The sequence below is a fragment of the Sphingomonas sp. Root720 genome (assembly GCF_001428605.1).
GTDB lineage: Bacteria > Pseudomonadota > Alphaproteobacteria > Sphingomonadales > Sphingomonadaceae > Rhizorhabdus.
In genome coordinates this window covers 1-57,671 of sequence record NZ_LMID01000011.1, presented here as the reverse complement: position 1 = coordinate 57,671, position 57,671 = coordinate 1, and the positions used below count along the sequence as shown (strand labels likewise).

The 57,671-nt window shown below is 66.2% G+C and carries 49 protein-coding genes and 2 tRNA genes (1 of these 51 running past the window's edge); 37 read left to right on the top strand and 14 right to left on the bottom strand.

Annotation, left to right across the window (positions count from 1 at the left end; translation table 11 throughout):
* From ASE22_RS11075 to ASE22_RS11050, 6 genes are all read right to left on the bottom strand, one after another.
* On the bottom strand, positions 1-1,428 hold the 5' portion of the coding sequence (locus ASE22_RS11075) for a lipopolysaccharide biosynthesis protein (RefSeq protein WP_056358971.1). Its footprint begins 81 nt before the window's first position; 1,428 of the gene's 1,509 nt are visible here — the first part of the coding sequence; it begins with the start codon at positions 1,426-1,428; the stop codon falls past the left edge of the window.
* The gene (gene polA / locus ASE22_RS11070) at positions 1,425-4,214 is read right to left on the bottom strand and encodes a DNA polymerase I (protein WP_056358970.1); all 2,790 of its coding nucleotides are present in this window, start codon (positions 4,212-4,214) and stop codon (positions 1,425-1,427) included. The genes ASE22_RS11075 and polA overlap by 4 nt, the downstream gene beginning before the upstream one ends.
* A 57-nt stretch (positions 4,215-4,271) precedes the next feature.
* Positions 4,272-5,654 (bottom strand): efflux transporter outer membrane subunit, encoded by a 1,383-nt coding sequence (locus ASE22_RS11065; protein ID WP_082545600.1) that lies wholly within the window; start codon positions 5,652-5,654, stop codon positions 4,272-4,274.
* Positions 5,654-6,793, bottom strand: coding sequence for an HlyD family secretion protein (locus ASE22_RS11060; protein WP_056358967.1), 1,140 nt, complete (start codon positions 6,791-6,793; stop codon positions 5,654-5,656). The genes ASE22_RS11065 and ASE22_RS11060 overlap by 1 nt, the downstream gene beginning before the upstream one ends.
* A gap of 1 nt (position 6,794) precedes the next feature.
* Positions 6,795-8,450: an MFS transporter gene (locus ASE22_RS11055; protein ID WP_056358964.1), complete on the bottom strand. Its 1,656-nt coding sequence runs from the start codon at positions 8,448-8,450 to the stop codon at positions 6,795-6,797.
* A gap of 97 nt (positions 8,451-8,547) precedes the next feature.
* Positions 8,548-10,338, bottom strand: a complete 1,791-nt coding sequence (locus ASE22_RS11050; protein WP_056358960.1) for a cation:proton antiporter domain-containing protein — start codon at positions 10,336-10,338, stop codon at positions 8,548-8,550.
* A gap of 120 nt (positions 10,339-10,458) precedes the next feature.
* On the opposite strand from ASE22_RS11050, the gene ybaL reads away from it, so the two are divergent.
* A complete protein-coding gene (gene ybaL / locus ASE22_RS11045; protein WP_056358958.1) occupies positions 10,459-12,087 on the top strand; it encodes a YbaL family putative K(+) efflux transporter in 1,629 nt (542 codons plus the stop codon).
* Positions 12,088-12,102: 15 nt separating this feature from the next.
* Complete coding sequence (locus tag ASE22_RS11040; RefSeq protein ID WP_056358955.1) at positions 12,103-13,308, top strand: FAD-dependent oxidoreductase; 1,206 nt, start codon at positions 12,103-12,105, stop codon at positions 13,306-13,308.
* Between the two features lie 53 nt (positions 13,309-13,361).
* Here ASE22_RS11040 and ASE22_RS11035 read toward each other — a convergent pair whose 3' ends face one another.
* Entirely contained in the window at positions 13,362-14,582 is a 1,221-nt protein-coding gene (locus tag ASE22_RS11035; protein WP_056358952.1) for an NADP-dependent isocitrate dehydrogenase, read from the bottom strand.
* A 164-nt stretch (positions 14,583-14,746) separates the two neighbouring features.
* Here ASE22_RS11035 and ASE22_RS11030 point away from each other — a divergent pair, with 164 nt between their 5' ends.
* Both ASE22_RS11030 and ASE22_RS11025 read left to right on the top strand, forming a co-directional pair.
* On the top strand, positions 14,747-15,481 hold the full coding sequence (locus tag ASE22_RS11030) for a phosphatidylserine decarboxylase (protein ID WP_056361042.1): 735 nt from the start codon (positions 14,747-14,749) through the stop codon (positions 15,479-15,481).
* 37 nt (positions 15,482-15,518) lie between these two features.
* Complete coding sequence (locus ASE22_RS11025) at positions 15,519-16,313, top strand: CDP-alcohol phosphatidyltransferase family protein (RefSeq protein ID WP_056358950.1); 795 nt, start codon at positions 15,519-15,521, stop codon at positions 16,311-16,313.
* On the opposite strand, the gene ASE22_RS26780 is transcribed toward ASE22_RS11025, so the two are convergent.
* On the bottom strand, positions 16,255-16,479 hold the full coding sequence (locus tag ASE22_RS26780) for a hypothetical protein (protein WP_056601577.1): 225 nt from the start codon (positions 16,477-16,479) through the stop codon (positions 16,255-16,257). The two genes, ASE22_RS11025 and ASE22_RS26780, sit on opposite strands and share 59 nt — an antisense overlap.
* Positions 16,480-16,711: 232 nt before the next feature.
* On the opposite strand from ASE22_RS26780, the gene rpsB reads away from it, so the two are divergent.
* The 13 genes from rpsB (at position 16,712) to ASE22_RS10960 (ending at position 28,516) form a co-directional block, all read left to right on the top strand.
* Positions 16,712-17,464: a 30S ribosomal protein S2 gene (gene rpsB, locus ASE22_RS11020; RefSeq protein WP_056358947.1), complete on the top strand. Its 753-nt coding sequence runs from the start codon at positions 16,712-16,714 to the stop codon at positions 17,462-17,464.
* A gap of 115 nt (positions 17,465-17,579) precedes the next feature.
* Complete coding sequence (tsf, locus tag ASE22_RS11015; RefSeq protein ID WP_056358945.1) at positions 17,580-18,503, top strand: translation elongation factor Ts; 924 nt, start codon at positions 17,580-17,582, stop codon at positions 18,501-18,503.
* A gap of 131 nt (positions 18,504-18,634) precedes the next feature.
* Entirely contained in the window at positions 18,635-19,348 is a 714-nt protein-coding gene (gene pyrH / locus ASE22_RS11010) for a UMP kinase (protein ID WP_056358942.1), read from the top strand.
* A 12-nt stretch (positions 19,349-19,360) separates the two neighbouring features.
* On the top strand, positions 19,361-19,918 hold the full coding sequence (gene frr, locus ASE22_RS11005; RefSeq protein ID WP_056358938.1) for a ribosome recycling factor: 558 nt from the start codon (positions 19,361-19,363) through the stop codon (positions 19,916-19,918).
* The gene (locus ASE22_RS11000) at positions 19,915-20,661 is read left to right on the top strand and encodes an isoprenyl transferase (protein ID WP_056358935.1); all 747 of its coding nucleotides are present in this window, start codon (positions 19,915-19,917) and stop codon (positions 20,659-20,661) included. Before frr ends, ASE22_RS11000 begins: the two co-directional genes overlap by 4 nt.
* Positions 20,662-20,665: 4 nt before the next feature.
* Positions 20,666-21,472 carry a phosphatidate cytidylyltransferase gene (locus ASE22_RS10995; RefSeq protein WP_056358933.1) on the top strand — a complete coding sequence of 269 codons (807 nt, stop codon included), beginning with the start codon at positions 20,666-20,668 and terminating at the stop codon, positions 21,470-21,472.
* Between the two features lie 2 nt (positions 21,473-21,474).
* Positions 21,475-22,632, top strand: a complete 1,158-nt coding sequence (locus ASE22_RS10990; protein ID WP_056358930.1) for a 1-deoxy-D-xylulose-5-phosphate reductoisomerase — start codon at positions 21,475-21,477, stop codon at positions 22,630-22,632.
* Positions 22,629-23,762 (top strand): RIP metalloprotease RseP, encoded by a 1,134-nt coding sequence (gene rseP / locus ASE22_RS10985; RefSeq protein WP_056358928.1) that lies wholly within the window; start codon positions 22,629-22,631, stop codon positions 23,760-23,762. Before ASE22_RS10990 ends, rseP begins: the two co-directional genes overlap by 4 nt.
* Positions 23,763-23,832: 70 nt before the next feature.
* Positions 23,833-26,586 carry an outer membrane protein assembly factor BamA gene (gene bamA / locus ASE22_RS10980; protein WP_056358925.1) on the top strand — a complete coding sequence of 918 codons (2,754 nt, stop codon included), beginning with the start codon at positions 23,833-23,835 and terminating at the stop codon, positions 26,584-26,586.
* Positions 26,586-27,215: an OmpH family outer membrane protein gene (locus ASE22_RS10975; RefSeq protein WP_056358922.1), complete on the top strand. Its 630-nt coding sequence runs from the start codon at positions 26,586-26,588 to the stop codon at positions 27,213-27,215. The genes bamA and ASE22_RS10975 overlap by 1 nt, the downstream gene beginning before the upstream one ends.
* 10 nt (positions 27,216-27,225) lie before the next feature.
* The gene (gene fabZ / locus ASE22_RS10970; RefSeq protein ID WP_056358918.1) at positions 27,226-27,699 is read left to right on the top strand and encodes a 3-hydroxyacyl-ACP dehydratase FabZ; all 474 of its coding nucleotides are present in this window, start codon (positions 27,226-27,228) and stop codon (positions 27,697-27,699) included.
* 124 nt (positions 27,700-27,823) lie between these two features.
* The gene (gene rpmE / locus ASE22_RS10965) at positions 27,824-28,054 is read left to right on the top strand and encodes a 50S ribosomal protein L31 (RefSeq protein ID WP_056358915.1); all 231 of its coding nucleotides are present in this window, start codon (positions 27,824-27,826) and stop codon (positions 28,052-28,054) included.
* An 87-nt stretch (positions 28,055-28,141) separates the two neighbouring features.
* Positions 28,142-28,516, top strand: coding sequence for a hypothetical protein (locus ASE22_RS10960; protein WP_414886668.1), 375 nt, complete (start codon positions 28,142-28,144; stop codon positions 28,514-28,516).
* Here the strand turns inward: ASE22_RS10960 and ASE22_RS10955 are convergent.
* Together ASE22_RS10955 and ASE22_RS10950 are read right to left on the bottom strand one after the other, a co-directional pair.
* Positions 28,513-29,436, bottom strand: coding sequence for an MBL fold metallo-hydrolase (locus ASE22_RS10955; RefSeq protein ID WP_056361038.1), 924 nt, complete (start codon positions 29,434-29,436; stop codon positions 28,513-28,515). The two genes, ASE22_RS10960 and ASE22_RS10955, sit on opposite strands and share 4 nt — an antisense overlap.
* Before the next feature lie 20 nt (positions 29,437-29,456).
* Entirely contained in the window at positions 29,457-30,392 is a 936-nt protein-coding gene (locus tag ASE22_RS10950) for a LysR family transcriptional regulator (protein WP_056358908.1), read from the bottom strand.
* A 359-nt stretch (positions 30,393-30,751) separates the two neighbouring features.
* Between ASE22_RS10950 and ASE22_RS10945 the strand changes: the two genes are divergently transcribed.
* From ASE22_RS10945 to ASE22_RS10935, 3 genes are read left to right on the top strand one after another with little or no spacing between them, the layout of a single operon-like run.
* The gene (locus tag ASE22_RS10945) at positions 30,752-32,794 is read left to right on the top strand and encodes a hydantoinase/oxoprolinase family protein (RefSeq protein WP_056358905.1); all 2,043 of its coding nucleotides are present in this window, start codon (positions 30,752-30,754) and stop codon (positions 32,792-32,794) included.
* A 12-nt stretch (positions 32,795-32,806) separates the two neighbouring features.
* Positions 32,807-34,546 (top strand): hydantoinase B/oxoprolinase family protein, encoded by a 1,740-nt coding sequence (locus ASE22_RS10940; RefSeq protein ID WP_056358903.1) that lies wholly within the window; start codon positions 32,807-32,809, stop codon positions 34,544-34,546.
* Between the two features lie 49 nt (positions 34,547-34,595).
* Complete coding sequence (locus ASE22_RS10935) at positions 34,596-36,002, top strand: MFS transporter (RefSeq protein ID WP_056601574.1); 1,407 nt, start codon at positions 34,596-34,598, stop codon at positions 36,000-36,002.
* On the opposite strand, the gene ASE22_RS27585 is transcribed toward ASE22_RS10935, so the two are convergent.
* Positions 35,983-36,162 carry a hypothetical protein gene (locus ASE22_RS27585; protein WP_235536409.1) on the bottom strand — a complete coding sequence of 60 codons (180 nt, stop codon included), beginning with the start codon at positions 36,160-36,162 and terminating at the stop codon, positions 35,983-35,985. The two genes, ASE22_RS10935 and ASE22_RS27585, sit on opposite strands and share 20 nt — an antisense overlap.
* On the opposite strand from ASE22_RS27585, the gene ASE22_RS10930 reads away from it, so the two are divergent.
* Together ASE22_RS10930 and ASE22_RS10925 are read left to right on the top strand one after the other, a co-directional pair.
* Positions 36,137-38,185 carry a TonB-dependent receptor gene (locus ASE22_RS10930; RefSeq protein WP_235536408.1) on the top strand — a complete coding sequence of 683 codons (2,049 nt, stop codon included), beginning with the start codon at positions 36,137-36,139 and terminating at the stop codon, positions 38,183-38,185. The genes ASE22_RS27585 and ASE22_RS10930 overlap by 26 nt on opposite strands.
* A gap of 80 nt (positions 38,186-38,265) precedes the next feature.
* On the top strand, positions 38,266-38,970 hold the full coding sequence (locus tag ASE22_RS10925) for an RraA family protein (RefSeq protein WP_056361034.1): 705 nt from the start codon (positions 38,266-38,268) through the stop codon (positions 38,968-38,970).
* Between the two features lie 220 nt (positions 38,971-39,190).
* Here the strand turns inward: ASE22_RS10925 and ASE22_RS10920 are convergent.
* Positions 39,191-39,280: transfer RNA gene (locus ASE22_RS10920), tRNA-Ser, on the bottom strand.
* A 270-nt stretch (positions 39,281-39,550) separates the two neighbouring features.
* Here ASE22_RS10920 and ASE22_RS10915 point away from each other — a divergent pair.
* From ASE22_RS10915 to ASE22_RS26775, 9 genes are all read left to right on the top strand, one after another.
* Positions 39,551-40,627 carry a lytic murein transglycosylase gene (locus ASE22_RS10915; protein ID WP_162248245.1) on the top strand — a complete coding sequence of 359 codons (1,077 nt, stop codon included), beginning with the start codon at positions 39,551-39,553 and terminating at the stop codon, positions 40,625-40,627.
* Positions 40,611-41,504, top strand: a complete 894-nt coding sequence (locus ASE22_RS10910) for a septal ring lytic transglycosylase RlpA family protein (RefSeq protein ID WP_235536406.1) — start codon at positions 40,611-40,613, stop codon at positions 41,502-41,504. Before ASE22_RS10915 ends, ASE22_RS10910 begins: the two co-directional genes overlap by 17 nt.
* A gap of 30 nt (positions 41,505-41,534) precedes the next feature.
* Positions 41,535-42,713, top strand: a complete 1,179-nt coding sequence (locus ASE22_RS10905) for a D-alanyl-D-alanine carboxypeptidase family protein (protein ID WP_056358888.1) — start codon at positions 41,535-41,537, stop codon at positions 42,711-42,713.
* Between the two features lie 4 nt (positions 42,714-42,717).
* Positions 42,718-43,344: a dTMP kinase gene (gene tmk, locus ASE22_RS10900; protein ID WP_056358885.1), complete on the top strand. Its 627-nt coding sequence runs from the start codon at positions 42,718-42,720 to the stop codon at positions 43,342-43,344.
* Positions 43,341-44,318 (top strand): AAA family ATPase, encoded by a 978-nt coding sequence (locus tag ASE22_RS10895; RefSeq protein ID WP_056358883.1) that lies wholly within the window; start codon positions 43,341-43,343, stop codon positions 44,316-44,318. Before tmk ends, ASE22_RS10895 begins: the two co-directional genes overlap by 4 nt.
* Positions 44,319-44,440: 122 nt before the next feature.
* Positions 44,441-46,012, top strand: coding sequence for a methionine--tRNA ligase (gene metG / locus ASE22_RS10890; protein ID WP_056358880.1), 1,572 nt, complete (start codon positions 44,441-44,443; stop codon positions 46,010-46,012).
* Positions 46,012-46,788 (top strand): TatD family hydrolase, encoded by a 777-nt coding sequence (locus ASE22_RS10885; RefSeq protein WP_056358876.1) that lies wholly within the window; start codon positions 46,012-46,014, stop codon positions 46,786-46,788. The genes metG and ASE22_RS10885 overlap by 1 nt, the downstream gene beginning before the upstream one ends.
* Positions 46,785-47,549, top strand: coding sequence for an MBL fold metallo-hydrolase (locus ASE22_RS10880; RefSeq protein ID WP_056358873.1), 765 nt, complete (start codon positions 46,785-46,787; stop codon positions 47,547-47,549). The genes ASE22_RS10885 and ASE22_RS10880 overlap by 4 nt, the downstream gene beginning before the upstream one ends.
* A complete protein-coding gene (locus ASE22_RS26775; RefSeq protein WP_156397292.1) occupies positions 47,546-47,722 on the top strand; it encodes a hypothetical protein in 177 nt (58 codons plus the stop codon). Before ASE22_RS10880 ends, ASE22_RS26775 begins: the two co-directional genes overlap by 4 nt.
* A gap of 122 nt (positions 47,723-47,844) precedes the next feature.
* Here the strand turns inward: ASE22_RS26775 and mutL are convergent, their stop codons facing one another.
* Positions 47,845-49,623, bottom strand: coding sequence for a DNA mismatch repair endonuclease MutL (gene mutL / locus ASE22_RS10875; protein ID WP_056361030.1), 1,779 nt, complete (start codon positions 49,621-49,623; stop codon positions 47,845-47,847).
* 129 nt (positions 49,624-49,752) lie between these two features.
* Between mutL and ASE22_RS10870 the strand changes: the two genes are divergently transcribed.
* From ASE22_RS10870 to ASE22_RS10845, 6 genes are all read left to right on the top strand, one after another.
* Positions 49,753-50,793, top strand: a complete 1,041-nt coding sequence (locus ASE22_RS10870) for a rod shape-determining protein (protein ID WP_047167615.1) — start codon at positions 49,753-49,755, stop codon at positions 50,791-50,793.
* A gap of 15 nt (positions 50,794-50,808) precedes the next feature.
* Entirely contained in the window at positions 50,809-51,684 is an 876-nt protein-coding gene (gene mreC, locus ASE22_RS10865) for a rod shape-determining protein MreC (protein ID WP_056358870.1), read from the top strand.
* A complete protein-coding gene (gene mreD / locus ASE22_RS10860; protein ID WP_056358867.1) occupies positions 51,681-52,193 on the top strand; it encodes a rod shape-determining protein MreD in 513 nt (170 codons plus the stop codon). The genes mreC and mreD overlap by 4 nt, the downstream gene beginning before the upstream one ends.
* On the top strand, positions 52,190-54,175 hold the full coding sequence (gene mrdA, locus ASE22_RS10855) for a penicillin-binding protein 2 (protein WP_056358864.1): 1,986 nt from the start codon (positions 52,190-52,192) through the stop codon (positions 54,173-54,175). Before mreD ends, mrdA begins: the two co-directional genes overlap by 4 nt.
* Positions 54,172-55,272 carry a rod shape-determining protein RodA gene (gene rodA / locus ASE22_RS10850; protein WP_056358861.1) on the top strand — a complete coding sequence of 367 codons (1,101 nt, stop codon included), beginning with the start codon at positions 54,172-54,174 and terminating at the stop codon, positions 55,270-55,272. The genes mrdA and rodA overlap by 4 nt, the downstream gene beginning before the upstream one ends.
* Before the next feature lie 145 nt (positions 55,273-55,417).
* Positions 55,418-55,493: transfer RNA gene (locus ASE22_RS10845), tRNA-Lys, on the top strand.
* A gap of 577 nt (positions 55,494-56,070) precedes the next feature.
* Here the strand turns inward: ASE22_RS10845 and ASE22_RS10840 are convergent.
* A complete protein-coding gene (locus tag ASE22_RS10840) occupies positions 56,071-56,604 on the bottom strand; it encodes a CAP domain-containing protein (protein ID WP_056358858.1) in 534 nt (177 codons plus the stop codon).
* Positions 56,605-57,671 lie beyond the last annotated feature (1,067 nt).

The window sequence follows — 57,671 nt, the reverse complement described above, 5'->3', positions numbered from 1 at the left end:
GATCAGGGGGATGCCGAACAGCAATTCGATCCATTCGGGCAGGCGCGTCGCTAGATAGCCGGCCACCCCCGCGGCCAGCGCCGCCCAGACGAGCGGCCAGCGCCAGCCCGAGACGGGAGCGCCGAGCAGCGAGGAGAGCAGCTTCGCCTTCATGATCGAGGCGATGCCGAGCGCCATCGCCAGCGCGATCGCCGGGCCGGCCGCCTGCCAGAGAACGGGCAGCTGGAACTCGTCGCGCAGGATCAGCACGATCGCGAAGCTCAGTGCAATCTGAATGCCGATCATGCCGATCGAAATCCACAGGTTGAGGTGACGCGCGACGTAGATCAGTGCCGCCTCCGACACCGCCGCCGTCGCCGCCACCACTTCGGCAACCAGCAGGAAGGCGAGGGCGGCGTTTCCGGCGACGAAGTTCGGACCGACCAGGCCCATCACGCCTTCGCCGGGGATGCCGAGCGCGAGGCCCACCGCCGCCTGCGCGGCAATGATCCAGAAGCCGACCTGGGCGACCTGCCTTGCGACCGCCTGGCGGTTCCCGGCCTCGAGGTTGCGGGTGATGACGGGCCCCAGGATCGGATCGAAGCTGGTCTTCAGCTTCTGCGGCAGCGAGGCGACCTGCTGTGCGACATAGTAGACCCCGACGATCGCCGGAGAGAAGAACAGGCCGAGGATGGCGATGTCGAGCCGGCGCGATCCCCATTCGATCGCGTCCGCCGCCGCCAGCGGCACGTTACGGCGGGCGATCATGAACAGCGCCGCCGGACGCGGGCGCCAGCCATGCGGCCAGCCGAAGCTCTTGAGCAGCGGCCAGATCGACGCGACCAGCGCTGCCACCATCGAGACGACATAGGAGATGATCAGGCCGTCGCGCAGGGAATAGAAGGCGAAAGCGAAGGCTGCGATGCTGATCGTCCAGGGCTCGATGACCGATCGCGCCCGCACCGTCGCGCCGATGTCCAGGCGATAGGCGAGGGCTGCAAGGGCTATGTCGGACCAGGCAAGCGCGAAGATCGTCAGCGGCAGCAGCCATTCGAGGCCGTTGATCCCGCTGTTGGGAAACATTAGTTCGGGCACCGCGCCCAGAACCGTCGCGGCGACCATCGAGGCGATCGCGCCCATCAGCAGCGCATCCCAGACGACATGGACATGCGGCCGGTCGGTCGCCGAGAGTTGCGCGGCGAGGCCGCGCTTCAGGCCCAGCGTCGCGAGCGTCGCGATGAACTCGACGATGATAACCGCATAGGCGAAGCGGCCCAGCGCCTCCGCGCCGTACCAGCGGCCGGCGATGAACAGGAAGGGCAGGCGCGCGGCGAGGCGCAGCAGGAAGCCGAAGAAGTTCGTTCGCCCGCCCTTGGCGAGCGCCTTGATGTCGTCACCCTCCTTCAGCGTATCGGCGGTCGGAGGGGTTGTGTCGGGGGCAAGGCTCAATGCGCGGCGCCCCAGCTCGGTCCCGTGCCGATCTCGACGCCGAGCGGCACCGAAAGCCGCACGATCGGTTCGGCCGCGCTCGCCATGACGGCACGGATCACCGCCGAAGCCGGCTCGACCTGATCGGGGGCCAGCTCGAACACCAGTTCGTCGTGGACCTGGAGCAGCATCCGCACATCGCCGAGCCCGGCGGCGGCCAGCGCCGGCTCCATCCGGATCATCGCGCGCTTGATGATGTCGGCCGAGGTACCCTGGATCGGCGCGTTGATCGCCTGGCGCTCGGCCGACTGGCGCTCGCCCTGCTTCGCGCTGCGGATCCAGGGGAGGTGCGTCTTGCGACCGAACAGGGTGGTGACGAAGCCCTGGTCGCGAACCTGGCCCAGGGTCGCGGCGATATAGTGGTTGATCCCGGGAAAACGCGCGAAATAGCGGTCGATCATTCCCTGCGCTTCCTCGCGCGAGACTTCGAGCCGGCCGGCGAGCCCCCAGGCGGAAATGCCGTAGAGGATCGAGAAGTTGATCGTCTTGGCGCGCGCGCGGGTATCGCGCGTGACCTCGCCGAACACCTCCTGCGCCGTCAGCGCGTGGATGTCCTCGCCCTTGGCAAAGGCGTCCTTGAGCGCGGGGACGTCGGCCATGTGCGCGGCGAGGCGCAGCTCGATCTGCGAATAGTCGGCCGAAAGGATGAGCTTGCCGGGCTCGGCGACGAAGGCGTCGCGGATGCGACGGCCATGCTCGGTCCGGATCGGGATGTTCTGGAGGTTGGGATCGGTCGACGACAGCCGCCCGGTCTGCGCGACCGCCATCGAGAAACAGGTGTGGACTCGTCCCGTGTTCGGATTGATCTGCTGCTGGAGCGCGTCGGTATAGGTCGACTTGAGCTTGGTGATCTGGCGCCAGTCGAGCACCATCCGGGCGATCGGCACGCCATCGGTGGCCAGTCGCTCGAGTTCGGTGACGTCGGTCGAATAGACCCCGGTCTTGCCCTTGCGACCGCCCTTCAGGCCCATCTTGTCGAACAATATGTCGCCGAGCTGTTTCGGGCTGCCGACGGTGAAGGGGGTGCCCGCCTCGGCATGGACCAGCGCTTCGAGGCGCGATGCCTCGCCGGCGAACTCGGCCGACAGCCGCGCCAGCTCCTCGCGGTCGACCTTGATGCCGGCCGTCTCCATGCGCGCGAGCACCGGCACCAGCGGGCGATCGACCAGTTCGTAGACCCGTGTCGCCGCCTCGGCCGCGAGCCGGCCCTTCAGCCGCTGCCACAGCCGCAGGGTCACGTCGGCGTCCTCTGCGGCATATTCGGTGGCGACGTCGAGCGTCACCTTGTCGAAGCTGATCTGGGTCTTGCCGGTGCCGCACACCGTCTTGAACTCGATGCAGGCATGGTCGAAATGGCGCTTCGCCAGCTCGTCCATGCCATGACCGCCAAGCCCGGCGTCGAGATCGTAGGACAGCAGCATCGTGTCGTCATAGGGCGCGACCTGGATCCCGGTGTTGCGGGCCAGGACGACCATGTCATATTTGATGTTCTGGCCGATCTTGAGGACCTCGGGCGCCTCGAGCAGCGGCTTGAGCTTCGCGATCGCCGTCGCCATCGACAGCTGCCTTGGGGTTTCCGACAGCAGCCCGTCGCCGATATGGGCGAGCGGGATGTAGCAGGCCTTGCCGGGCACCGTGGCGAGGCTGACGCCGACCAGCCGGGCCTGCACCGGATCTACCGAATCGGTTTCGGTATCGACCGCAATCCGGCCACAGGCGAATCCCTCGGCGATCCAGCGGTCGAGCGCCGCTTCGTCGACGACGGTTTCGTAATCCTTGTGGTTGAACGGCACCTGCTCGACGATGGGCGCCGGCTTCTCCTCGGCGCCGGGCGTCAGCGCGAGCATCGTCGGGCCGCCGTTCGGCAGCGTCGCCGGACCGTCTCCCTGGACCTTCGCCAGCAACGACTTGAACCCCTGGTCCTCGAGGAACGCGCGCAGGGGCTCGGGCGGAAGGCCCTTGAGCTGCAGGCCGTCGAGCGGCTCGGGCAGCGGCGCGTCGCACCTCAGGCGGACCAGCTCGCGCGACAGCCGGGCATTGTCGGCATGGTCGATCAGCGACTGTTTGAGCTTGGGCTTGGTGATGTGGTCGGTGCCGGCCAGCACGGCTTCGAGGGTGCCGAACTGCTGGATCAGCTGGCTCGCGGTCTTCGGGCCGATCCCGGGAACGCCGGGCACATTGTCGACGCTGTCGCCCATCAGGGCGAGCACGTCGCCGAGCGCCTCGGGTTCGACCCCGAACTTCTCCAGCACATGCTCGCGGCCGAGCCTGCGGTTGTTCATCGTGTCGAGCAGGTCGAGCCCGGGACGGATCAGCTGCATCAGATCCTTGTCCGACGACACGATCGTCACCTGCCAGCCCTGCGCCAGCGCCGCTTCCGAATAGCAGGCGATGATGTCATCGGCCTCTAGCCCCAGCTCCTCGATGCACGGCACCGAAAAGGCGCGCACCGCGTCACGGATCAGCGGGAATTGCGGGACGAGATCCTCGGGCGGCGGCGGCCGGTGCGCCTTGTACTGGTCGTACATCTCGTTGCGGAAGGTCTTCGACGAGGCGTCGAGAATCACCGCCAGGTGAGTCGGTCCCTCCGCGTGGTGGAGCTCGTTGATCAGCTTCCACAGCATCGTCGTGAAGCCGTACACGGCACCCGCCGGGATTCCGTGGCGATTGGTGAGCGGCGGCAGGCGATGATAGGCCCGAAAAATATAGCCGGAGCCGTCGACCAGATAGAGATGCTTGGATGACATGGCGGGGTGGATAGCAGGCACCGGCGCAGGGGGGAACCATGCGAACGCGTGCCGCCGTCAGGGCCGTCCGGATTCCTCCAGCATCGCCGTCGTCCAGCCCCCGCCCAGCGCTTGGTACAGCTGGATCCGTGCGGTGAAGGCGTCGGTGCGGAGCTGGGCGAGGTTGAGTTCCACCGCGAGCAGTTGGCGCTGCGCGTCGAGCTGTTCGAGATAGGGCGAATAGCCCTCGCGGTAGCGGTTGGTCGCCAGCCGCAGCCCTTCGGCGGTGGTATCCCGCTGATGCGCGGCGAGGACGGCTTGCTCGTCGAGGCGCCGCACCGTCGCCAGGGCATCCTCGACCTCGCGGAAACCCGCGAGCACCGCCTTGCGATAGGCGAAGGCGGCCTGGTCGCGCTGTCCCGCCGCGGCCTCGGCCTGCGCGGTCAGCCGGCCGCCCTGGAAGATCGGGGCGAGGATGCTGCCGCCAAGCTGCCAGATCGCGAGCGGGTCTTCGAGGAGGCTCGAAAAACCGGCCCCCACGCTGGCCGACAGCCGCAGCTGGGGCAGGAAGCGCTTGCGCGCGGCCGCCAGCGACGCGTCGGCGGCGGCGAGCTGCTGTTCGGCCTGGCCGATGTCGGGACGACGGCGCAGCAGTTCGGACGGCAGGCCCCCGGCGAGCGGCGGCTGCGTGAGCGTGGCGAGCGTGGCGCCCCGAGCCACGCGTCGCGGCGCATCGCCGGTCAGCAGGCTCAGTCCATGTTCGGTGCGCGCGATGGCCAGTTCGATCTGGGGAATGATCGCGGCGGTCGCGTCATACTCAGCCTGGGCCTGCTGAAGCTCCAGCCGGGGCGAATAGCCGTTCGACACGCGGGAGGTTGCGATCCTCAGCGATGTCTCCCGTGCAGCGAGCGTGCGTCGGGCGATGTCGAGCCGGGTATCGAGGCCGAGCAGCGCGACATAGTTGGCGGCGGTCGCCGAGGTCACGGCGAGGCGGACCGTGTCGCGGGCAGCCTCGCTCGCCAGCCAGGCGCTGCGCGCGGCCGATCGCTGGTCGGCAAGGCGCCCGAACAGGTCGATCTCATAGGCGGCCTGGATCTGCGGCTGCGCGAAATTCTGGACCTCGGGCGTGCCGAAGGGGCTGATGCTGCGCGATCGGCCGCCGGCCACTCCCGCATCGATCGCCGGGAACAAGGTCGAGCGCGCCGCGGCGAGGTTCGCGCGCGCCTCGCGCACCCGTCCGGCGGCGATGCCGATGTCGCTATTGGCAGCGAGCGCACGGTCGACCAGCGCGGTCAGCGCCGGATCGCCGAAGCCCGTCCACCAGCTCCGATCGACCGCCGACAACGGCGCGGCATTCCGCCAGGCGGCGGGTTGTTCGACGGCGGGAACCGCGACCGGCGCGACCCGGCCCGCCGCGCATCCCGCCAGCAGGAGCGACGGCAGGAGCGACAGGTGCCGCATCAGAGCGACCCGCGGGTGTGGATCTTCGCCTCGACCGACATGCCCGGGCGCAGGCGCCGCGCGAGCGGCTGGCCCGGATCGATGCGGATGCGGACGGAGATGCGCTGGGCGACCTTGACGAAATTTCCGGTGGCATTGTCGGCCTTGAGCACGGCGAACTCGGATCCGGCGGCCGGTGCGATATTCTCGACATGACCGGTCAGCCTGGCGCCGCCGAGCGCGTCGACCTTGAAGCTCGCGGGTTGGCCGATCCGCACGTCCCTGGTCTGAGCCTCCTTGAAGTTGGCGACGACCCAGACGTCGTGCGGCACCAGGAACATCAGCTGGGTGCCCGCGGTGACGAACGCGCCGTTGCGGACGCCGATCTCCGAGAGCTGGCCGTCCGCCGGCGCGCGGATCACCGTGTTGTCGAGATCGATCCGGGCGAGGCGGAGCTGGGCGCGGGCGCCCTCGACGGCGGCGGTCAGTCCGCCGCGTCCGACCAGCACGGTGCGTACCTCCTGCGTGCCGATCGCGCGGGCGGCTTCGGCCTGCCGGACGCCGGCCTGGGCGGCGAGCAGGGCGGCACGGGTCTGATCGTGTTCGCGCGCTGAGATCGATCCGTCGGCTATCAGGGCATCGGCCCGGCGCATGTCGGCCTCGGCGCGGACGAGCTGGGCCCGCGCGCTGGCGATCGCCGCATCCTGGCTTCCGGTCGCCACCTCGCGCGATCGTTGGGCCTGCGCCGAATTGGCGAGCGAGGCCTCCTGCGCGGCGACATTGGCCTGGGCCTGCGCCACCCGGGCACGGTAGATTCGGTCGTCGATGGTCGCGAGCAGCTGGCCCGCCTTGACCTCGGCGAAGTCCTGGATCGCGACGCGGGTGACATAGCCGCTGACCTGCGGGCTGATGATGGTGACGCGGCCGCGTACATAGGCGTTGTCGGTCCGCTCGGAGAAACCGGCGAAGGGCGGCAACTGCCACGCATAGAGGATGGCGAGGATGGCGACGACGGCGATGCCGACGATCGCGATCGAAACGGCACGGCTGCGCGGCGGCGGTGCCCAGCCGCTGGGCGGCGACTGGAGCGTGTCGGCGACGTCGGTCGCGCCGGTGCCGTCGGTGGTGCCCGTCCTTGCCGCCGGATCGCGTTGGCTCATCTCATTTCCCCTGCGCCATGCGCCGTTGCAGTTCGAGTACCGGCGATATCTCCCCGCGCCGTCGCATCGACAGGCGGATGCCGTAGCTCCAGATCACCGTCGCGACGGCGAGGATGCCGATCAGCATGAAGACGTCGTTATAGGCCAGGACATTCGCCTCGCGGCCGACCGCCCTGGCGAGCAGGGCCGCGCCCTCGGCGCCACGCAGGGCCGGGTCGCCGATGACGCCGCCCACCGAACGCGCACCCGCGCCGATGCGGGCGGCGACCTGCGGATCGGTCATCACGATCGACTGGACCAGCTCGTGCGAGTGATATTTCTCGCGGACGACCTGGAAGGTGCCCAGCAATGCCGATCCCACGAGTCCGCCGATGCTCTGGCTGAGGCTGAACAGCACGATGAAGCTGATGAAATGCTTGGTGCCGGCAAGAAGCGTTCGGGCGATTCCGATCACCATCGCCTGCGCCATGAACAGCAGCGAGGCAAACCCGATGATCGCCTGGCTCAGATAGAAGCCCGACGGTCGGGTAAGATTGGTCGTGTCGGCGTCCATGAAGGACCCGATCGCGATCAGGATTACCGCGATGGAGAGCGGACGTGCGACGTTCTCGGGCCGAAGCGTCAGCACCGCGACGGCGATCCCGGCGATCGATGCGAGAAGGACGATGAGGTTCAGCGTCACCATCTGGTCGTTGAGCATGCCGAGCGTAGAGAGCAGGCCCACCGATCCGAAGGCCTGTTCGGACAGCAGGATCCTGATCGACGCCGCCACCGCGAACAGCCGCACCATCTCGCGCCTTCCCAGCCAGCGCGTGTTGATGAGCGGATTGACGCGATGATGTTCGACGACCAGCGCGGCTGCGATCAGCCCGACGCTGCCGGCCAGCGACCAACCGATCCAGGGGCGCTCGGTCCACCATTCGATGCGCCCTTCGCTAAGCGCCGCGACGAGCAGCCAGAGGCCGGGTGCCAGCAGCGCGAAGGTAAGGAAATCGAGCTTCTCGAAGGCAGGGACCCGCTCGCTCGGCGGCAATGGCAGCGACATGACCGCCGCCAGCGTCGCCAGGGTCAGCCCCAGTTCGAACCAGTAGAGCATGTGCCAGTCGCCCCAGATCAGCAACCCAGGGGAAAGCACCCGGGCCAGCGGCGTGGCGAGTTGCGGGATACTGATGCCGATCATGATTCCGGCGAGTCGCTTCGGCGCCGGCATCGCCTGCGACAGATAGAGGACGGTGAGGGTGGTGAGGCCGCTCGCCGCGACGCCGCTGGCCGCGCGGACCGCGACCGAGGTCCAGAAGTCGTGGACGAGGAGATGTGCGACGGCGGTCGTCGCATAGGCGGCCAATATGTAGCGGATGAACATCTGCAAGCCGAATTGCTGGCGGAACTTCACGAACAGCAGGTTGGCGGTGACGTTGGTCATGAAATAGGCCGCCGTCAGCCATGTCGCCTCGTTGCTGTTCAGGCCCAACGTGCCTTGCGCGAAGTTGAGGTTGACCGTGACCAGCGCATTGCCCAGCCCGGCGGTGACGCCGACGAGGCAGCCGATCGCGAAATAGGCCCTTCGGCGGCGCGAGGGATGATCGGGATTGGCGGGTGAACCGGGCAGTGTCGGCCGTTCGTGCGGCTTGAACACATAATCTGCGGACTCGGCCATGCGGCTCCTCGAAGGAACGTCCCCCGCGCCGGATTATCCCGGCGCCACCATCGCTGCAACAGCGCGATGGTGGCGCCGGGACGAATTTACAGGATTGTCAGCCTTCCTGCGGCCCCGCGTCGCGCAGGCGCCGGCGGCCAAAGGCGGGCTCGCGGCTGATCTCTCCCATCTCCATGATCTTGGCGCGCAGTTCGGCTCGCTTTTCGTGGATCGAGGCGATAACCGGCCCCATCGCGACGCCGAGGTCGACGAGGACCGCCTCGGACAGCTGCAGCGAGGATTCGAGCGTTTCCGGCACCGCGTCGGTCGCCCCTGCGCGATACAGCTCCGCAGCATGGTTCGGATCGCGGGCACGGGCCACGATCGTCAGCTCGGGATAGCTCTGCCGAGCCTGGCGGGTGATCCGCACCAGTTGCACCGGGTCGTCCATCGTCAGGATCAGCGCCGACGCGTTCGACAGGTTGAGATGATCGAGCATGCCCGGCTTGGCGACATCGCCGAACATCGCCTTGTAGCCGCGTCGGCGCGCCCGGATCACCGTGTCGATATCGGCATCGACCGCGATATAGGGCTTGCCGTGCGCATCGAGCATCTGGGCGATGAGCCGCCCGACGCGGCCGAAGCCCGCGATGATGGCGCGCGCCTCGATATTGCCCGACAGGTCCGGGTCGGTATCCGCATCGCTTTCGCGTTCGTCGACCTTCCGGGCAAGGTCATGGCCCACCTTGGCGAGGATCGGCGTGATCGTCAGCCCGATCGCCGTCACCACCTGCCAGAAGCCGACGGTGCCGGGATCGATCAACCGTGCCTGCGCCGCCGTGGCGAGCACGATCAGCGTGGTTTCCGAAGGTGAGGACATCAACAGTCCTGTCTCGGCCGCCACCGCGCGCTTCGCGCCCCAGAAGCGCAGAAGGAAGGCAGTGACCAGCGCCTTGGTGGCGACGATCGCGACCACAGCCAGTGCGACCTTGTCCCAGTTCTCCAGGATCATCAGCGGGTCGACCGACATGCCGACGGTAATCAGGAAGATCCCCAGCGCCAGGCCCTTGAACGGCGCGGTGACGAGATCGACCTCCGAATGATAATCGGTCTCGGCGATCAGCAGGCCGGCGATCAGGGCGCCGACGATCGGCGAGAGGCCGACGGCGGTGGTGGCGATGCTGGCGAGGATGACGACCAGCAAGCTGGCCGACAGGAAGAGCTCGGGATTCTTGGCGCGCGCCGCCTGCGCGAACAGGCGGGGCAGGATCAGCCGTCCGCCGATCATCATCACGGCGATCACGGCGATCCCCGAGATCACGGTGCGCAGCAGCCCGTCCCATCCGGCGGTCTCGCCATAGGGCGCCATCGCACCGAGGATGAACACGATCGGCACCAGCGCGAGATCCTCGAGCAGGAGGATCCCGAAGGCGCGCTGGCCGACCGCGCCGCTCGTCCCGACCATTGGCAGCACCAGCGCCGTGGAGGATAGCGCCAGCGCCAGGCCCAGGCCGAGCGCCCCGCCCGGCGTCTGGCCGAAGATCCACAACCCTCCGCCGATCAGCAGCGCGGACAGGACCAGCTTCGACGTGCCCAGTCCGAACACCGTGCGCCGCAAGCCCCACAGGCGCCTGAAGCTCAGTTCGAGACCGATCGAGAACAGCAGGAGGACGATGCCGAACTCGGCGAACGGTTCGATCGAGTGCGGATCGCTGATCGTCACATAATAGAGCCATGGGGCTTCGTCGATCAGCCGGCCGAGCCCGGTCGGGCCGACCAGCATGCCGACGAGGATGAATCCGATGACTGGGGTGATCCGGAAACGCGCGAAGGCCGGGATGACGAGACCGGCCGTACCCAGAACGACGAGCGAATCACTAAAAGCTGCGGAATGAATGGGTAGCGCCATTCGGCGATCATTACGGATGAAGGCCGGCATGGCCACCCTTGAGCGGAAATCTCCTTTCCTCTCGTGCTTTACTCGATCATGAATGGGTTCGACCGTCCTCAACCAAGGAGATATTGCCGCGTGCCTCACGCGACACCGCTCATCGCAACCGTCGTCGCCGGCCTGACGCTGGCTTTCCTCTTCGGCGCGCTCGCCCAGCGACTGCGCATACCGCCCCTGGTCGGCTATCTGATGGCCGGCGTCGCCGTCGGGCCGTTCACGCCCGGCTATGTCGCGGACCAGCATCTCGCCAACGAACTGGCGGAACTGGGCGTGATCCTGCTGATGTTCGGCGTGGGCCTGCACTTCTCGGTGCGCGACCTGATGGCGGTGCGGAAGATCGCGATCCCCGGCGCGATCGCGCAGATCGGGGTCGCGATCCTGATGGGCATCGGGCTGGCGGCGATGCTCGGATGGAGCGTCGCGGGCGGCTTCGTCTTCGGCCTCGCCTTGTCGGTCGCCAGCACGGTTGTGCTGCTGCGCGCGCTGCAGGAGCGCAATATCCTCGATACCGATCGCGGCAAGATCGCGGTTGGCTGGCTCATCGTCGAGGACCTGGTGATGGTGCTCGCGCTGGTGCTGCTGCCAGCGCTGGCGCAAGGCGGGGGCAGCGGTGCCGCGATCGGCACGATCCTCGCGCTGACCGTCGGCAAGGTGGCTGCCTTCGTCGCCTTCATGCTGATCGTCGGACGCCGCCTGATCCCGCGAGTGCTCCATTATGTCGCGCACACCGGCTCGCGCGAGCTGTTCCGCCTCGCGGTGCTGGCGATCGCGCTCGGCGTCGCCTTCGGCGCGGCGATGCTGTTCGGGGTCTCCTTCGCGCTGGGGGCTTTCTTCGCGGGCATGATCCTCGCCGAATCCCCGCTCAGCCAGCGCGCCGCCAACGAGACGCTGCCGCTGCGCGACGCCTTCGCGGTACTGTTCTTCGTGTCGGTCGGAATGTTGTTCAACCCGCATGTCCTGACCGACGAGCCAATTGCGCTGCTTGGAACCGTCGCGATCATCGTGGTCGGAAAGTCGGTCGCCGCCTGGGCCATCGTGCTGGCATTCCGCCACTCGGGTGCGACCGCGCTGACCATCGCTGCCAGTCTCGCGCAGATCGGCGAATTCTCGTTCATTCTCGCGACGATGGGGCATGAGCTGGCGCTCATACCCGCGGTGGCGCGAGACCTGGTCCTCGCCGGCGCGATCATCTCGATCCTGCTCAACCCGCTGCTCTTCGCGATGATCGGCCGCTATGGCCGCAAATGGCTGCCCGAAAAGCTGGCGGGGGAGGTGGAGACGCCGCCGCAGCCCTCGCCCACGGGCCACGTCGTGCTGATCGGCTATGGGCGGGTCGGGGCGCTGGTCGGCAGGAAGCTGCTCGAAGCCGGCGAGCGGGTGACCATCATCGAGGCCCAGCCGGATGCGAGCGGGTTGCCCGAGCATCCCAATGCCACCGTGCTGGTCGGCAATGCCTGCGCGATTGATCCGCTCGGCCAGGCGGGGCTGGAGAAGGCGCGCCTGCTGTGCATCGCCATCGCCGAGGGCTTCGAGGTCGGCCAGATCGTCGAGCGCGCGCGCAGCGCCAATCCGGCGATGCGGATCATCGCTCGCGCGCAGGGCGCCGCCGAGGTCGAGCATTTCTGCGCCAAGGGTGCCGACGTCGCGATCACCGGGGAGGGCGAGATCGCGAAATCCATGGTAGACTATGCCCTCGAGCGCCGCTGAGCGGAGAGGTCATCGATGGGAAACAGGCTGGTCATAGCGGGCGGCGGCCCCGCGGGCATGATGGCGGGCCTGTTGTTCGCGCGCGCCGGCGTCGAGACGCTGGTGATCGAGAAGCATGGGGATTTCCTGCGGGACTTCCGGGGCGACACCGTCCATCCGTCGACGATCGAGCTGTTCGACGAACTGGGCCTGGCCGAAGCGCTGCTCCTGCGCGAGCACGACGTCGTCACCGACATTTTCGCGTCTGTGGGCGGGCGCTCCTACCGGGTCGCCGACCTGACCCACCTGCCGGTCCGCCACAAGTTCATGATGATGATGCCGCAATGGCATTTCCTCGATTTCGTGCGCGATGCGGCCGCGCGCTGGCCGGCTTTCTCGCTGCGCATGGACAGCGAGGTCGTCGACCTTGTCCTTGATGGCGGCCGGATTGGCGGTGTCGTGCTGAAGGACGGCGAGCGGATCGCCGCCGATCTGGTGATTGGCGCCGACGGGCGAGGCTCGGTGCTGCGCGACGCTGCGGGTCTGGCGCGCCGGGACCTGGGCGCGCCGATCGACATCTTCTGGTTCCGGGTGCCGAAGCCCCGCACGCGCCACAACGACACGATGGGACGCTTCACCCCCGGCACCGTGATCGCGATGATCGATCGAGGCGATTATTGGCAATGCGCCTTCGTGTTCGCCAAGGGCGGCGCCGACCGGATTCGCGCCGGGGGACTCGACGATTTCCGGAAACGGGTTGCGCTGGCGGTGCCGGAGATCGCGGCAAGCCTCGACGCAATCCGATCCTGGGATGACGTCAAGCTCCTCTCGGTCTCGCTCGACAGGCTGACCCGCTGGCATCGGCCGGGCTTTCTCGCGATCGGCGATGCCGCCCACGCCATGTCTCCAGTCGGCGGGGTGGGGATCAACCTGGCGATCCAGGATGCGGTTGCCGCTGCGAACATCCTGGCGGGCCCGTTGGCGAGAGGCGAAGCGGTCGACCGCCTGCTGGCACAGGTACAGGCGCGGCGGCTATTTCCAGTCCGGGTCGTCCAGGGGATGCAGCGGGTCGTCCATGCGAGGGTGCTTGGCCCGACATTGAGCGCCAACGCGCAGATGAAGGCGCCCTTCGCGCTGCGCATGCTCGATCGCTTTCCGATCCTGCAGCGCATCCCGGCGCGTATCGTTGGGCTCGGCGTCAGGCGCGAACATATTCGTTCACCCGCCGCGATCCGCAAATGAAAAAGGGCGCCATTCCAGTGGAATGACGCCCCAATCTCAGAAATCGTTCGAGATCAAGCCCAGCTGGCCATCTCGGTCTCGAGGTTGACGCGGATCTGCTCGAAGAACTGCTCGGTCGTCATCCAGGGCTGGTCCGGACCGATCAGGATCGCGAGATCCTTGGTCATGCCGCCCTTCTCGACGGTCTCGATGCAGACCCGCTCGAGCGTCTCGGCGAACTTGACGACGTCGGGCGTGTCGTCGAACTTGCCGCGGAACTGCAGGCCCTGCGTCCAGGCGAAGATCGAGGCGATCGGATTGGTCGAGGTCTGCTTGCCCTGCTGGTGCATGCGATAGTGACGGGTGACGGTGCCGTGCGCGGCCTCGGCCTCGATCGTCTTGCCGTCGGGCGACATCAGCACCGAGGTCATCAGGCCCAGCGAACCGAAGCCCTGCGCAACGGTGTCCGACTGGACGTCGCCGTCGTAATTCTTGCAGGCCCAGACGAACTTTCCGCTCCACTTGAGCGCCGAGGCGACCATGTCGTCGATCAGACGATGCTCGTAGACGATGTTACGCGCCTTGAACTTGTCGGCGAACTCGGCGTCGAACACTTCCTGGAACAGGTCCTTGAAGCGACCGTCATAGGCCTTGAGGATCGTGTTCTTGGTCGACAGGTACAGCGGCCATCCGCGATCGAACGCATAGTTCATGCTGGCGCGGGCGAAGTCGCGGATCGATTCGTCGAGATTGTACATGCCCATCGCGACGCCGGCCGACGGATATTGGAAGACCTCGTGTTCGATCGTCTCGCCATCGTCGCCTTCGAACACCATGCGGAGCTTGCCGGGGCCGGGGACGAGGAAATCGGTGGCGCGATACTGGTCGCCGAAGGCATGGCGGCCCACGACGATCGGATCGGTCCAGCCCGGCACCAGCCTGGGGACGTTCTTGATCACGATCGGCTCGCGGAAGACGACGCCGCCGAGGATGTTGCGGATCGTGCCGTTCGGCGACTTCCACATCTTCTTGAGCTTGAACTCCTCGACGCGGGCCTCGTCCGGGGTGATCGTGGCGCACTTCACGCCGACCCCGTACTTCTGAATCGCCTTGGCGCTATCGATGGTGATCTGATCGTTGGTCTCGTCGCGCTTCTCGACCGAGAGATCATAATATTTGAGATCGATGTCGAGATAAGGGAGGATCAGGCGCTCGCGAATCCATTGCCAGATGATGCGCGTCATTTCGTCGCCGTCGAGCTCGACGACGGGAGTTTTCACCTTGATCTTCGCCATGCTTTTCTATCTCCGGGGAGGAAAGTTCCGGCCGTCCCTATGCCAGCAAACCGGCGGGATCAACCGTTCCAGACCCAAATTATTCTCGCCATGGCGCGGAAAAGCGGAACCCGAAGTGGGTGGGGCAGATTGTCAGCCCGATCCGGCAGCCCTACTATGCAGCGATGACATCCCTCGACAAACCCGACATCGGAACGACCTCGGTCAAGTGGCGCTGGCCCAGCGTCCACCCCGAAGGCCGCAAATTCGTCCTGCTCTCAGCCGTGATCTGCCTGATCTTCGCGCTGCTGGCCTGGGAAACGCTCGCCTGGCCGATGGCCGGGATCACCATCTGGGTGGCGGCGTTCTTCCGCGACCCGATCCGCAGCACGCCGACGGGCGAGGGGCTGGTGATCGCGCCCGCCGACGGGCTGGTGACGATGATCGTCACGGTGCCGCCGCCGCGCGAGCTCGCCGGCGAGGAAGGGCTCGGCGACGGGCCGATGACCCGTGTCTCGATTTTCATGTCGGTGTTCGACGTCCACATCAACCGCACGCCGATCCCCGGCACGATCAAGCGGGTCGCCTATATCGCCGGCAGTTTCCTCAACGCCGATCTCGACAAGGCGAGCGAGGAGAATGAGCGCCAGCATTTCCTTGTCGAGGGCGCCGACGGCACCCGCATCGGCTTCACTCAGATCGCCGGCCTCGTCGCGCGGCGGATCATGCCGTTCGTCAAGACCGGCGACGTGGTCGGTCTCGGCCAGCGGGTCGGCCTGATCCGTTTCGGCAGCCGGGTCGACGTCTATCTGCCGGCCGGTACCGGCCACCGGGTCGCGCTCGGCCAGCGGACCATCGCGGGCGAGACCGTGATAGCGAAGCTCGGCGAGGCCGATCGCAGCATCGGCGCGGCACAGTGACGATAGCCCTTTCCATCGGCATGGATGTGGTCGCCTGATGCGTGGCCGTCGCGAGAATATACGGCGCGGGATCCCCGCCCGCGCGGTCGCCCCCAATGCGGTGACCGCACTGGCGCTCTGCTCGGGGCTGACCGGCGTGCGCTTCGCCATCGCCGGAGACTGGGAGAAGGCGCTGATCGCGATCGCGATCGCCGGCGTCCTCGACGGCCTCGACGGGCGGATCGCGCGTCTGTTGAAGGGAGAGAGCCGGTTCGGCGCCGAACTCGACTCGCTGTCGGACGTGATCGCTTTCGGCGTCTCGCCCGCGATCATCATGTTCCTGTGGTCATTGAACGAGATCCCGCGCTTCGGCTGGATCTTCGCGCTCGGCTATGCGGTCTGCGCGGCGCTGCGGCTCGCCCGTTTCAACGCCTCGATCGATACGGCGGAGCATCCGCGCAAGACGGCGGGTTTCCTGACCGGCGTCCCGGCACCGCTCGGCGCGGGCTTGATGCTGGTGCCGGTCGCGATGTGGCTGTGGAGCGACCTGTGGTGGTTCCGCGATCCCTATTTCATCTGTGCATGGGCCACGCTCACCGGCTTCCTGATGATCTCCGACGTCGCAACCTACAGCTGGTCGTCGATACACATTTCGCGCGCCTGGCGGCTGCCGGCGCTACTGCTGGTGGCGATGCTGGGCGCGGCCCTGTTCAGCGCGCCTTGGCACACGCTCAGCGTCTTCATGATCGGCTATTTTGCGACGATACCGTTCAGCGCCGCATCCTACCGCCGCATCAGGCGGCAGCGCGGAACGCCCGTGCCGACACCGGCTGGCCCTGCAGCGGCCGAATGACGCGGAACCGGCGCTCCGCAACCGGACGGAGCGGCGGAGTGGGCGAGGGGAGGATTCCCAATGCACGCAGAATATAGGGCATTTCGGAACGGACCGTGGCGGCGATCGCCGCGATCGAGATGGCAAACACGCCCGAGAACAGGGCGAAGGAGAGAAGCTGAAGCATCGTCTTGTCCTTTGTCGTCCGCTTCCGGCGCGTCGGCTTCCTGATGCTGCTGAAAGCGCCTGAAATCTTGTTCTGTTCCCCTTGTTCCTGATTTGTTCTGGCTCGTCAAGCCTTGATTTTGCACGACAGGTCGCATAGAGGCGCCGTCATTCCACATGTGGGGCATCCATACCGGTGCCGGGTTTCCCGGTTCCTGCCCCACAGAGGTTCAACCGGGTAAGGAGAAAATCCTATGGCGGCTCCCACCGTCTCCATGCAGGCGTTGCTCGACGCCGGCGCGCATTTCGGTCACCAGACTCACCGCTGGAATCCGAAAATGAAGCCGTATCTGTTCGGCGATCGTAACGGCATCCACATCATCGATCTCTCGCAGACCGTGCCGCTGATGGCGCGTGCGCTCGACTTCATCAGCCAGACCGTCCAGCACGGCGGCAAGGTCCTGTTCGTCGGCACCAAGCGCCAGGCGCAGGAGCCGATCGCCGAGGCCGCGCGCCGTTCGGGTCAGCATTATGTCAACCATCGCTGGCTGGGCGGCATGCTCACCAACTGGAAGACCATTTCGATGTCGATCAAGCGCTTCAAGGCGCTCGAGGAGCAGCTGTCGGGCGACACCCACGGCCTGACCAAGAAGGAAGTCCTCCAGCTCACCCGTGAGCGCGACAAGTTCGAGCTGTCGCTCGGCGGCATCCGCGACATGGGCGGTATTCCGGACGTGATGTTCGTGATCGACGCCAACAAGGAAGAGCTGGCGATCAAGGAAGCCAACACGCTTGGCATTCCAGTCGTCGCGATCCTCGATTCGAACGTCAGCCCCGACGGTATCGCCTTCCCGGTGCCCGCCAATGACGACGCCGCCCGCGCGATCCGTCTCTATTGCGAGGTCGTTGCCGAAGCCGCGACCCGTGGCATCCAGGGCGGCCGTCAGGCCCGTGGCGAAGACCTCGGTGCCGCGATCGAGGCTCCGAGCGAAGAAGCTCTGGCGTAATATTTCTATCGTCATCCCGGCCTAGGCCGGGATCTCGCGGATCGTGGCTCGCACGATGATCCTGTGGGACCCCGGCCTAGGCCGGGGTGACGCATTTGTACGAAAGGAAAAGCCTATGGCGGAGATCACCGCTGCTGCCGTCAAGGAGCTTCGCGAGAAGTCCGGCGCCGGCATGATGGATTGCAAGAAGGCGCTGACCGAGAACAACGGCGACATGGAAGCCGCGGTCGACTGGCTGCGCACCAAGGGCCTCGCCACCGCCGCCAAGAAGTCGAGCCGCACCGCGGCCGAGGGCCTGGTCGGCGTCACCGTCGAAGGCACCCGGGGTGCCGCGGTCGAGGTCAATTCCGAAACCGACTTCGTCGCCAAGAACGACCAGTTCCAGGATTTCGTCCGCACCGTGACCAAGCTCGCGTTGACCGCTGGCGCTGACGTCGCCGCGCTGGCCGGCGCCGGTTACCCGGGCGGCGGCACCGTGTCGGAGAAGCTGACCTCGAACGTCGCGACGATCGGTGAGAACCAGACGCTGCGCCGCGCCAAGGTGGTCGAGGTGTCGAAGGGCACCGTCGTTCCCTACGTGCACAACGCTGCCGCGCCGGGTCTCGGCAAGATCGGCGTGCTCGTCGCGCTCGAGGGCGATGCCCCGGTCGCGGAGATGGAAGCCGTCGGCAAGCAGATCGCGATGCATATCGCTGCCGCTTTCCCGCAGGCGCTGACCGAGGATGGGCTCGACCCGGCCGTGATCGAGCGCGAGCGCGCGATCGCCGCCGAGAAGGCCGCCGAATCGGGCAAGCCCGCCGAGATCATCGAGAAGATGGTGCAGGGCGCGGTCGCGAAGTTCCGCAAGGAGAACGCGCTGCTCAGCCAGGTCTTCGTGATCGACAACAAGACCCCCATCGCGCAGGTCGTCGCCAACGCCGCGAAGGCGGCCGGTGGCTCGATCGCGTTGAAGGACTATGTCCGTTTCCAGCTCGGTGAAGGCATCGAGAAGGAAGCCAGCGACTTCGCTGCCGAGGTCGCCGCGGCCGTCAAGGGCTGATCGGATCGAGAAGGGGCCCGCTCTTCCGGTAACAGGCCGGAAGAGCGGGCCTTTTTTATGGGCGCTTGGCAGGCTCGAAACCTGCCCCTAAGGTGCCCGCCACGCTTACAGAACAAGAGTTGTCAAAGCCTATGGCCCGTCCGCGCTTCAAACGAATCCTGCTGAAGTTGTCGGGCGAGGTGTTGATGGGGCAGGGGCAGTTCGGCATCGATCCCGAGACCGTCAACCGTGTCGCGCGCGAGATCGCCGACGTCGCCACCCAATATGAGGTCTGCCTCGTCGTCGGCGGCGGCAACATCTTCCGCGGCCTCGCCGCGGCCGCCAAGGGCTTCGACCGTACCAGCGCCGACTATATGGGCATGCTGGCAACGGTGATGAACGCGCTCGCCGTCCAGAACGCGCTCGAGCAGATCGGCGTCGACACCCGCGTCCAGTCCGCGATCCCAATGAGCACGGTGTGCGAGCCCTTCATCCGCCGCCGCGCCGAACGGCATCTGGAGAAGGGCCGGATCGTGATCTTCGCGGCCGGCACCGGCAATCCCTATTTCACCACCGACAGCGCCGCCGCGCTGCGTGCAGCCGAAATGGGCTGCGACGCGCTCTTCAAGGGAACCTCGGTCGACGGCGTCTACAACGCCGATCCGAAGAAGGACCCGACCGCCATCCGTTACGAGACCGTGACCTTCAACCGCGTCCTCGCGGACGATCTGAAGGTGATGGACGCCAGCGCCGTCGCGCTGTGCCGCGACAACGACATTCCTATCGTGGTATTCAACATCCGTGAGCAAGGAAACATGGCCCGGGTGCTCGCGGGCTCCGGAACGGCCACGATTGTTCAGAACTAGGGGAAAGCATCCATGCCAGCCTATGACAAGGCCGATCTCGAACGCCGCATGCACGGAGCCGTCGAAGCGCTGAAGAGCGATTTGGTCGGCCTGCGCACCGGCCGTGCCTCGGTCAACCTCCTCGATCCGGTGACGGTCGAGATCTATGGTGCCCATATGCCGCTCAACCAGGCGGCCACGGTAACCGCGCCCGAACCGCGCATGCTGTCGGTGCAGGTGTGGGATCGCTCGAATGTCGGGCCTGTCGACAAGGCGATCCGCTCGGCCGGCCTCGGCCTCAACCCGATCGTCGACGGCCAGACTCTGCGCATTCCGATTCCCGACCTGACCGAAGAGCGCCGCAAGGAACTGGCCAAGCTCGCCAGCCAATATGCGGAGAAGGCTCGGGTCGCCGCGCGCAACGTCCGCCGCGACGGCATGGACAGCCTCAAGACCGACGAGAAGAAGGGCGAAATCAGCGAAGACGACCGCAAGCGCCGCGAAACCGAGGTGCAGAAGCTGACCGATTCGACCATTTCCGAGATCGACGCGGCGGCCGCGGCGAAGGAAAAGGAAATCCTCGGCAAGTGAGCGGCCTTTCGGCCAGTCCTGCTTCCAATGCCCTCGCCGGCGCGGGGACGGCGCCGCGCCATGTCGCGATCATCATGGACGGCAATGGCCGCTGGGCCAAGCGCCGCTTCCTGCCGCGCGTCGCGGGGCACCGCGCGGGTGCGGAGGCGGTGCGCACGACCGTCAAGGCCGCGGCGGACATGGGCCTCCAGGCGCTGACCCTCTACGCCTTCTCCTCGGAAAACTGGCGGCGATCGACCGAAGAAGTCTCGGACCTGATGGGCCTGCTGCGCCACTATCTGCGCAAGGAGGTCGCCGAGCTCCACCGCAACGGCATCCGGCTGCGGACGATCGGCGACATCGGCGGCCTCGAAGGCGACCTGATCGACCTTGTCCGAGAGGGTGTCGAGCGCACCAGGGACAACCGCCGCCTCGATTTCGTATTGGCGCTCAACTACGGCGCCCAGGACGAGATGGTCCGCGCGGTACGGGAGATCGCCGTCGACGTGCGCGACGGCCGCCTCGCACCCGACGATATCGACTGCTCGGTAATCGACGGCCGGCTCGACACGCACGACCTGCCGCCCCTCGACCTGCTGATCCGCACCTCGGGCGAGCGGCGCCTGTCCAATTTCCTGCTCTGGCAGGCGGCCTATGCCGAACTGCTGTTCGTCGACACGCTGTGGCCCGATTTCGACGGGGCGGCACTGGCGGCGGCGATTACCGATTTCGGCACGCGGGAGCGCCGCTTCGGCGGCCGGTAAACCGATGGCACAGGCTCCGGCCTCCGAACTGCGTCTCCGCATCCTGTCCGGTATCGCCATGATCGCTGTGGCCATCGCCGCGCTGTGGCTGGGCGGGCTGGTCTTCTGGGGTTTGTCGTCGCTGCTCGCGGTGCTGATGATGGTGGAATGGGCCGCCATGGCCAGGGCGGGCCGCTGGCAGGTGATTCTCGGTGCGGTGATCGTCGCCGCGCTCATGCTGTCGGCGATCTCCTTCGCCGATCCGGCGATGCTCGGCCCCCTTTCGGGACGGCTGATCGCACAGACCGTCGATTTGACCGGACTGGCGGCGATCCTGCTCGCGGTCGTCAGCTTTCGCGCGTGCCTCGGCGCGGGGGTGCTCTACGCGGTGTTTCCGGCGGTGGCCCTGGTCTTCCTGCGTGAGCAGCCGGGGCAGGGGCTTTTCCTCGCGCTCTGGACGCTCGTCGTCGTCTGGGCGACCGACATCGGCGCTTTCTTCGCCGGTCGGGCGATCGGCGGGCCCAGGCTCGCGCCGGCGCTCAGCCCCAACAAGACATGGGCGGGATTGATCGGGGGGATGGTCGCCGCCGCCGTCATCGGCGCGCTGCTCGCATGGTCCGCCGGCCTGCCGCTATTCTGCTGGGTTGCCGCCGCGCCGCTCGCGGTCGCGGCACAGATGGGGGACCTGTTCGAAAGCTGGCTCAAGCGGCGCTCGGGCGTGAAGGACAGCGGCAAGCTGCTGCCCGGCCATGGCGGCGTGCTCGATCGGCTCGATGGCGTGGTCCCGGTGGCGGTGCTCGTCGCGGCGGCTGTGGCGGGAGGCCTATTGTGAGCGTGCGGAGCGTCACCATCCTCGGCGCGACCGGCTCGGTCGGGACCTCGACGCTCGACCTCGTCGAGCGCGAGCCCGATCGTTTCCGGGTAGCCGCACTGACCGCGCAGCGCGACGTCGACGGGCTGGCAGCGGCAGCGCGCAGGACGGGGGCCGCGTTGGCCGTGATCGGCGATCCCGCGCGGTACGAGGACCTCAAGGCCGCGCTGGCGGGGACGAAGACCCGGGTCGCGTCGGGCGAGCAGGCGATCGTCGACGCCGCCGCGCTCGGCGCCGACTGGACGATGGCGGCGATCGTCGGGATCGCGGGTCTTCGTCCGACCATGGCCGCGCTGGCCGGAGGCGGGACGGTGGCGCTCGCCAACAAGGAATCGCTGGTCTCGGCCGGCGCGCTGGTGACAGATGCCGCGCAGGCGCACGGTGCGACGCTGCTGCCGGTGGATTCCGAGCATAATGCCGTTTTCCAATGTTTCGATCATGCCGCGCCGGGCAGCATCCGCAAGATCACGCTGACCGCGAGCGGCGGCCCGTTCCGCGACTGGAGCATCGAGGCGATGCGCGCGGCGACCCCGGCCCAGGCGGTCAAACATCCCAACTGGTCAATGGGCGCCAAGATCTCGGTCGATTCCGCGACCCTGATGAACAAGGGCCTCGAACTGATCGAGGCGTTCCACCTTTTCCCGCTGCCGGCCGACGGCTTCGACGCCATCATCCACCCGCAATCGGTCGTCCATGCGCTCGTCGACTATGTCGACGGGTCGGTGCTGGCCCAGCTCGGTACCCCCGACATGCGGACTCCGATCGCCCATAGTCTCGCCTGGCCGCAGCGCATGGCGACCCCGTGCCGACCGCTCGATCTCGCCGCGATCGGCCGGCTCGATTTCCTGGCGCCGGACCATGAACGTTTTCCGGCGCTGACGATCGCGCTGGAGGTGCTGGCGGCCGGGGGCGCCCGCTCGGCGATCCTCAACGCCGCGAACGAAGTGGCGGTCGCCGCCTTTCTCGACGGACGCATCGGCTTCCTCGACATCGCGTTAATCGTGCGCAAAGCCTTGGACCGCTATGATCCGCCGGCCCCGGTCTCGATCGACGATGTCTTCGCAATCGACGCCGGCGCCCGCAGGGCCGCGCAGGCGGCCATGGAGATTATGACGGCGTGACAGATAGTCCCGGTATCCTCTTCACGCTATTGGCGTTTCTGCTCGTCATCGGGCCGCTGATCTTCGTCCACGAACTCGGGCATTATTTTGCAGGACGCTGGTTCGGCGTGAAGGCCGACGCCTTCTCGATCGGCTTCGGGCGGGAGATTGCCGGCTATACCGATTCGCGCGGTACCCGCTGGAAGCTCGGCTGGATGCCGATGGGGGGCTATGTCAAATTCGCGGGCGACATGAACCCTGCGAGCACGCCGACACCCGAATGGCTCGCGCTGCCACCCGAGGAGCGCGCGAAGACCTTCCAGGCCAAGCCGGTGTGGCAGCGCTTCCTGATCGTCTTCGCCGGCCCCTTCACCAACTTCATCGTGGCGATCGCCATCTTCATGGCCTTTTTCGCGGCCTATGGCGCGCCGCGCACCCCGTCGATCATCTCGGCGGTGATGGAGGGATCGCCGGCAGCCGAGGCGGGCATGCGGCCCGGCGACCGGGTCGTCGCGATCGAGGGGCGCCCGATCGAGCGGTTCGATGATCTCGCCGACATGATCCGTTTTCGCCCGGAGGAGCGGCTGCGCATCGATTTCGTCCGCGGTTCGGCCGAGAAGACCGTGTTCGTAGTACCCGCCGCCAATGTCGAGCGCGACCGCTTCGGCAACGAATTCCGCAAGGGAACGATCGGCGTGATGTCGGGGCCGCAGATCGTGGTGCCGGTACCGCTGCACGAACTCCCGGTGGAAGCGACCCGCCAGACCTTCGGTATCGTCCGCATGATGGTCGATACGCTCGGCCAGATCGTTACCGGCCGCCGTTCCGTCAAGGAACTTGGCGGCCCTATCAAGATCGCCCAGGTGTCCGGACAGCAGGCGTCACTGGGCCTGCTCAACTTCGTCATGCTCATGGCGCTTATTTCGATTAATCTGGGATTCATCAACCTGTTGCCAATTCCCATGCTCGACGGTGGTCATCTGGTCTTCTACCTGTTCGAGGGAATAGCGCGCCGGCCTGTGCCGGAAAGGGCGATGGAATGGGCGTTTCGATCGGGGCTGGCGGTGCTGCTGTCGTTCATGATCTTCGTGACGCTCAACGATATTCTCTCGTTAGGGGCACTGGAACGGCTTGCCGGGTTGATCGGCTGAGCTTGTTGGGGCAGTGCATGCGCACGCTCCTGCGATCTGGAGCCAGGGATTCTTTCGAGGCGGGGAACGCGTGACGGCGACGACGACGAACTTTCATCGGGCGCGACTTGTGTCGGCGCTTCTCGTCGGCACGATGCTCGGCGGCCTCGCGCAGCCGGCGCTGGCGCAGCAGGCGGCCGCGGCACCCGCGACGCCGGCACCGGTCCCCGCGGCGTCGGAGCCTGCCGCGCTCGCGCCGGCACGCGAACTGGGCGTCATCAAATCGGTCAATGTCGCCGGGTCGGAGCGTCTGGAACCCGATACGGTACGGTCCTACGTCAAGCTGGCTCCGGGCGAGACCTACACCCGCGAGGCGCTCGATCAGGCGCTGAAGGATCTCTACGAGACCGAGCTGTTCGCGGACGTGCAGGTGCGCGACGACGGTTCGGGCAACATCACCCTCCAGGTGCGCGAGAACCCGGTCGTCAACCGCATCGTGCTGGAAGGCAACAAGCGACTCAAGTCGGACAAGATCAATCCGGAGATCAAGCTGGCGCCACGCCAGATCTTCACCCGGTCGAAGGTCCGCGCCGACGTCAACCGGATCATCGAGCTGTACCGCCGCCAGGGCCGCTTCGCCGCAACCGTCGAGCCGAAGATGGTCCAGCTCGACCAGAACCGCGTCGACATCATCTTCGAGATCCACGAGGGCGACAAGTCAAAGGTCCGCAAGATCAATATCATCGGCAACGAGAAGTTTTCCGATGGCCGCCTGCGCGGCGAAATGGCGACCAAGCAGACCGGCATCACCAAGATCTTCTCGTCGGGTACCAGCTACGATCCCGACCGCATGTCCTACGACCAGCAGAAGTTGCGCCAATATTACCTGACGCAAGGCTATGCCGACTTCCGCGTGGTGTCCGCCGTGGCCGAGCTGACGCCGGACAAGAAGGACTTCATCATCACCTATGTGGTCGAGGAAGGGCAGCGCTATAAATTCGGCGACGTCGACCTCGAGAGCGATATTCGCGACATCAAGGCGTCGACGTTCAAATATCTGCTGCCGATGCACAAGGGCGACTGGTACAACGCCAAGCTCGTCGAGGACACGGTCGACTCGATCACCGAGGCAACCGGCGTGTTCGGCTTCACCCCCGACGTCCGTCCCGATTTCAATCGCGACAAGGACGAGTTGACGATGGGGGTGGTCTTCAAGATCAACCAGTCGCCGCGCGTCTATGTCGAGCGGATCGACATCAACGGCAACACGCATACCAAGGACAAGGTCGTCCGCCGCGAATTCCGCTTGTCGGAAGGCGATGCCTTCAACAGCTTCAAGGTCAAGCGCTCGCGCGACCGCATCCAGTCGCTGGGTTTCTTCCAGGACAAGTTCGAAGTCGAGCAGAAGCCCGGCTCCGCGCCCGACCGCGTCGTCCTCGAGGCCAATGTCGAGGAGAAATCCACCGGCGAGCTGCAGGTGTCTGCGGGCTATTCGAGCCTCGAGCGCTTCATCGTCGACCTGTCGATCCGCGAGCGCAACTTCATGGGCAAGGGGCAGGAGCTCCGCGCCGGCGTCAGCTACTCGACCTATTCGAAGTCGATCGAGCTCGGTTTCACCGAGCCTTATGTGTTCGACAAGAACATTGCGGTCGGCGTCGACCTGTTCCGCCGCGACTATAATTCGTTCAGCTTCTCAGGCAATGATCGCAACACCACCTACGAGCAGACGACCACCGGCTTCCAGATCCGCGCCGGCGTGCCGCTGACCGAGTTTATCACCCTCGCGACCCGCTATGGCCTGAGCTACGACAAGGTCGCGCTCAACAAGTTCACCTATTACACCGACACGGACAATGACGGCGTTCGCGACTCCTGCGATCCGATCATCGCGGGCCGCTATCTTTGCGACGCGATCGGCAACCGCCTGACCTCGTCGGTCGGCTATTCGCTGGTGTTCGACAACCTCAACAACCGCATCCGGCCGTCACGCGGCCAGCGCGCGGTGTTCAGCCAGGACTTCGCCGGCCTTGGCGGCAAGGTCCGCTATATCAAGTCGTCGGTGCAGGCGACCAAATATTGGGGGCTGGGCGGCGGCTTCATCTTCTCGGCGGGTGCCGAGGGCGGCTATATCAAGGGCCTCGGCCAGGACATTCGCCTGGTCGACCGCTTCTACCTCGGCGAACCCGACATGCGCGGCTTCGGCATCCGTGGCGTCGGCCCGCGCGTGATCCGTCGCTTCATCGATCCGCAGACGGGGCAGTTTGCCGAGACCAGCAACAACAACCTGACGACCGACGACGCGCTGGGCGGCAACACCTATTACAAGGGCCGCCTTGAACTGGAGATCCCGCTCGGCAACGGCGCCCGCGAGTTGGGCCTGCGGCCGTCGATATTCATGGATGTCGGCGCGGTGTTCGGAGTGAAGAAGCCAGCGCTGACCGCGCCGGAAAATGCCGGCTACCCGTTCCTTAAGGACGAGAACGGCAACTATATTCCGGTCATCCGCAATCAGCTCGATTCCCAAGGTCGGCAAATCTACATCGTCGCCGCAGGCCAGGACAATGCCGGCTTCACCACCTTGTGCGCGGTCGGTTATTCCGACTCGGCGAAGAAACCGTGCGTCGGCGGCGTGCCCGGCGTCACTAACGACAAGGCGACCAATTCGATCTCGCCCTTCCGCGAGGATTTCGTCGGCGATAGTGCCAAGCCGCGCCTCTCGGTTGGTTTCGGCGTCAACTGGAACTCGCCCTTCGGGCCCTTCCGCATCGACGTCGCGAAGGCGCTCCTCAAGGAGCGCGGCGACAATACCAAGCTCTTCACTTTCAACGTAGGGACACAGTTCTGATGACATCGCTTCTGAAGATGGCGGCCAGTGTGGCCGCTCTCGCGCTCATACCCGCCGCGGCCAATGCGCAGGCCGCTGCGGCACCCGCCGCCGTCAACACCGGTGTCGCCGTCGTCGACCTCGAAGGCGCGGTGGGCGGCTCGGCTGCTTATGCATCGGCGATGAAGCAGATCGAAACCACCTACAAGGCGCAGCTTACCGCGCTTCAGACCCGCCAGACCGCGATCCAGGCCGAGTTGGCGCCGCTGCGCACCGAGATCGAGAATCTGCAGAAGAACCCGGCGACGCCGAAGGCCACGCTGGACGCCAAGATCGCCGGCTTCCAGCAGAAGGGCCAGGCCGCCCAGGCAGAGCTGCAGCGGCTTGCGGCCCCGGTCGCCCGTCCGCAGGCCTATGTGAAGGAGCAGATCGGCGCCAAGGTCGAGCAGGCCCTGAAGGCCGCGATGACCGCCAAGAAGGTCGGCCTCGTCATCGGTCCGGAAGCCGTCGTCGCCGTGCAGGGCGGTTCGGACCTGACCGCCGACGTCATCGCCCAGCTCAATGCGCTGGTGCCGAGCGTCTCGATCACCCCGCCGGCCAATTGGCAGCCGGGCCAGGCCCAGCAGGCCGCCGCTGCGGCGGGACGCTGACGACGCCTCGATGAGCGACGCTGTTTCGAAGAGGCTTGGCCCGCTGGATATCCGGCGGGTCATGGCCGCACTGCCGCATCGTTACCCGTTGCTCCTCGTCGATCGCGTCGAGGAACTGGTGGTCGACGAGCGGATCACGGCGATCAAGGCCGTCACGATCAACGAGAATTTCTTCCAGGGGCATTTCCCCGGGCGTCCGATCATGCCGGGCGTGTTGATCGTGGAGGCGATGGCGCAGGCGGCCGGGATTCTCGCGGTCGAGTCGCTGGGGCTCGCGGGTTCGGGCAAGCTCGTCTACTTCATGGCGATCGACGAGGCGAAGTTTCGCACGCCGGTCGAGCCCGGCGTTCTGCTTCGCCTGGAAGTCGCCTTCGTCCAGAAGCGCGCCAGCGTCTGCAAGTTCGAGGGCAAGGCCTATATCGGCGACAAACTCGCCGCCCAGGCCAATTTCACGGCGATGATCGCGGATCCGCCCGCCGAATGACGTCCTTCCTTCCTGGAGCATCCAGGAAGGAAGCTGCCTTGCCTTATGAAGGCCGACGCTGTAGAGGCGCCGCTTCGCTTCCCGGCTGGTCGGAAACCAGCCATTTTTCTGGAGCCAGAAGACGATGAAGAAAGATATCCATCCCGACTACCACAGCATCACGGTGCAGCTGGTCGACGGTACCACCTACAAGACCCGCTCGACCTACGGCGCTGAGGGCGACACGCTGCAGCTCGACATCGATCCGTCGGTGCATCCGGCCTGGACCGGCGGCAAGTCGCACATGCTCGACGCGGGCGGCCAGGTTGCGCGCTTCAACAAGCGTTTCGGCGGGCTCACCCTCGGCAAGAAATAAGCCTGGCGCCGAGCATTCGGGCATGGATATGGCTGGGCATCGCCCGGCCATTTTCATTTTCGGGCCACATCGTCGCGGGGAATGCTGGTGACAAGCCTCTATAGTCGCTTCCGGGTGCCCATCTTCTGGACGACGATGCTGGTCGTCTATGCGCTGGCGATCATGCCGGCGCCGCAGGCGCCCAGCCTTGGTGCCGGCGACAAGGTCAACCATATTGCGGCCTTCTTCGTCCTGACGCTGCTCGGCCGCGCGGCCTATCGTAGGGCCGCCGCCTGGCGCCTGGGCGTCGGGCTGTCGCTGTTCGGCATCCTGATCGAACTCACCCAGGCCATCCCGATCCTGCAACGAGACGCCAGCTTCCGGGACTGGGCGGCGGACAGTGCCGCAATCCTGGTCGCGCTGGCGTTGGCGCTGCTGCTGGAGCGTTTCGTTCCTGGAAGCGGTACGCGCCGGTCGTTCTAACCGGGGAAGGCGTCCAGCGGAATCCGCAGATAGCGGATGCCGTTATCCTCGGGCGCGGGCGGGCGGCCCGCGCGCATGTTGACCTGAATCGACGGCAGCAGCAGCCGGGGCACCGCCAGGCCCGCATCGCGGCCTTCGCGCATGGCGACGAAGGCATCCTCGCTGATCCCGTCATGGGCATGGATATTGCCGCGCCGTTCGGCCTCGACGGTGCTCTCCCACTGATAGGTGTCGCGGCCAGCGGGCAGATAGTCGTGACACATGAACAGACGGGCATGTCCGGGCAGCCGCAGGATACGGCGTAGCGAACGGAACAGCTGCCGGGCATCCCCGCCCGGAAAATCAGCCCGGGCGGTACCGTAATCGGGCATGAACATGGTGTCGCCGACGAAGACCGCGTCGCCCACCACATAGGCGACGCAGGCCGGCGTATGTCCGGGCACATGGAGCACGGTCGCGTCCAGCCCGCCGATGCGGAAGCGATCGCCGTCGGCGAACAGCCGGTCGAAGTCCGCTCCATCGGCGACGAATTCGCTTCCGGGGCGAAACAGGCGGCCGAAGCTGGTCTGGACGGCGGAGATATGCTCGCCGATCGCGATCACGCCGCCGACCCGTTCCTGCAGATAGGGCGCCGCCGAGAGGTGATCGGCATGGACGTGGGTTTCGAGCAGCCATGTGACGCGCAGACCCTGCGCCTCGACATGGGCGGCGATACGGTCCGCCGGGGCGCTGTCGGTGCGTCCCGAGGCCGGATCATAACCCATCACCGGATCGACAATGGCGGCGTCGCGGCTCTCGGGGTCGTGGACCACATAGGATATGGTCGAGGTCCCGGGATCGAAAAAGCCCATGACCGCCGGCCGGGCTGCCGCCGCGTTGATCTGCCCGCTCGCCCTGGCTAGGGCCGGATCGTTGGACATCGGCGCGAATCCTCCTTCGATCATGGCCAGAAATCGGAACCGCCGCGCCGGTCCGCGAAGGCCTTGGCCACCGCCTGGGCGGTTTCGACGAGGCTGACGATGATCGGAATGGTCGGCGGCGACTTGTAGCAGGCGTTCATCGCCCAGGCCGGGAAGCTTTCCCTGACCTTGAGCGGGGCGACCTCGCCCGATGCGATCCAGGGGCGGGCGAGAAGGAGCGGCACCGGCAGCACGCCGAAACCCTGCGCCACCATCTGGATCCCGGTGGCGGGCGAATAGCCGCAGGAAATGCGCAGCGGCGACGGACGGTCAGGCGAATAGTTCGGGTTGTGCCGTTTCAGATAGCCGACCTGCCAGTTATAGCCGGGCGTTCCCCGTGGCGGCATGATGATCGGCATCTCGCACAACTGCTCGATGTTGATCGGCTTGGCGACGTCGAATTTGCGGGGATTGGCGAGCCACTCGACGCGATAGTTGCACAGCGGCGCGTTGACGATCCGGCTCTCGTCGATCCCGTTGGCGACCAGCGCGATGTCGATCTCGTCCGCCATCAGCATCCGGCTGAGATTGTTGGCGCTGTCGGTGACGATGTCGAATTGATAGTCGACATATTTGCTGGCCAGGACGGCGGTGAGATCGCCCATCCAGCTAAGCGTGATGACGTCGGATGCGCCGATGCGGACGGGGCGTCCGAGCACATTGTCCTCCGACGCGATCGACTTCAGCTCCTTGGACAGCTGGACGATCTGCTCGCAGCGATCGAGGATGCGGCGACCGGCGGCCGTTAGCTCGAACCCCTTGGAACTGCGCTCGTAGAGGGTGACGCCCAGCAACTCCTCGAGCGCGACGATCCGGCCCGAGACGGCTGGCTGGCTCGCGTGCATCCGCTCGGCGGTGCGGCTGAAGCTCTTCAGCCGCGCCAGCCAGATGAAGGTTTCCAGGAACCGTGTGTTCATCTGCGTCTTCCGTCCCGATCAGTCCCTTGCGGCCGACATGCTAGCCGCCGTCCGCCGAACCGCCAGCCCCCCGCGGGCCGGCACGTCGCCTGTTCCGACCATAGCCGGACCGGAGGCGGAGGGGCCCAATCATTTCTTCCGATGGAATCCGATCGGCGGATGTTGGCGCGGCCGGTTCCGCCCGGTTTTCGGGCGCGATCACGAATGCTGATCGACCTCCATCGGAAAATCGCGTTGGCCGTCGCCGGAAGCGCGGCGGTACTCAGGGGCAACCGACGGCGCCATCCGGTGGGCGTGATGCGCCGTCCCTCCGCCGGCCCCCCACACGGGCGTCCGGTCGCTTGCCAGAAGGAAGATGAATGTATCGCATAGGGTTCGACGTGGGCGGGACCTTCACCGACTTCACCATGCTGGATGAAGGGAGCGGGGCCGTCCATTATTTCAAGGTACCTTCCACGCCGCACGATCCGTCCGAAGCGATCGGAACGGGACTGTCGGCACTGATCGCCGATCACGGCATCGATCCGGCGCTGGTCCGTCACCTGGGCCACGGCACCACGGTCGCCACCAACATGGTGATCGAGCGCAAGGGCGCGCTGACGGGCCTGATCACCACCCGCGGCTTTCGCGACACGCTCGAGATCGGCCGGCAGACTCGCCCGCATCTCTATGACTATTCGATCGGCCGGCCGACTCCGCTCGTGCCGCGCGAACTGCGGATCGAGGTCGCCGAACGCATCCTGTCCGACGGCACGGTCGAGGTCCCGCTCGATGAGGAGCAGGTAGCCGAGGCCGCCCGCGCGCTGGGCGCCGCCGGTGTCGGCGCGGTGGTGATCTGCTTCCTGCACAGCTATCGCCGTCCGGAGCATGAGCGGCGGGCCGGAGAGATCGTCCGCGCGATCCTGCCCGATGCCTATGTCAGCCTGTCCTCGAACGTTCTGCCCGAATTCCGCGAGTTCGAGCGCATGTCGACGACCGTCCTCAACGCCTATATGGGCCCGCGCATGGGCACCTATCTGGAAAGGCTGCTCGGCCGGGTCGGCGACCTCGGCATCACCGGCGAACTCAACACCGTCCATTCGAACGGCGGCCTGATGTCGGTGCCCACCGTCCGCGAGATTCCGGTGCGAACCTGCGTCTCGGGACCGGCGGCGGGCGTGATCGGCGCGGCGGAGATCGGTCGCTTCGCCAATTTTCCCAACCTCGTCACCTTCGACGTGGGCGGGACCTCGACCGACGTATCGGTGATCGTCGCCGGCAAGCCGCTGTTCGCGTCGGACCGCCTGGTGGCCGACTATCCGGTCAAGACCCCGATGATCGACATCCACGTCATCGGTGCCGGCGGCGGCAGCATCGCCGCGATCGACGATGCCGGCGCATTGAAAGTGGGTCCGCGCAGCGCCGGTGCGGCGCCCGGCCCGGTCGCCTATGCCCGCGGTGGGACCGAACCGACGATCACCGACGCCAATATCGTGCTGGGCCGGCTCGATCCGGTCGCGCTGCTCGAAGGCCGGCTGCCCGTCGATGCGGAGGCGGCGCGCCAGGCGATCGAGGAACGGATCGCGCGCCCGCTGGGCCTGTCCGTCGAGGAGGCCGCGCATGGCATCCTGCGCATCGCCAATGCCAATATGAGCCGCGCGATCCGGTCGGTGTCCACCGAACGCGGGCATGACATCCGCGATTTCGCGCTGTTCGCCTATGGCGGCGCCGGTCCGCTCCACGCCTGCGACCTGGCCCAGGATTGCGGTATCCGCACCGTCCTGGTGCCGCAGGAACCCGGCACGTTGTGCGCGCGCGGCATCCTGCTGTCCGACATCAACATGGATTTCGTCCGCAGCGAGCTCAGCCTTGCCGGCGATCTGTCGTGGCGGCGGGTCTGCGCCGTGCTGGGCGAGATGCGCGACGAGGCCACCGCCTGGCTGGTCCGGGAAGGCGTCGCCGCGGAGGACCAGCTACTCCGGATCATGGTCGACGCGCGCTACGACGGGCAGAATTTCGAGGTGTCGGTGCCGCTCGACGACGTCCGGGCGGACGGGCTGGACGATATGGTGCAGCGCTTCCGCCGCCAGCATGTCCAGGAATATGGCTATGACGTTTCGGACCGTCCGGTCGAGATCGTCAATTGCCGCGTCCAGGCCGTCGGCCGGGTGGCGCGGGTCCCCGTCTCGGCACCCGTGGCGGTGCCCGGCCTCGAACCGGTCAAGGGCCGCCGCCCCGTCTATTTCGGCAAGGAGACCGGCTGGGTCGAAACATCGATCTACCGCCGCGGGCAGCTGCCGATCGGGCGGACCTTCGCCGGTCCGGCGATCATCGAGGAGATGAGCTCGACCCTCATCGTCCAGCCCGGCCAGACCGTGACGGTCGATCCGGTCGGCAACCTCATCGTGTCGATCTTCGAATAGGAATTGCAGACAATGGCAGACAGGGATTCCCCGATCAGCAAGGCCGAAGGGCCGTTGTTCGATCCGATCGCGATGGAGGTTTTCTCCAACCGGCTCCTCTCGATCACCGAGGACATGGGCAACCGGCTGGTCCGCGCCTCCTTCTCGCCCAACATCAAGGAGCGCAAGGACTGCTCGGTCGCGATGTTCGACGGCAAGGGGCGGCTGATCGCCCAGGCCGCGCATATACCGATGCATCTCGGCTCGCTGTCGGGTGGCGTCGAGACGGTGCTCGGCGGCTATGGGCTGGAGAATGTCCGCGAAGGCGACGTGTTCATCTGCAACGACGCCTATCTGGCGGGCGGCACCCACGCCCCCGACATCACCATCGTCACCCCGATCTTCTGGGAAGGGCGTTGCCGCTTCTTCGCTGCGAACATCGGCCACCATTCGGATGTCGGCGGCACCTATCCCGGCTCGGTCTCGCCGACCGCGCGCACGGTCTTCGAGGAAGGCATTCGCATTCCTCTGGTTCGCATCGTCCGCGAAGGCGAACTGGACATGGGGCTGATCACCCTGCTGGCCCAGAACAGCCGCGAGCCGGCCGACCGGGTCGCCGACCTCAAGGTCCAGATCGCCGCCAACGAGCGCGGCGCGCAGCTGATGCTCGACCTGGTCCGCCAGCTCGGCATCGACGCGGTCGAGCAGTCGATCGAGGACATCTTGTCCTACACCGCGCGCCGCCTCCGCAACCGGATCGCAGCGCTGAAGGACGGAACCGGCAGCCATGTCTGCTATCTCGACGACGACGGCTTCGGCGGCGACCCGGTGGCGATCAAGGCGACCCTGACGGTCGAGGGCGAGACCCTGACCGTCGACTTCGAAGGATCGGGACCCCAGTGCCGCGGCAGCTACAACATGCCCGAGAGCGCGATGCTGGCGAGCGTCTATTATGCGGTGAAGACGATGCTCGATCCCGAGCTGATGGCGAACGAGGGCATGTTCGCCTCGATCACGATGCGTGCGCCCGAGGGCACCATCACCAACCCGACCTTCCCGGCGGCGGTCGGCATGCGGTCGAACACCGCGCAGCGCGTCGCCGCCTCGGTCATCGGTGCCTTCGCGCACTTCCTTCCCCGCGAGCGGGTGATGGCGGCGAGCAACGACGCGATGCCGGCGATGGTCTTCTCCGGGCGCAGCCGGCGACGCGCGGGAACCTATGTCTATGTCGAGACGATCGGCGGCGGCGCGGGCGCCAGGGCGGGGCATGACGGCGCCGACGGCACCCATGTCCACATCACCAATTCGTCCAACTTGCCCGCCGAGGCGCTGGAGAACGAATATCCGCTGGTGGTCGACGAATATAGCCTGATCGCCGACAGCGGCGGGGAAGGCGAGTGGCGCGGCGGCATGGGCATAGCCCGGCAGATCCGCGCGCTCGACGACGACACCTTCTGCTATGCGTCGAGCGAGGGCACCGTCGTTCCGGCCGATGGCGTGTTCGGCGGGGGCAAGGGTGCCGTGGCCCACATCATCCGCGATCGGGGCACCGCGAGCGAACAGGAGATACCGGCGAACCAGCCGCGCCTCGTGCTGGCTGCGGGCCAATCGGTGCGGGTCGAGACCCCCGGCGGCGGCGGTTTCGGTGCCGCCGAGGCACGCGACATCGCGGCGATCGCGGCCGATCTCCGCGCCGGCCGGGTGACGCCGGCTGCGGTCCGCGCCGCCTATGGCGACGCCAAGGCAGCCGAAGCCGAGCAGCTGTCGGCCTGACCGTCGGCGCGGCGGGCGACAATCCGGAAATGCGAAGGATTTGAAATATATGCAAAAGGGACGGATCAGGGACTGGCTTGTCGTATTGCTGCTGATGGGCGCCCTGATCCTGTCCTTCGTCGACCGGATCGGCCTGTCGCTGCTGGTCGATCCGATCCGGGCCGACCTGGGCATCAGCGACGCGCAGATCGGCCTGCTGCAGGGCATCGCCTTCGGCCTGTTCTTCGCGGTGATGGGATTGCCGCTCGGCTGGCTGGCCGATCGCTGGTCGCGCAAGGGCACGATCATGCTGGGCGTCGGTCTGTGGTCGATAGCGACGGCGGCCTGCGGCCTCGCCGTCAACTTTCCCCAGCTGCTGCTCGCCCGGATCGGCGTCGGGGCGGGGGAGGCGGGGCTGGCCCCTGCCAGCTACTCGATCGTCCACGATCGCTTTCCCAAGGAGCAACTGGGGCGGGCGATCAGCCTGTTCCAGGTCGGCGGCGTGCTGGGTGCCGGGATGGCATTGCTGATCACCGGCTATGTCTATCGTCATTTCACTGGCGGGGGCGGGGCCGGGCTGCCGCTGATCGCCGGTCTCAAGCCCTGGCAGCAGACCTTCATCGCGATCGCGACGCCCGGCCTGCTCTTCGTCCTCCTCATCGCGATGATTCGGGAGCCCGAGCGGGGTGCCGGACAGCCCCAGCCTGGCGAGGCGCGGGGTTTCGCGGCGATGACTGCCGCCGTCCGGTCGCGCATCGGCCTTTATCTTCCGCTGTTCGTCGGCATGTCCGGCATCATCATGACGAGCTATGCGCTGGTGTCGTGGATGCCCGCCGTGCTCGGCCGCGAGTTTCACTGGGCGACCGAGACCGTCGGCGTCCGCTACGGACTGGTCGTGTTGACGGCGAGCCCCGTCGGGCTGCTCACGGGCGGATGGCTGGCGGACGCGCTGGTGCGCGCGGGGGTCGCAAACGCGCATGTCCGCGTCGCCGCGCTGGCGGCGACCATCGGCCTGCCGTTCGCGCTGGCCCTCGCCGTGCCGCACGGTCCGGTCGGCCTGTTGGCGGTCGTGGGCGGCATCCACTTCGCCGTGTCGATGCCGATGGGCGTGGTCCCGGCCTTCCTGCAGCTCAGCACGCCCCAGGCGGCGAGGGCACAGGTGTCGGGCCTCTACGTCCTGTTTATCAACGTGGTCGGCCTGGGCTTCGGCCCGACGCTTGTCGGCACATTGTCCACCGGCATGGGCGCGGACGTGACCTCGCTGCGGCTCGCCATGGGCCTGGTGGTCGGACCCGCCATGCTGGTGTCGACGGCGGTGCTGGTCTGGCTCGCCTGGGCCACCCGGTCGGGCCCGGCCGCGAAAATCCGTCTCGCCCGTGCCCATAAGAATCACCGATCGGGACTTATAAGTAAATCTAACTCGAAAATATTCTATATTGTGATATCGATATTTTCGATCACCAATAAAAATCAATAAATTTTGTAAAGGGGTTGGCTATGAAGAAGATAATTTCCAGTTCGTCTGTAAAGGTGCTTGGCTTTATCATCTGCATGGCTCCAGTTGATGGCGCTTTTGCGGCGCCGTCTTCAACCAATGATGAAGCTTCTGCAATGGGAAGTGGAGAGATCGTCGTCACGGCCCGCCGCCGCGCCGAAAGCCTGCAGGATGTGCCGGTCTCGGTGACGGCGTTCGACCAGGCCCAGCTCGAAGCCTCCGGCATCAAGAGTCTGCGAGACATGTCGCGACTGATGCCCGGCGTGCAGTTCACCGAGCGCGGCAGCCTGTCGACCCAGCTCACCATCCGCGGCGTGGGCGGGGATTCGCGCAATATCGGCATCGAGGCCGGCGTGGGCATGTATCTCGACGGCGTCTACATCCCGCGCACATCCGGCTACAATGCCGACTTGGCCGAGATCGCCCAGATCGAGGTGCTGCGCGGCCCGCAGGGAACGCTGTTCGGCAAGAACACCATCGGCGGCGTGATCAACATCACCACCAAGGAGCCGGGCGATACGCTGGAGGGAAGCGTCTATGCCAGCTACGGCAACTACAACGCCTTCCGCACCCAGGCGAGCATCTCGGGCCCGCTGTCCGATACGCTGTCGGCCAAGCTGACCGTCGCGACCTATGACCGCGACGGCTATATCCACAACATCTTCAACGATCAGGACGTCAACGACGAGAACCGCCGCGGCGCCCGTGCGCAGATCGTCTTCAAGCCGTCGGACGCGCTGAAGGTCAAGCTGAACGCGGACTTCACCCGCGACCGGCGCACCGTGCTGCAGACCCAGATGGATTCGGGAGTAGGGGCTGCGGCGCCCTATTACACCGGCAACCGATTCGAGGCGAACAGCGACCAGCCGAACGGCGACAAGCGCAACATGTGGGGCACCGACCTCACCGCCGAATACAGCCTGCCCAACGACATGATGCTCGCGTCGATCTCGGCCTATCGCAAGATCGACGTCACGGTGTCGAGCGACATCGACCAGTTGCCGATCAATCTCTTCAATTCCAACCCCTTGACCGACTTCGTGCAGATGGCGAGCCAGGAGTTCCGGGTGACCTCGCCCGGCGACGGCCCCTTCCGCTACGTCGGCGGCCTCTATTATTATCATCAGCGCGGCACGGCGGTTCGGGAGATCTTCATCGGCGGATCGCTGGCCAACGGCGCACGCAATCGCGCCAAGGCGATCACCAACAGCTACGCCGCCTACATCAACGCCGATTACGACCTGCTGCCGCAGCTCACCGTGAACGGCGGCCTGCGCTACACCTATGAGAAGAAGACCGGCGCCTATCTGCAGGTGCGTGGCCCGGTGCTCAGCTATGATTTCGACGATCTCCGCCGCTCCGACAAGAACGTCTCCTGGACGGCCAGCCTGACGTACAAGCCGACCCGCGCGCTGACCATCTATGCGACGGCGTCGAAGGGCTTCAAGTCGGGCGGCTTCAACCTCGACACGATCGGTGCAGCCAACCTGATCTCGCGCGACCTGACCTTCGGCCCGGAATCGGTGATCAACTACGAGGCGGGCATCAAGGGACAGTTGTTCGACCGCCTCCTGCGCTACAGCCTGTCGGCGTTCCGGATGGATTATTCGGACAAGCAGGTCGCCCAGCTGGTGCCGACCGGCGCCAGCACCGTGTCGTCGGTGCAGGTCACGAACGCGGGCAAGGCACGGATCAAGGGCTTCGAGTTCGAGGCGACCCTGCGGCCGTTCGAGGGCCTGAGCCTGTCTGGCAACGCCTCCTATCTCGACGCTAAATACACTCGCTTCGACTATTCCTCGATCGGATCGACCACGTCGGTCTCCTATGCGGGCAACCGGGTCGAGTTCACGCCCGACTGGATGATCGGCGGCCAGGCCGACTATCGCTTCCCCGCCGGTCCGGGCGAGGTCTTCCTGATCGGCAACGTCACCTATACCGGCGACATGTATCTCCAGCCCGAGGCGCTGCCCAAATATCGCGAAGGCGGCTACACGTTGGTCGATGCCCGGGTCGGCTATGAGGTCGGCAACATCATGATCTCGCTGTGGGGCAAGAATCTCACCAAGCAGGATTACCGGACCTATGCCCGCGTGTTCGGCGGCCTCGATCAGGCCGTCTGGGGCGAGCCGCGCACCTACGGCATCGAGGCCCGCTACCGCTTCTGATCGTGACGGGCGGGGAGGGCCGCTTTCCCGCCCGTCCCGTCGACCATCGCGCCCGCGCGGCGCACGACAAAGAGGTTAACATGGCGATGCTTCCCGAACGGCGTATCTACGTCGTCAATCCGATGCCCGAGCCGATCAGCGCGGATCAGCGCGCGGCGCTGCTGAAGCTCGATACCGGCACGGTCGGCCACCATCTCGAGGCCGGTTTCATGGACGGGGGCATGGTCCCGCGCATCCCGGGCAGCAGGACCGTCGGCACCGCCGTCACCGTGCGGATCACCGTACCGGATTCGGTGATGGCGCATTATGCGCTGAAATTCACCCGACCCGGCGACGTGCTGCTGATCGACCGTGGGCAGGACCAGGGCACCTGCAACTGGGGCGGGGCGACGATCCACGCCGCCGCCGCGACCGGGCTGGAGGGCGTGATCGTCGACGGCGCGGTCAACGATATGGACGATGCCCGCGCGGTCGGCCTGCCGATCTGGGCGCGCAGCATCAGCCCCGTCACCACCAAATATCGCGGCATGGGGGGCGAGTTCAACGTCCCGATCAGTTGCGGCGGCGTCGCGGTCAATCCCGGCGACGCGATCCTCGCCGACGACAATGGCATCGTCGTCATCCCGCGCGACCAGCTCGACGAGGCGATCGAGGGCAGCCTGAAGTGGCTGGAGGCCGAGCAGGGCTTCATGGAGATGTTCCGCAAGAACCCCGGCCTTTGCTACCCCGACGTCACCGGCGCGACCGAGATCGTCGAGGCGGCGCTGCGGGCCCAGTCGGCCTGACGCTGCGGTTTCCCCGCGTCAGGTGGCCGGCCCGGAGTCCTTCGGGCCGGCGCCGGCGGCGCAAACATGTACAGACCGCTCGCCAGAGGCCGTGCGAAGTCAAACCGACCGATAAAGGCGCCACAGCACAGTAGTCGTGCGTGACCTCGTCGCTACCGAAGCTCGCTGCAAAGCGGTGGTGCGCCATTCGCTCGTCAGCGACTCGATCACAGCCTTGGCATGGCGGAAGAGGTGGGATTCGAACCCACGGACGGGTTGCCCCGTCGCTGGTTTTCAAGACCAGTTCCTTAAACCACTCGGACACTCTTCCATACCGATTCGGCGGCTTCAAACGCGCTCCCTTTCGCCGGTCCGCACGGCCCAGGGGCCGCAATTCCCGGTCGACTCGCAGGACCGTCGCCTGAACCACACGCCGCCTCTCCATCGGGCGAACCCGGGGGATGCCCGCCCTTATCGCCGCTGCGGCCTTTCGTGCAAGTCGCACGATCAAAGCATTTCACCCCCGGTCGAAGCTGTGGCAAGCAGTCCCGTGCAAGAAGGGGTAGGAATGCGAATATCGTTGCGTTGTGCAGCCGCGGCCATGGCTTTGATGATGGCGGTTGTCGGAAGCGTTCCATCGGCGGCGCAGCCGGTGCTGGAGGAAGGGCAGGCGCCCGACGATGCGGCGCGGCTGAGCGATGTGCCGGCCGCGGTGGTTCCCAGCGAGGACAGCCAGTTGCGCGCCTTCGTCGCCACCCTGCGGCCGCGCGCGCTGGGGATGGGCATTTCACCGACCCTGTTCGACGCGACGCTGCCGACGCTCACCTTCAACGCCCGCGTCGTAAGACTCGATCGCGCGCAGCCCGGGGCCAGCTCCGCCGCGGCGCCGCCGCCCTTCGCGCCCTATCTGGCCAGCCATGTCGACCGGGTCCGTATCGGCATGGGCCGCTCGCGCTATGGATCGCTCCGTCCGCTGCTGTTGAGGATCGAGCAGGAGACCGGCGTGCCCGAGCAGATCATGCTGGCGATCTACGGGCATGAGACGGGCTACGGCACCTTCACCGGCAATTTCGACCTGCTCAACGCGCTGGCAACACTCGCCTATGAGGGCCGGCGCCGCGAGCTGTTCGCGGACGAATTCCTGAAAACCCTGGTGCTGATGAGCAAGGGCGTACCGCGCAGCCAGCTCAAGGGTAGCTGGGCGGGCGCGACCGGCTATCCGCAGTTCCTGCCGAGCGTCTATCTGCGCCTCGCGATCGACGGCGACAATGATGGCCGGGTCGACATCTGGCGCAGCGAGCCCGACGCGCTTGCCTCGATCGGCAATTATCTGCGCGATGCGGGATGGAAGAGCGGTATCCCATGGGGCGTCGCGGTGCGCGTTCCGGAGGGGGTCGATCGAGCGGCGATCCGCTCGCCCTTGTCCTCGCCGCGCTGTCCGCGCGTGTTCGCCCGGCAGAGCCGCTGGCTGACCATCGCCGAATGGCGCGACAAGGGGTTGATGATGCTGAGCGGCCGCGTCCCGCCCGAGGATGAGCTGGCGGCGCTGATCGAGCCCGACGGCAACGGCAATACCGGCTATTTGCTGACCACCAATTATCGGTCGATCCTCGATTATAACTGCTCGAACTTCTATGCGCTGTCGGTGGGCCTGCTTGGCGATGCGATCGCCGAGTAAAACCGCCGCCTTCGGCATCGCCCTGCTGCTCGCGAGCTGCGGCGTGCCGCGTCCGGAGCGTCCCGGACCGGCGCATCGGCCGATGCCATCGAAGCCGAGGGGGCCCGCGTCGGACACGCCGGTCAAGATCGGCAAGCCCTATCAGGTGGCCGGCCTCTGGTATTACCCGTCCGACGACGCGGGCTATGACGAGGTCGGGCTGGCGTCGTGGTACGGCGCGCAATTCCATGGCGGACAGACCGCCAATGGCGAGCAGTTCGACATGGACAGGGTCGGCGCTGCCCACAAGACGCTGCCGCTGCCCAGCTATGTCGAGGTGACCGCGCTCGACACCGGGCGGACCATCCTCGTCCGGATCAACGACCGCGGTCCCTTCGTCGCCAACCGGATCATCGACCTGTCGCGCCGATCGGCCCAGTTGCTCGGCATCGAGCGGACCGGCGTGTCGCGCGTCCGCGTGCGCCGGGTCAGCCCGTCCGAGACGGACCGGCTCGCCCTGCGCTGGGGCCGTCCCGCAACCGACCGGCCCTATGCCAGCGCGTCCGAGCTGGCGGCACTCAACCAGCGATTCGTCGCGCGGCCCGCCGGGCCCAAGGCGCCGCCGCGGGTCGCCGCCGCCGTCCCCGACGAGGCCGTGCCGGTCGGCGGCTGGTTCATCCAGGTCGCCGCGGTCGGCACCCGCGCGCGCGCGGAGGAGGTCGCCGAATTCGTCGCAGGCCGGGTCGAGCCCGTCGGCGCCCTCTGGCGGGTACGGATGGGGCCCTATAAGAATGAGGCCGAGGCCACGACCGCGCTGGCGCAGGTCCGGTCGGACGGCTATCAGGATGCCCGGCTGGTCAGGATCGCCAGCAACGGCTTCGGTAACGGGCCGCAGTGAATGCCAAGGTTCGGAGGGAATTTCCAGGCAATGACGCGTAGTAAGATCGCCCTGCTTTCCGGTGTTTTCCTCATAGCGGCCATCCCCGCCGAGGCCGCCGCACCGCCGTTCGATACGCCGGCGCCGGTCGCCTATATGAAGGACCTCTCGTCGGGCGCGATCCTCTACGCCAAGAATCCCGACCAGCGGATGCCTCCCGCCTCGATGGCGAAGATGATGACGGTTTACGTCGCCTTCGACCTGATCAGCAAGGGCGAGCTCAAGCTCGACGCCATGGCCACCGTGCGGCCCGAAACGTGGAAGCAATGGCACGGCCCCGCCGCCGGATCGACCATGTTCCTGTCGCCCGGCGAGCAGGTGAGCGTCGCCAATCTGCTGTTCGGCATCGTCACCCTGTCGGGGAACGACGCCTGCGTCGTGCTGGCCGAGCATATCTCGGGCACCGAACAGGCGTTCGTCGCGCTGATGAACCGCCGCGCGAAGGAATTGGGACTGACCAACAGCCATTTCGGCACCTCCAACGGCTGGCCCGACGGCGGCGTCACCTATGTCAGCGCGCGCGATCTCGGCACCCTCGCCGAGAAGACGATCGAGGAGCATCCCAAGCTCTACAAGACCTTCTACAGCCGCCCGAATTTCACATGGGGCAAAACGATGGGATCCGGCCAGGCGATCACCCAGGCCAATCGCGATCCGCTGCTCGGCCGGGTGCAGGGCGCCGACGGGCTCAAGACCGGTCATACCGAAGAGGCCGGCTACGGTTTCACCGGCTCGGCCGAGCAGAATGGCCGCCGCCTCGTCATGGTCCTGTCGGGTCTGACCTCGTTCAACCAGCGCATCGACCAGTCGGTGTCCTTCATGAACTGGGGCTTCCGCGCTTGGCAGTCCAAGCCGGTCGTGCCGAAGGGCCGCAAGGTCCAGGTCGCCGAGGTCCAGCAGGGCGACGAGCGCGAGGTCGGCCTGGTCGCCCCCAAGGATCTCGTCGTCACCATCCCTGCCGGGCTCGGGTCCGACCTCAAGACCAAGGTCGTCTATCAGGGGCCGATCAAGGCGCCGTTCAAGAAAGGCGATCATATCGCCGATCTCATCGTCAGCGGCCCGGACATGGTGCCGCAGAAGCTGCCGCTCGTCGCCGAGCAGGATGTCGGCACCGCCGGCTTCTTCGACCGGATGATGGCGGGCCTGCGCTGGCTGTTCGGCCTCGGCTGAGGCCGTGCCCGGGCGGTTCATCACTCTCGAAGGCGGGGAAGGGGTCGGCAAGTCGACCCAGTCCCGCGCGCTGGCGGCGGCGTTGCGCGCGCGCGGGATCGACGTGGTCGAAACCCGCGAACCCGGCGGCAGCGACGGCGCCGAGGCGATCCGCCGCCTGCTGCTCGAAGGAAGCGCCGACCGCTGGAACGCGCGGGCCGAGGCGCTGCTGTTCGCCGCCGCGCGCGCCGATCATGTCGCTAGGACGATTCGGCCTGCGATCGACGCTGGCCGATGGGTGGTCTGCGACCGTTTCCTCGACAGCTCGATCGCCTATCAGGGCGGCGCCGATGGCCTCGGCGACGAAGCGATCCGGACGCTGCACGCGATCGGCAGCGCGGGCTATCTGCCCGATCGGACGCTGTTCCTCGACATGCCGGTGTTCGATGCGAGCTTCCGGCAAGTCGCGGCCGGCATCGCCAACAGCGACCGCTTCGAGAAGCGCGACGACGCCTTCCACGAGCGGGTCGCGGCCAGCTTCCGCAGGATCGCGCGGGACGAACCCGGACGAGTCCACACGATCAACGCGCAAGGGTCTCCGCAGGAGGTGACGGCGCGGCTGATCGAGGCGCTGGCGGACCTGCTGGCATGAGCCTGGTCGGTCATGACGAGCAGATCGCCGCCTTTCGCGAGGCCGCCGATACCGGCCGGTTGCACCATGCCTGGCTGCTGACGGGGCCGGAGGGCGTCGGCAAGGCCAGCTTCGCGCTGATGGCTGCGACCCGGCTGCTCGCCAACGCCGCGGGGCCTCGCGTCGACCTGCCCGGTATCGAGACGCCCGAAGGCCATCCGATCGTCAATTATATCCGCGCCGGCAGCCATCCAGACATCCGCATCCTCGCACGGCTGACCAAGGACAAGTCGGACGATCTGGCGCGCTCGATCAGCATCGAGCAGGTTCGCTCGCTCCAGGGGCTGTTCGCGACCACCCCCAGCCTGTCGCCGCGCCGGGTGGTGATCATCGACGCGATCGACGACCTCGAACGCCCCGCCGCCAATGCGCTGCTCAAGAATCTGGAGGAGCCGCCCGCCGGCACCACCTTTTTCCTGGTGAGCCATGCGCCGGGCCGGCTGCTGCCGACGATCCGCTCGCGCTGCCGCCAGCTCCGTTTCGCACCGTTGACCGACCCGGAAATGCGGCTCGCGTTGCAACGGGCCCTGCCCGAGGAGCCGGCCGGCGAGATCGATGCGTTGATCGGCGTCGGCAATGGTTCGCCGGGTCGGGCACTGGGCTTTGCCGGACTCGAGATCGCGGCACTCGACATGGCGATGGACCGTCTGGTGGAGCAGGGCGACCCGACCAACGCGATCAGGGCGGCGCTATCGAGGCAATTGGGCACAAAGGCCGCTCAGCCGCGCTACGAAGCCTATCTCGAACGCGTGCCCGCACGGATCGTCGCCGAGGCGCGCCGCCGCCAGGGCCCGTCGCTCGCCGAGGCGATCGCGCTGTGGGAAGCCGCCCGGAGGATCGGCGAGAGCGCCGTCCACCTGTCGCTCGACCCGTCCACCACCGTGTTCGAGCTGGCTACGATGCTGGCGAAGCTGGCGCCTGCGCCGACGCGCTGACCGTTGGTCGGCCTCTGGCGATGTCCTTCCAAAAGGTAGTCGCGCCAACGTAGCCGAAGAAGGAAGGCGGGAACGCTTCCGGGCGTTGCGATTTGCCCGGGCCGTCCCTAATGGCTGAACGCATGTCGGAACCCTATTACATCACCACCGCGATCAGCTATCCCAACGGACGCCCGCATATCGGCCACGCCTATGAGGCGATCGCGGCGGATGCGATCGCGCGGTTCCAGCGGTCGATGGGCCGCGACGTGCGTTTCCAGACCGGCACCGACGAACATGGCCTGAAGATGGCGCAGGCCGCGCGCGCCCGCGACATGACGCCGCGCGCGCTCGCTGATGAAATGTCAGGATATTTCAAGGAGATGTGTGAGGTACTCAACATCTCTTTCGACCGTTTCATCCGGACCAGCGACAGCGATCATTATGCTGCCAGCCAGGCGATCTGGCAGGCGATGGAGGCCAATGGCGATCTCTATCTCGATCGCTACGAGGGCTGGTATTCGGTCCGCGACGAGGCCTTTTACGACGAAAAGGAGCTGACCGACGGGGAAGGGGGGCAGAAACTGTCGCCGCAGGGTACCCCGGTCGAGTGGACCAAGGAGGAGAGCTGGTTCTTCCGCCTGTCCCGATATCAGGAGCCGCTGCTCGAGCTCTATCGCAACCAGCCCGACTTCGTCCGGCCGGAAACCCGCCGCAACGAGATCGTCAGCTTCGTTTCCGGCGGGCTCAGCGACCTGTCGATCTCGCGGACCAGCTTCGACTGGGGCGTGCCGGTGCCGGGATCGCCGGGGCACGTCATGTATGTCTGGGTCGACGCCCTGACCAACTATCTCACCGGCATCGGCTATCCCGACCCGGAGGCCGAACTCGGCCGATATTGGCCCGCGAACCTGCACCTCATCGGCAAGGACATCGTCCGTTTCCACACGGTCTACTGGCCCGCCTTCCTGATGTCGGCGAAGGTTCCGTTGCCGAAACAGGTGTTCGGCCACGGCTTCCTGCTCAACAGGGGCGAGAAGATGTCGAAGTCGGTCGGCAATGTCGTCGATCCGATGGCCATGGCCGAGCGCTACGGTGTCGACCAGCTGCGCTATTTCCTGCTGCGCGAGGTCAGCTTCGGGCAGGACGGCAGCTATGGCCATGAGGCGATCGTCAACCGCGCCAATGCCGAACTCGCCAATAGCTTCGGCAACCTGGCGCAGCGGACCCTGTCGATGATCTTCAAGAATCTCGACGGCGAACTGCCCGCGCTCGACCGCAACGACGATGACGCCGCGCTCGTCCGCGCCGTGGCGGCCGCCTGCCTCGACGAGGCGCCGCGCGCGTTCGAACAACTGGCTTTCTCAATCGGCATCGAGGCTTGGATGAAGGCGGTGTTCGCCTGCAACCAATATGTCGACGCCCAGGCACCCTGGGCGCTGCGCAAGACCGATCCCGAACGGATGAAGACCGTACTCGGCACCTTGTTCGGCGTGATCCGCGATCTCGCGATCGCCATCCTGCCGATCATTCCGGACAGCGCGGGCAAGCTGCTCGATCAGATGGGGATCGCCACCGACGCAAGGAATTTCGCCGCGATCGAAGACCAGCGCTGGTACGATGCCCTGCGCGCCTCGGGCTACAAGGTCGCGCAGCCGGTGCCGCTGTTCCCGCGGCTCGAGCTGGAGGTCGCCGCCGAGGAGAACGGGGCCTGATGTTCGTCGACAGCCACTGCCACCTCAATTACGCCGGGCTGGCCGAGCGGCAGCAGGAGGTGCTCGACGCGGCCCGAGCGGCCGGTGTTTCGACGATGCTCAACATCTCGACCCGCGCCGCCGAATGGGACGCGGTGCTGGCAACCGCCGAGCGCGAGCCCGATGTCTGGGCCAGCGTCGGCATTCATCCTCACGACGCCGACACCCATGAGGATGTCGAAACCGCGCTGCTCATTGAGAAGGCCGCGCATCCGCGCATTATCGGCATCGGCGAGACCGGGCTCGATTATTATTACGACAAGTCCGACCGCGACCGGCAGCGCGCCAGTTTCCGCCGCCATATCGCCGCCGCGCGCGAAACCGGCCTGCCGTTGATCGTCCACACGCGCGACGCCGAGGAGGACACCAAGGCGATCATGGCCGAGGAAATGGGGAAGGGGGCCTTCACCGCCGTCATCCACTGCTTCACCGGTAGCGCCGATCTTGCCAGCGCGATGCTCGATCTCGGCTTCTCGATCTCGCTGTCGGGGATCGTGACCTTCAAGAACGCCGGGGACCTGCGCCAGACCGCGCACATGATCCCGCGCGACCGGCTGCTGATCGAGACCGACAGTCCGTTTCTGGCCCCGGTGCCACACCGGGGCAAGCCGTGCGAGCCGGCCTTCGTCGCCGATACGGCGCGCCTGCTCTCGGGCGAGCTTGGTTGGGAGCTCGACGATCTCGCCGCAGCAACCAGCGACAACTTCTTCAATTTATTCACGAAAGCGCGTCGTTGAAGGTCCGCATCCTAGGCTGCGGAACGTCGTCCGGCGTGCCCAGGATCGGTAATGACTGGGGCGATTGCGACCCCGCCGAACCGCGCAACCGGCGCAGCCGGGCCTCGATCCTGGTCGAGAGCGAAACGACCCGGCTGATCGTCGACACGTCGCCCGACATGCGGCAGCAACTTCTCGATGCCGATGTCGTCGCGATCGACGCTATCCTGTGGACCCACGACCACGCCGATCATTGCCACGGCATCGACGATGTCCGTCAGATCTATCACGCCCGCCGCGCGCCGGTGCCGGGCTATGCCTATGCCGAGGCAATGAACCAGCTTCGACGGCGGTTCGATTATGTCTTCACCGGTCGGGACGGCTATCCGCCGACGGTCGAGCCGCTGTTTCTCGAGCCCGATATGACGATCGGCGACATCCGCATCCGGTGCGTGGCGCAGCCGCACGGGTCGATCTTCAGTGCGGGATTTCGGTTTGAGCATGAGGGCAAGTCTGTCGGCTATTCGACGGATTTTCATGAATTTACCGATGAGATGATAGAAGTGTTCTCAGATGTCGACCTTTGGGTCGTCGACGCGTTGCGCGTTCGGCCGCATCCGACCCACACGCATCTGGCGCAGACCCTGGAAGCGATCCGGACCTGCCGGCCGACGCGCGCATTACTGACGCATATGGACCAGTCGATGGATTATCGGCGGCTCAGTGAAAGCCTGCCGGACGGTGTCGAACCGGGATATGATGGGTTGGAGGTGATGCTGTGACCGGAGACAAGATCGTAGCGCTGGTCGCGATCGCGGCGATGCTGGTCCTCGTGACACCGGCATTGGCTCGGCGCCGGTTGCCGGCGAACAGGCTGATCAAACTGATCTTGGTCTGGGCGGTGATCTTCGTGGCGGCGACCGCGATCGTGATGGTGTTTGGCCGGGGGATCTGATCCTGGCTGGATGAGCGCGGCGGGCCCGCATCGGGGCGCCTACAGATGTTGAATTTAACATAATATATATTATCGGACTTATGGGCCAATCCGACCGCTTCCGCCAAATGCCCTGTCCGACATCATTTCCGACCGAACAGCTTCTCGATGTCGCCGTGGCCGAGTTTGATCCAGGTCGGCCGGCCGTGGTTGCACTGGCCCGAATGCGGCGTGACCTCCATCTCGCGGAGCAATGCGTTCATCTCGGCGACCGATAGCGTCCTGCCCGCCCGGACCGATCCGTGGCAGGCCATCGTCGCCGCGACATGGTCGAGCTTCTCCTTCAGCGACAGCGCCTCGTCATAAGCGCCGAGCTCGTCGGCCAGGTCGACGACGAGCCCCTGGACGTCGCCCTGTCCGAGCAAGGCCGGCGTCGCCCGCACCAGCATCGCCTTCGGACCGAAGCGCTCGAGTTCGAGGCCCATCTCGGCGAGTTCGCCGATCCGGCTCTCGAGCCGGTCGCAGCCGGTTTCGTCCATCTCGACCACCTCGGGCAGCAGCAACGCCTGCCGCGCGACCCCGCCGTCCGCCATGGCCCGGCGCATCCGTTCGAGTACGAGCCGCTCATGCGCGGCATGCTGGTCGACGATCACCAGACCGTCCTCGGCCTCGGCGACGATATAGGTCGCGGCGACCTGCCCGCGCGCGACCCCCATCGGATAGGATCGCTGCTCGGGCGGCGCGGCATGGGCCGGCTCGGCGCGGGCCATCGGCGCGGGCGCAAAGTCGCTCACCCGGTCCCAGACGCTGCCCTGCCCGCTGCGTTCGGCCGCCGCGCCGAAAGCGAAGCCGTTTGGGATCGACGGTGCCGACGGTGACGGCAAGCCCCCCGCCTGCCAGTTGCCGAGCGCCGCGACCGAGGGCCGCTGGACGCTGCGGTGCCCGGCCTCGTCGAGCGCGGCGCGCAGGCCGCCGACGATCAGCCCGCGCACCAGCCCCGGGTCGCGGAAGCGTACCTCGGTCTTGGCGGGGTGGACGTTGACGTCGACCTGGTCGCCCGGAAGCTCGACGAACAGGGCAATCACCGGGTGCCGGTCGCGCGCCAGCATGTCCTGGTAGGCGCCGCGCACCGCGCCGATCAGCAGCCGGTCCTTCACCGGCCGGCCATTGACGAACAGGAACTGGTGATCGGCGACGCCGCGGTTGAAGGTCGGCAACCCGGCGACGCCGGTCAGCGACACCGCCTCGCGCCGATAGTCGACCGCCACGCTGTTCTCGGCGAGGTCGCGGTCGGTGAGCGCCGCGACCCGGTCGACCCGCTGCTCGTCGGGCGCGACGAGGATGGCGCGACGCCCCTCATGCTCCAGCGTGAAGCCGATGTCGGGCCGCGCCATAGCCAGCCGCTTGATCACGTCGACGCAGGCCGCATATTCGGCGCGCGCCGAGCGCAGGAATTTGCGCCGCGCCGGCACCTTGGCGAACAGGTTAGACACCCGGATCCGGGTGCCCGGCGGAAGCGCCGCCGGCCCCTCCCCCACCAATTCGCCATGATCGATCCGGCGATGCCACCCATCGGCGCCACGCACCCGGCTTTCGATGGTGAGATCGGCGACGCTCCCGATCGACGGCAGCGCTTCGCCGCGGAAGCCCAGGGTCGTAACGGCTTCGATGGCGTCGTCGGGCAATTTCGACGTCGCATGCCGCTCGAGCGAAAGCGCGATTTCATCGGGCGCCATGCCGCAGCCGTCGTCGACGACATCGATCGAAGAAAGCCCGCCTTCTGAAAGGCTTATCGAGATACGCCGGGCGCCGGCGTCGATCGAGTTCTCGACGAGCTCCTTGAGCGCGCTGGCCGGTCTTTCGACCACTTCACCGGCGGCGATGCGATTCACCAGATGCTCTGGCAGGCGGCGTATTGACATGGGCATTGTCCTAGCCCAAGCGGCGGCGTTCCGCATCCCTTGATAGACGCCGGACTTTCCTCGCCGATCGGGTGATGCAAGCGAACCGTAAAATCCGTCCAGGGGCGGGCCTAGAGAACGGACCAGAGAATGTTCCTCCAGCGATACTTCAAGTTCATGTCGCACGATATGGCGATCGATCTCGGCACCGCGAACACGGTTGTCTATGTGCGGGGACGCGGCATCGTCCTCAACGAGCCGTCGGTGGTGGCGATCGAGACGATAAACGGGGTCAAGCGGGTCCGAGCGGTCGGCGACGACGCGAAGCTGATGATGGGCAAGACGCCGGGTTCTATCGATGCGATCAGGCCCCTGCGCGACGGCGTCATCGCGGACATCGACGTGGCGGAGCAGATGATCAAGCACTTCATCCAGAAGGTGCATGGCCGCCGCAACTTCATGCGTTGGCCCGAGATCGTGATTTGCGTGCCGTCGGGGTCGACCTCGGTCGAGCGCCGCGCGATCCGCGACGCCGCCTCGAACGCCGGAGCGAGCCAGGTATGGCTGATCGAGGAGCCGATGGCGGCGGCGATCGGCGCGGGCATGCCGGTCACCGAGCCGATCGGATCGATGGTCGTCGACATCGGCGGGGGCACCACCGAAGTCGCCGTTCTCTCGCTGCGCGGCCTCGCCTACACCACGTCGGTCCGCGTCGGCGGGGACAAGATGGACGAGGCAATCAGCTCCTATGTCCGTCGCAACCACAATCTGCTGATCGGCGAGGCTACCGCCGAACGGATCAAGCAGGAGGTCGGTGTCGCCAAGATGCCTGCCGACGGCAAGGGCGAGACGATCCACATCAAGGGCCGCGACCTCGTCAACGGCGTACCCAAGGAGATCACGATCACCCAGGCGCAGATCGCCGAGGCGCTGACCGAGCCTGTGTCCGCGATCGTCGAGGGCGTCCGCATCGCTCTGGAAAACACCGCGCCCGAGCTGGCGGCCGACATCGTCGACCAGGGCATCGTCCTGACCGGCGGCGGCGCGCTGCTGCAGGGGATCGACGAGGTGCTGCGCGAGGCGACCGGCTTGCCGGTGTCGATCGCCGACGACCCGCTGACCTGCGTCGCCCTGGGCACCGGACGCGCGCTGGAGGACTCGGTCTTCCGCGGCGTGCTCCAGACCGCCTGACCGGGCCGCTCGTCGATGGCGGCGCCCCGGCACAGGCGTCGAGGATTCTCCCGTCGGGTCCAATATGGCCTGTTCGCGGGCTATGTGGTCGCGATCGCCGGCATCCTGCTGGGCGCCGCGCTGCTGCTGATCGAGCGGCTCGACCCGCGCGCTTTCGGTACGCTGCGCGGTGTCGTCGTCGATGCCGGGGCCATCTTCACCGGCGCGGGCCGGGTCGGCGTCAATGCCTCGCATGACCTTGGAGACAGCATCGCGGCCTATTTCAACGCCGGGAGCCAGAATCGTGCCCTCAAGGAAGAACTGGCGCGCGAACGGCGCATGGTGATCGCCGCCAAGACGGTCGCCGCCGAGAATGCTCGCCTCAAGAAGCTTGCCCGCCTGATCGAGCACCTCCCCGCCCCGATATTGTCGGCACGGCTGATCGGATCGACCCCGACCGGGCAGCGCCGCTTCGCCACCCTCGCGGCGGGCACCGCCGAAGGGGTCCGGCCGGGGATGACGGTGCGGTCGCCGGAGGGACTGGTGGGTCGCGTCTACGAAAGCGGCATCTTTGCTGCGCGCGTGCTGTTGCTGACCGACGGCGAGACGGCGGTCCCGATCAAGGTCGTCCGCAGCGGCCAGGCGGCGCTGGCGACCGGCCAAGGCGACGGTACCATGGAGATTCGCGCCCTGATCGCAGGCGGACGGCCGTTCCGGCGCGGGGACCTGGCCGTTACCTCCGGCACCGGAGGCGTCTATTCTCCCAATATGCCGGTCGCGGTCGTCACCGCGGTCAACGGCGATAGGGCGATTGCGCGCCCTCTGGCCGATCCGGCGCGAGCCGATTTCGCTGCCGTCTACCCGATCTTCCAGGCGCCGGTGGCCGATCCTCCGGCCCAACCCAAGCCATGATCGCTTCCGAAGGCAATCCCTTCATGGAGCGCGCCCTGCTCCGCGTGACGATGGTTCCCATCCTGTCGACCCTGGCCGGATCGGCGATGGCGCTGCTGCCCGTCATCGCCACCGAACCGATCGTGCCGCCCTTTGGGCTGATGATGCTTCTCGCCTGGCGCCTGCTCCGCCCCGACATATGGCCGATGTGGATGGCGCTTCCGCTCGGGCTGGCGGACGACCTGATCAGCGGCCATTATCTCGGAACGGCGATGATCCTGTGGACCGTCGCCTTTCTCGTGCTCGAATGGACCGATCAGGCGCTGCGCTGGCGTGACGGCTGGATCGAATGGGGAGTCGCCTCGGTGGGCATCGTTGCGATCGGGCTCGGTGACTGGGCACTGTCGCAGCCGGGCGACAGCCACACCTCGGTGCTGACCGTGATCCCGCAGACGATGGGCGCCATCCTGATGTTCCCCGCGATCCTGCGGATCACCGCGGCTCTCGATAATTGGCGGCTCAAGCGATGAAGCGCAGCCGCGTCATCACCGAGCAGAGCCAGGCCTATACCTTCACCCGCCGCGCTTTCGTCCTCAGCGGCGCGCAGGCGGCGTTCGGGCTGGTCCTCGCCGGCCGGATGGCGTGGCTGTCGGTTGCGCAGAACGAGCGCTACACCTCGCTTTCCGAAAGCAATCGGGTCCAGCTGACCCTGGTTCCACCACGCCGCGGCTGGATCATCGACCGCGCGGGCAAGCCGATCGCGATCAACCGCACCACGTTCCGCGTCGACATCATTCCCGACCAGCTCAGGAATGCGGACGCCGTCCTCGGCCAGCTTCGCCAACTGCTCGCACTGACCGCCGACGATCTCGACCGGATCCGCGCCGACCTCGCGCAGGCGCGTGGCTATCAGCCGGTGCCCGTCGCCGAGAATATCGACTATGAACGCTTCGCGGCGGTCAGCGTGCATCAGCCTTCCCTCCCCGGCGTCGCCCCCGCGAGCGGCTATGGGCGCTATTATCCGGGCGGACCGGCGGTGGCGCATCTGGTCGGCTATGTCGGCCCCGCGTCGGCCGCCGACTATGACAAGAGCCGCGATCCGCTCCTGATCACGCCGGGTTTCAAGATCGGTAAGGAAGGTCTTGAGAAAACGATGGAAAATTGGCTCCGTGGTAAGCCCGGAGCCAAGCGGAGCGAGGTCACCGCCCATGGCAAGGTGGTGCGCGAACTGACGACCCGGCCCGAGGTGGTGGGCAATGCGCTGCAACTCACCATCGATGCGGGGCTGCAGCGATACGCCGCGGCGCGGCTCGGCCCGGAAAGCGCCTCCGCGGTGGTGATCGACACACGGACCGGCGGGATCCTCGCGATGGCGTCGATGCCGGCCTATGATCCCAACAGCTTTTCCGACGGCATCAGCCACGCCGAATGGGATTTCCTGTCCGGTGACGATCATCTCCCCTTGACCAACAAGGTGATGCAGGGGCTTTACCCGCCCGGATCGACGGTGAAGCCGATGGTCGCCCTGGCGCTGCTCGAGGCCGGGGTCGATCCCGGTCAGACGGTCACCTGCACGGGCCGCTACCGGCTCGGCAACAGCTATTTCCACTGCTGGCGTCACGGTGGCCATGGCGGCGTCGACATGCACCGCGCGATCGCGGCCAGCTGCGACATCTATTTCTACACCATGGCGCGGCTGATCGGAATCGACCGGATCGCCGCTACCGCGCGGATGCTGGGCATGGGGCAGGAATTCGATCTCCCGATGCCGTCGCAGCGCTATGGAACGGTGCCCGACACCGCCTGGAAGGCCCGGCGCTACAAGGGCGCACGCTGGACCACCGCCGATACACTCAACGCCACGATCGGCCAAGGCTACATGCTCAGCAACCCGCTGCAGCTGGCGGTGATGGCGGCACGGATCGCGAGCGGCAGCGCCCTGGTGCCGCGCCTGATCGTCAACAAGCGCTATCCGCCGCAGGGTGGGCCGCTCGACATCGCGCCCGACCATCTCGAGTTCGTGCGCCAGGCGATGAGTGGGGTGATCAACGGCCCGTTCGGCACCGGTGGGTCGGGTCGGCTCAACATCGGCGACCTTCAGATGGGCGGCAAGACCGGGACCGCGCAGGTCCGACGCATTACCATGGCGATGCGCGCGGCCGGAATGACCGGCACCGAGGGTTTGCCCTGGAAATATCGCGACCACGGCCTGTTCATCGGCTTCGCCCCAGTGGCCGATCCACGCTATGCGGTGTCGGTGGTTCTCGAACATGGCCTCCACGGCGCCGCCGGCGCGCCGATCGCCCGCGACCTGATCACCTATCTCTACGACCGCAAGCGCGCCGAGGACCGGCTCGCCACCCTCGAAACCGGCTGGGGCGGATCGATCGAGGCGCGGATGGCCAGGAAGGCCGATAGCTGGGCGCACCGCAACGATCCCAAGCCAACCAGCCCGGTGCGTCCCGTCGAGGCATCGCCGTCGCCGCCCACCGGCGAGGTCGATCCCGAATGAGCCGCGATTCGATCGTCCCTACCCCGCTGCGCCATATTCCCTGGCGGCTGCTGGCGCTCGTGGTCGCGATCGGCGGCTTCGGGCTCGTGGTGCTTTATTCGGCGGCAGGCGGCAGCATGCGGCCCTGGGCGATGTCGCAGGGCATCCGCTTCGCGATGTTCATCGGGCTGGCCATCATGATCGCCTGGGCCGGCGAGGAGCGGCTGAAGCGCGTGGCCCTGCCTACCTATGCCGTCCTCGTCCTGCTGCTGCTGCTGGTCGAACTGTTCGGCTTCGTCGGGGGCGGTAGCCGGCGCTGGCTGGATCTCGGCTTCGTCCGGCTGCAGCCGTCGGAATTGATGAAACCGGTGATCGTCCTCGCGGTCGCGCGCTTCTACGACATGCTGCCGGCGGGCGAGATCCGCCGCTTCAGCGCAGTGTGGCCCCCCGCCCTGCTGATCGGTGTGCCCGCCGGGCTGGTCCTGATTCAGCCCGACCTCGGCACGGCATTGATGATTTGCGCGGGTGGCGTCACGGTCGCCTTCCTGGCGGGCCTGCCCCTTCGCCTGTTCGGCGGCGCGGCGCTCGCGCTGGCGGCAGCCTTCCCGATCGCCCTCTCGCTGATGCACGGCTACCAGCGCGACCGGATCGAGATTTTCCTCAACCCCGAAAGCGATCCCCTCGGCACCGGCTATCATATCATCCAGTCTAAGATCGCCATCGGATCGGGAGGCATCTTCGGCAAGGGCTTCCTCGCCGGCACCCAGAGTCATCTCGACTATCTGCCCGAGCGGCATACCGACTTCGTCTTTGCGACAATGTCCGAGGAATGGGGCCTGGTCGGCGGCGTTGCGCTGATCCTCGGCTATATCCTGGTTGTCCGCTGGGGCATGCGCGTGGCGGCTCGCGCCAAGGGCCGCTTCGCCCGCCTGACCGCCGCGGGCTTGTCGACCACGATCTTCTTCTATGTCGCGATCAACCTCTCGATGGTCATGGGCCTCGCGCCCGTGGTGGGCATTCCCCTCCCCCTCGTTTCCTTCGGCGGCTCGGCGATGATGACGGTGCTGATCTGCATCGGCATGCTCATGGCGATCGACCGCTCCCGTCGTCATCCCTGACGGCGAAATGCCGCGCCGGTCCACCCCTGGGCTTTTTTCGGCCGAAGCGGAAAATTTTGCATCTTGGCGGTTTACATCGCGCTCGACCCGGTGCTAAGGGCGCGCCTCCACGACGGGAGCGACCATCTCTCGTCCGCCGGAAAGTGGACGCATAGCTCAGTTGGTAGAGCAGCTGACTCTTAATCAGCGGGTCCTTGGTTCGAGCCCAAGTGCGTCCACCATTCCTCCCTTCAATAGCTTCGCTGACCAGCCTCAGACGCGGCTCGGGCGAAACCTCGATGGAAGGGGCGAAGGTCAGCTGGTCGGCGTAGGGCTGCCAATGTTTCGCCGGCTGTGCGCATGGCGGCGCACCATCGTCTCCGATTTCGATCCCCCCAGATCCTGAAGCACTCAGGAGGTGGCGCGTCATTCGGCCGGAGCCAACTCGCCCACATGTGGCGCAGGTCGTGCCAACGTCCCGTGTTCACCTGGGGGTTTGTCCTTGTAGGCCAACACATATTCGCCCTGCGTACCTCCAGCCGCTCAATCACGGGGACCGGGAGGTCACGCGGAATCAGCGCCAAATAGAGATCCTTCATGCGATCGCTGGCAACGGCAAGTGGCGGGTGAACCACCGGATTCGGCTCGCGTGGACTTCCGGCGGTTCCCTGTCTTGCCCATACAGGCGCCACCTTCTCAGGAGGTGGAGCCTCCGGCAGCCCCGGCCCGGTTCAGTCCGCGACCGTTCTTTCACAGGGGGCTTCCGATCAAGCGGCTATGTGGTGGCTACCCAAATCAATAACCTGCACCTTAATCCGCTCAATAGGGACGTTCGCCCAGTACATTGCCACCCTCGCCATAGCGACAGACGAAGAAGTCGTCCTTGGCGCCGCGGATTGTGGCGCAGCCGACGCGGGTGGTGGAGCGCCATACCATCTGGGTGTAATGGCCGACATCGTCGAGATCGCCGGTGGTGCTGTTGTTCGGAAAGATGCCGTTCTTGTAATAGCGCTTTTCGTCCGCCCAATATGTGGACATCTGTTCGATCGAGAAGCTGCCCGCGGTGCCGGCCCACAGATTTTCACCCTCCGGATCGGGATCGCCCAGGTCATCGGGCGAATGCTCGAGGTGGCCGAGCGCGGCGAGATGCTTCGCCCATATCGCGGCATCCTCGGCGAGCTTCGGGTCCCAGCGCAATCCGGCAATACCGAGCATTGCCCGTTGTTCGTTGTGGATGGCCAGCGTGCGGAGTTGGAGTGGCTCGAGCGGAGCGGTATTAGCCGTAAGCGTGGCGCCGAGCATTAGCGCCGCAATGCAACGAGAAGGAAACGAAATAAGCTTTCGAATTGTCATGAGATTGTCCGATCAGGACGCTCTTAAGGCGGAAGATTGCCCGCGTGGCCCTCCCTTGCTGGCCAGCCCAGCATATTCGTCGTCATTCGTCCAGTACTAGCCGAACATGGCCCAGCCCAATCCGGCCCAAAGCCCGACTAAGGTCCCTAAGATAGTGGGCACCCGAACACGGATTAGCCGCTTCGTTGTTATTTTGCGATGCCCGGGAATTCTTGTCGATGGGAGGAAAACTAGCTGACGATCAAGAGTTTGGACTATCATATTCAATCTCCTGCGATAATCAGATCAACGCACCACTTCAAGAAAAGATCAAATTTCCTCCCTTGGCAAATCCCTTTAAGTTAAAGTTAATATGTTAATTTGCCCAATAACATATAGTTACCAGATATATTTTTTTCTTATCGGAAAATAAATCGCATTTTCCCTGAGGAAAATTGTCATTATTGGTCATTTCTCTCGAAAAAAAGCATCCAGTTCCTATGGTCCGTGTCTAGTATATCGGGCGGAATGCTGCGTTCGGCGTCCGCGCTCGGCAAGATCGACGTGTAGGGCGCTGATGCCGCCAAGTTCTTGAACCACATATATGTCGGTGGCGTCTGCACGCTCAAGGTCGGGCAATGCCGGTACGCGCTGATGCTCGCCGAGCATGGCAGAGCCCAACGGGCTGATCGTCGATTTCGCTGAACCGGAACCGCTTTTATCGCCCTAAAGGGTTGCGATCGCCCGTTGACGCCGATCCGGACGGAACAATTTGTAAACGGAATTTACGCTACGTAATCCGCGATAAATATCGGGTAGGGAATAGAATTTTGACATTCTGGACGGTGAATGACGGAGCGGGTCTGCGCAAATATCTCACGTTAAAGGAGTGCGATGCTTTCCTACGGGAAGCCAAGGCTCGTGAAATACCCGTGCGGAGCTTCTGCTGGATGCTGGTCGCGACCGGGTGCAGAATTTCCGAGGGTCTGGTGGATGCGCCGGTGACAAAGCAGGCCATCGGAACGCCGGCGTTGTGCTGAGCGTGGCGGAGTAAAATCCGGCCAGTGGTTAGGCTGATCCCTTTTGGG

Coding starts and splice junctions, on each gene's coding strand:
- tsf (WP_056358945.1), top strand. CDS start 17,580: ATGGCGGAGATCACCGCTGCTGCCGTCAAGGAGCTTCGCGAGAAGTCC.
- mreD (WP_056358867.1), top strand. CDS start 51,681: ATGATCGCTTCCGAAGGCAATCCCTTCATGGAGCGCGCCCTGCTCCGC.
- ASE22_RS10885 (WP_056358876.1), top strand. CDS start 46,012: ATGTTCGTCGACAGCCACTGCCACCTCAATTACGCCGGGCTGGCCGAG.
- polA (WP_056358970.1), bottom strand. CDS start 4,214: ATGTCATCCAAGCATCTCTATCTGGTCGACGGCTCCGGCTATATTTTT.
- rpmE (WP_056358915.1), top strand. CDS start 27,824: ATGAAGAAAGATATCCATCCCGACTACCACAGCATCACGGTGCAGCTG.
- ASE22_RS10840 (WP_056358858.1), bottom strand. CDS start 56,604: ATGACAATTCGAAAGCTTATTTCGTTTCCTTCTCGTTGCATTGCGGCG.
- ASE22_RS11040 (WP_056358955.1), top strand. CDS start 12,103: ATGGGAAACAGGCTGGTCATAGCGGGCGGCGGCCCCGCGGGCATGATG.
- ASE22_RS10915 (WP_162248245.1), top strand. CDS start 39,551: ATGGCTTTGATGATGGCGGTTGTCGGAAGCGTTCCATCGGCGGCGCAG.
- ASE22_RS10975 (WP_056358922.1), top strand. CDS start 26,586: ATGACATCGCTTCTGAAGATGGCGGCCAGTGTGGCCGCTCTCGCGCTC.
- ASE22_RS10870 (WP_047167615.1), top strand. CDS start 49,753: ATGTTCCTCCAGCGATACTTCAAGTTCATGTCGCACGATATGGCGATC.
- ASE22_RS10930 (WP_235536408.1), top strand. CDS start 36,137: ATGGGAAGTGGAGAGATCGTCGTCACGGCCCGCCGCCGCGCCGAAAGC.
- ASE22_RS11035 (WP_056358952.1), bottom strand. CDS start 14,582: ATGGCGAAGATCAAGGTGAAAACTCCCGTCGTCGAGCTCGACGGCGAC.
- ASE22_RS10955 (WP_056361038.1), bottom strand. CDS start 29,436: ATGTCCAACGATCCGGCCCTAGCCAGGGCGAGCGGGCAGATCAACGCG.
- mreC (WP_056358870.1), top strand. CDS start 50,809: ATGGCGGCGCCCCGGCACAGGCGTCGAGGATTCTCCCGTCGGGTCCAA.
- pyrH (WP_056358942.1), top strand. CDS start 18,635: ATGGCCCGTCCGCGCTTCAAACGAATCCTGCTGAAGTTGTCGGGCGAG.
- fabZ (WP_056358918.1), top strand. CDS start 27,226: ATGAGCGACGCTGTTTCGAAGAGGCTTGGCCCGCTGGATATCCGGCGG.
- rpsB (WP_056358947.1), top strand. CDS start 16,712: ATGGCGGCTCCCACCGTCTCCATGCAGGCGTTGCTCGACGCCGGCGCG.
- ASE22_RS26780 (WP_056601577.1), bottom strand. CDS start 16,479: ATGCTTCAGCTTCTCTCCTTCGCCCTGTTCTCGGGCGTGTTTGCCATC.
- rodA (WP_056358861.1), top strand. CDS start 54,172: ATGAGCCGCGATTCGATCGTCCCTACCCCGCTGCGCCATATTCCCTGG.
- ASE22_RS10935 (WP_056601574.1), top strand. CDS start 34,596: ATGCAAAAGGGACGGATCAGGGACTGGCTTGTCGTATTGCTGCTGATG.
- ASE22_RS11060 (WP_056358967.1), bottom strand. CDS start 6,793: ATGAGCCAACGCGATCCGGCGGCAAGGACGGGCACCACCGACGGCACC.
- ASE22_RS10895 (WP_056358883.1), top strand. CDS start 43,341: ATGAGCCTGGTCGGTCATGACGAGCAGATCGCCGCCTTTCGCGAGGCC.
- ASE22_RS10995 (WP_056358933.1), top strand. CDS start 20,666: ATGGCACAGGCTCCGGCCTCCGAACTGCGTCTCCGCATCCTGTCCGGT.
- ASE22_RS11025 (WP_056358950.1), top strand. CDS start 15,519: ATGCGTGGCCGTCGCGAGAATATACGGCGCGGGATCCCCGCCCGCGCG.
- ASE22_RS11030 (WP_056361042.1), top strand. CDS start 14,747: ATGACATCCCTCGACAAACCCGACATCGGAACGACCTCGGTCAAGTGG.
- ASE22_RS11065 (WP_082545600.1), bottom strand. CDS start 5,654: ATGCGGCACCTGTCGCTCCTGCCGTCGCTCCTGCTGGCGGGATGCGCG.
- ASE22_RS10925 (WP_056361034.1), top strand. CDS start 38,266: ATGGCGATGCTTCCCGAACGGCGTATCTACGTCGTCAATCCGATGCCC.
- frr (WP_056358938.1), top strand. CDS start 19,361: ATGCCAGCCTATGACAAGGCCGATCTCGAACGCCGCATGCACGGAGCC.
- ASE22_RS11055 (WP_056358964.1), bottom strand. CDS start 8,450: ATGGCCGAGTCCGCAGATTATGTGTTCAAGCCGCACGAACGGCCGACA.
- ASE22_RS10910 (WP_235536406.1), top strand. CDS start 40,611: ATGCGATCGCCGAGTAAAACCGCCGCCTTCGGCATCGCCCTGCTGCTC.
- ASE22_RS10940 (WP_056358903.1), top strand. CDS start 32,807: ATGGCAGACAGGGATTCCCCGATCAGCAAGGCCGAAGGGCCGTTGTTC.
- ASE22_RS10945 (WP_056358905.1), top strand. CDS start 30,752: ATGTATCGCATAGGGTTCGACGTGGGCGGGACCTTCACCGACTTCACC.
- ASE22_RS10950 (WP_056358908.1), bottom strand. CDS start 30,392: ATGAACACACGGTTCCTGGAAACCTTCATCTGGCTGGCGCGGCTGAAG.
- ASE22_RS10905 (WP_056358888.1), top strand. CDS start 41,535: ATGACGCGTAGTAAGATCGCCCTGCTTTCCGGTGTTTTCCTCATAGCG.
- mrdA (WP_056358864.1), top strand. CDS start 52,190: ATGAAGCGCAGCCGCGTCATCACCGAGCAGAGCCAGGCCTATACCTTC.
- mutL (WP_056361030.1), bottom strand. CDS start 49,623: ATGTCAATACGCCGCCTGCCAGAGCATCTGGTGAATCGCATCGCCGCC.
- metG (WP_056358880.1), top strand. CDS start 44,441: ATGTCGGAACCCTATTACATCACCACCGCGATCAGCTATCCCAACGGA.
- ASE22_RS11050 (WP_056358960.1), bottom strand. CDS start 10,338: ATGGCGCTACCCATTCATTCCGCAGCTTTTAGTGATTCGCTCGTCGTT.